This is a genomic window from Thermus sp. KWY1, assembly GCF_057547025.1.
Window position 1 is genome coordinate 1 of record NZ_BAAJPG010000002.1, and the last position, 53939, is coordinate 53939.

The 53939-nt window shown below is 66.0% G+C and carries 58 protein-coding genes and 1 rRNA gene (1 of these 59 running past the window's edge); 24 read left to right on the forward strand and 35 right to left on the reverse strand.

Annotated features, from left to right (window positions below; genetic code table 11):
- A 16S ribosomal RNA gene (locus tag AC27GT_RS00600) occupies positions 1-192 on the forward strand; the annotation flags it as partial.
- A gap of 136 nt (positions 193-328) precedes the next feature.
- On the opposite strand, the gene AC27GT_RS00605 is transcribed toward AC27GT_RS00600, so the two are convergent.
- Positions 329-1543: a S8 family peptidase gene (locus AC27GT_RS00605; protein WP_015716284.1), complete on the reverse strand. Its 1215-nt coding sequence runs from the start codon at positions 1541-1543 to the stop codon at positions 329-331.
- A 72-nt stretch (positions 1544-1615) separates the two neighbouring features.
- Between AC27GT_RS00605 and pyrF the strand changes: the two genes are divergently transcribed.
- From pyrF to AC27GT_RS00625, 4 genes are read left to right on the forward strand one after another with little or no spacing between them, the layout of a single operon-like run.
- The gene (gene pyrF, locus AC27GT_RS00610; protein WP_038032552.1) at positions 1616-2389 is read left to right on the forward strand and encodes an orotidine-5'-phosphate decarboxylase; all 774 of its coding nucleotides are present in this window, start codon (positions 1616-1618) and stop codon (positions 2387-2389) included.
- Positions 2390-2394: 5 nt separating this feature from the next.
- The gene (pyrE, locus tag AC27GT_RS00615; RefSeq protein WP_015716286.1) at positions 2395-2946 is read left to right on the forward strand and encodes an orotate phosphoribosyltransferase; all 552 of its coding nucleotides are present in this window, start codon (positions 2395-2397) and stop codon (positions 2944-2946) included.
- Positions 2947-2950: 4 nt separating this feature from the next.
- The gene (locus tag AC27GT_RS00620; protein ID WP_054392122.1) at positions 2951-3955 is read left to right on the forward strand and encodes a hypothetical protein; all 1005 of its coding nucleotides are present in this window, start codon (positions 2951-2953) and stop codon (positions 3953-3955) included.
- Complete coding sequence (locus tag AC27GT_RS00625) at positions 3952-4920, forward strand: NAD(P)H-dependent glycerol-3-phosphate dehydrogenase (protein ID WP_487223370.1); 969 nt, start codon at positions 3952-3954, stop codon at positions 4918-4920. Before AC27GT_RS00620 ends, AC27GT_RS00625 begins: the two co-directional genes overlap by 4 nt.
- A 46-nt stretch (positions 4921-4966) precedes the next feature.
- On the opposite strand, the gene AC27GT_RS00630 is transcribed toward AC27GT_RS00625, so the two are convergent.
- From AC27GT_RS00630 to AC27GT_RS00670, 9 genes are all read right to left on the reverse strand, one after another.
- The gene (locus AC27GT_RS00630) at positions 4967-5677 is read right to left on the reverse strand and encodes an alpha/beta fold hydrolase (RefSeq protein ID WP_015716290.1); all 711 of its coding nucleotides are present in this window, start codon (positions 5675-5677) and stop codon (positions 4967-4969) included.
- On the reverse strand, positions 5678-5881 hold the full coding sequence (locus tag AC27GT_RS00635) for a hypothetical protein (RefSeq protein WP_019551551.1): 204 nt from the start codon (positions 5879-5881) through the stop codon (positions 5678-5680).
- Complete coding sequence (gene sufU, locus AC27GT_RS00640) at positions 5878-6294, reverse strand: Fe-S cluster assembly sulfur transfer protein SufU (RefSeq protein WP_487223371.1); 417 nt, start codon at positions 6292-6294, stop codon at positions 5878-5880. The genes AC27GT_RS00635 and sufU overlap by 4 nt, the downstream gene beginning before the upstream one ends.
- 11 nt (positions 6295-6305) lie before the next feature.
- Positions 6306-7520 (reverse strand): cysteine desulfurase, encoded by a 1215-nt coding sequence (locus AC27GT_RS00645; protein ID WP_038071322.1) that lies wholly within the window; start codon positions 7518-7520, stop codon positions 6306-6308.
- A gap of 15 nt (positions 7521-7535) precedes the next feature.
- Entirely contained in the window at positions 7536-9557 is a 2022-nt protein-coding gene (locus tag AC27GT_RS00650; RefSeq protein WP_487223372.1) for a heavy metal translocating P-type ATPase, read from the reverse strand.
- Positions 9557-10963 carry a multicopper oxidase family protein gene (locus AC27GT_RS00655; protein ID WP_487223373.1) on the reverse strand — a complete coding sequence of 469 codons (1407 nt, stop codon included), beginning with the start codon at positions 10961-10963 and terminating at the stop codon, positions 9557-9559. Before AC27GT_RS00655 ends, AC27GT_RS00650 begins: the two co-directional genes overlap by 1 nt.
- Before the next feature lie 57 nt (positions 10964-11020).
- Positions 11021-11410, reverse strand: a complete 390-nt coding sequence (locus AC27GT_RS00660) for a DUF302 domain-containing protein (protein ID WP_054392110.1) — start codon at positions 11408-11410, stop codon at positions 11021-11023.
- A 140-nt stretch (positions 11411-11550) separates the two neighbouring features.
- Positions 11551-12204: a peptidase M4 gene (locus AC27GT_RS00665; RefSeq protein WP_487223374.1), complete on the reverse strand. Its 654-nt coding sequence runs from the start codon at positions 12202-12204 to the stop codon at positions 11551-11553.
- Entirely contained in the window at positions 12201-12437 is a 237-nt protein-coding gene (locus AC27GT_RS00670; RefSeq protein ID WP_126177736.1) for an SHOCT domain-containing protein, read from the reverse strand. Before AC27GT_RS00670 ends, AC27GT_RS00665 begins: the two co-directional genes overlap by 4 nt.
- 104 nt (positions 12438-12541) lie before the next feature.
- On the opposite strand from AC27GT_RS00670, the gene AC27GT_RS00675 reads away from it, so the two are divergent.
- Entirely contained in the window at positions 12542-13366 is an 825-nt protein-coding gene (locus AC27GT_RS00675) for an urease accessory protein UreH domain-containing protein (RefSeq protein WP_487223375.1), read from the forward strand.
- 16 nt (positions 13367-13382) lie between these two features.
- Positions 13383-13988, forward strand: a complete 606-nt coding sequence (locus tag AC27GT_RS00680; protein WP_436411068.1) for a class I SAM-dependent methyltransferase — start codon at positions 13383-13385, stop codon at positions 13986-13988.
- 38 nt (positions 13989-14026) lie between these two features.
- Here AC27GT_RS00680 and AC27GT_RS00685 read toward each other — a convergent pair whose 3' ends face one another.
- From AC27GT_RS00685 to AC27GT_RS00780, 20 genes are all read right to left on the reverse strand, one after another.
- Complete coding sequence (locus AC27GT_RS00685) at positions 14027-14785, reverse strand: WD40/YVTN/BNR-like repeat-containing protein (RefSeq protein WP_015716301.1); 759 nt, start codon at positions 14783-14785, stop codon at positions 14027-14029.
- A gap of 6 nt (positions 14786-14791) precedes the next feature.
- Positions 14792-15307, reverse strand: a complete 516-nt coding sequence (locus tag AC27GT_RS00690; protein ID WP_015716302.1) for a CueP family metal-binding protein — start codon at positions 15305-15307, stop codon at positions 14792-14794.
- 10 nt (positions 15308-15317) lie between these two features.
- Positions 15318-16439, reverse strand: a complete 1122-nt coding sequence (locus tag AC27GT_RS00695) for a sensor histidine kinase (protein WP_015716303.1) — start codon at positions 16437-16439, stop codon at positions 15318-15320.
- A complete protein-coding gene (locus tag AC27GT_RS00700) occupies positions 16423-17100 on the reverse strand; it encodes a response regulator transcription factor (RefSeq protein ID WP_015716304.1) in 678 nt (225 codons plus the stop codon). The genes AC27GT_RS00695 and AC27GT_RS00700 overlap by 17 nt, the downstream gene beginning before the upstream one ends.
- A complete protein-coding gene (locus tag AC27GT_RS00705) occupies positions 17097-17309 on the reverse strand; it encodes an SHOCT domain-containing protein (RefSeq protein WP_014510815.1) in 213 nt (70 codons plus the stop codon). The genes AC27GT_RS00700 and AC27GT_RS00705 overlap by 4 nt, the downstream gene beginning before the upstream one ends.
- A 36-nt stretch (positions 17310-17345) precedes the next feature.
- Positions 17346-19721 carry a heavy metal translocating P-type ATPase gene (locus tag AC27GT_RS00710; protein WP_487223376.1) on the reverse strand — a complete coding sequence of 792 codons (2376 nt, stop codon included), beginning with the start codon at positions 19719-19721 and terminating at the stop codon, positions 17346-17348.
- Positions 19722-19807: 86 nt separating this feature from the next.
- On the reverse strand, positions 19808-20092 hold the full coding sequence (locus tag AC27GT_RS00715) for a metal-sensitive transcriptional regulator (protein ID WP_015716307.1): 285 nt from the start codon (positions 20090-20092) through the stop codon (positions 19808-19810).
- A gap of 9 nt (positions 20093-20101) precedes the next feature.
- Entirely contained in the window at positions 20102-20302 is a 201-nt protein-coding gene (locus AC27GT_RS00720; protein WP_015716308.1) for a CopZ family metallochaperone, read from the reverse strand.
- 117 nt (positions 20303-20419) lie between these two features.
- Positions 20420-20722 (reverse strand): Rieske (2Fe-2S) protein, encoded by a 303-nt coding sequence (locus AC27GT_RS00725; RefSeq protein WP_015716309.1) that lies wholly within the window; start codon positions 20720-20722, stop codon positions 20420-20422.
- A 5-nt stretch (positions 20723-20727) separates the two neighbouring features.
- Entirely contained in the window at positions 20728-22020 is a 1293-nt protein-coding gene (gene sufD, locus AC27GT_RS00730) for a Fe-S cluster assembly protein SufD (RefSeq protein ID WP_015716310.1), read from the reverse strand.
- A 42-nt stretch (positions 22021-22062) separates the two neighbouring features.
- Complete coding sequence (sufB, locus tag AC27GT_RS00735; protein WP_015716311.1) at positions 22063-23469, reverse strand: Fe-S cluster assembly protein SufB; 1407 nt, start codon at positions 23467-23469, stop codon at positions 22063-22065.
- Positions 23466-24218, reverse strand: coding sequence for a Fe-S cluster assembly ATPase SufC (sufC, locus tag AC27GT_RS00740; protein WP_487223377.1), 753 nt, complete (start codon positions 24216-24218; stop codon positions 23466-23468). Before sufC ends, sufB begins: the two co-directional genes overlap by 4 nt.
- An 88-nt stretch (positions 24219-24306) precedes the next feature.
- Positions 24307-27069 (reverse strand): tetratricopeptide repeat protein, encoded by a 2763-nt coding sequence (locus AC27GT_RS00745; RefSeq protein ID WP_487223378.1) that lies wholly within the window; start codon positions 27067-27069, stop codon positions 24307-24309.
- A 103-nt stretch (positions 27070-27172) separates the two neighbouring features.
- A complete protein-coding gene (gene aceA / locus AC27GT_RS00750; RefSeq protein ID WP_038071360.1) occupies positions 27173-28489 on the reverse strand; it encodes an isocitrate lyase in 1317 nt (438 codons plus the stop codon).
- Between the two features lie 108 nt (positions 28490-28597).
- Positions 28598-29929: an FAD-dependent oxidoreductase gene (locus AC27GT_RS00755; RefSeq protein WP_487223379.1), complete on the reverse strand. Its 1332-nt coding sequence runs from the start codon at positions 29927-29929 to the stop codon at positions 28598-28600.
- Between the two features lie 60 nt (positions 29930-29989).
- The gene (locus AC27GT_RS00760) at positions 29990-30679 is read right to left on the reverse strand and encodes an ABC transporter ATP-binding protein (protein WP_487223380.1); all 690 of its coding nucleotides are present in this window, start codon (positions 30677-30679) and stop codon (positions 29990-29992) included.
- Positions 30680-30753: 74 nt separating this feature from the next.
- A complete protein-coding gene (locus AC27GT_RS00765) occupies positions 30754-31896 on the reverse strand; it encodes an ABC transporter permease (RefSeq protein ID WP_487223381.1) in 1143 nt (380 codons plus the stop codon).
- Between the two features lie 75 nt (positions 31897-31971).
- Positions 31972-32247, reverse strand: coding sequence for an NIPSNAP family protein (locus AC27GT_RS00770; RefSeq protein ID WP_015716318.1), 276 nt, complete (start codon positions 32245-32247; stop codon positions 31972-31974).
- A 15-nt stretch (positions 32248-32262) separates the two neighbouring features.
- A complete protein-coding gene (locus tag AC27GT_RS00775) occupies positions 32263-32685 on the reverse strand; it encodes a putative toxin-antitoxin system toxin component, PIN family (RefSeq protein ID WP_015716319.1) in 423 nt (140 codons plus the stop codon).
- Complete coding sequence (locus AC27GT_RS00780) at positions 32682-32903, reverse strand: hypothetical protein (RefSeq protein ID WP_015716320.1); 222 nt, start codon at positions 32901-32903, stop codon at positions 32682-32684. The genes AC27GT_RS00775 and AC27GT_RS00780 overlap by 4 nt, the downstream gene beginning before the upstream one ends.
- A gap of 76 nt (positions 32904-32979) precedes the next feature.
- Between AC27GT_RS00780 and alaS the strand changes: the two genes are divergently transcribed.
- The 4 genes from alaS (at position 32980) to mltG (ending at position 37766) form a co-directional block, all read left to right on the forward strand.
- A complete protein-coding gene (gene alaS, locus AC27GT_RS00785) occupies positions 32980-35628 on the forward strand; it encodes an alanine--tRNA ligase (RefSeq protein ID WP_015716321.1) in 2649 nt (882 codons plus the stop codon).
- Positions 35629-35697: 69 nt separating this feature from the next.
- On the forward strand, positions 35698-36381 hold the full coding sequence (locus AC27GT_RS00790) for a hypothetical protein (RefSeq protein WP_015716322.1): 684 nt from the start codon (positions 35698-35700) through the stop codon (positions 36379-36381).
- The gene (gene ruvX / locus AC27GT_RS00795; protein ID WP_038028783.1) at positions 36362-36769 is read left to right on the forward strand and encodes a Holliday junction resolvase RuvX; all 408 of its coding nucleotides are present in this window, start codon (positions 36362-36364) and stop codon (positions 36767-36769) included. Before AC27GT_RS00790 ends, ruvX begins: the two co-directional genes overlap by 20 nt.
- Complete coding sequence (gene mltG, locus AC27GT_RS00800) at positions 36753-37766, forward strand: endolytic transglycosylase MltG (protein WP_015716324.1); 1014 nt, start codon at positions 36753-36755, stop codon at positions 37764-37766. The genes ruvX and mltG overlap by 17 nt, the downstream gene beginning before the upstream one ends.
- Here the strand turns inward: mltG and AC27GT_RS00805 are convergent.
- The 3 genes from AC27GT_RS00805 to AC27GT_RS00815 form a co-directional block, all read right to left on the reverse strand.
- Positions 37751-38587 (reverse strand): carbohydrate ABC transporter permease, encoded by an 837-nt coding sequence (locus AC27GT_RS00805; RefSeq protein WP_015716325.1) that lies wholly within the window; start codon positions 38585-38587, stop codon positions 37751-37753. The genes mltG and AC27GT_RS00805 overlap by 16 nt on opposite strands.
- 3 nt (positions 38588-38590) lie before the next feature.
- Complete coding sequence (locus AC27GT_RS00810; RefSeq protein ID WP_015716326.1) at positions 38591-39082, reverse strand: hypothetical protein; 492 nt, start codon at positions 39080-39082, stop codon at positions 38591-38593.
- A 61-nt stretch (positions 39083-39143) separates the two neighbouring features.
- Positions 39144-39818, reverse strand: a complete 675-nt coding sequence (locus AC27GT_RS00815) for a hypothetical protein (protein ID WP_126178645.1) — start codon at positions 39816-39818, stop codon at positions 39144-39146.
- A 560-nt stretch (positions 39819-40378) separates the two neighbouring features.
- Between AC27GT_RS00815 and AC27GT_RS00820 the strand changes: the two genes are divergently transcribed.
- Entirely contained in the window at positions 40379-41104 is a 726-nt protein-coding gene (locus AC27GT_RS00820; RefSeq protein ID WP_015716328.1) for a DEAD/DEAH box helicase family protein, read from the forward strand.
- Positions 41105-41113: 9 nt separating this feature from the next.
- Entirely contained in the window at positions 41114-42193 is a 1080-nt protein-coding gene (locus AC27GT_RS00825; RefSeq protein WP_487223382.1) for an enolase C-terminal domain-like protein, read from the forward strand.
- Here AC27GT_RS00825 and AC27GT_RS00830 read toward each other — a convergent pair.
- Both AC27GT_RS00830 and AC27GT_RS00835 read right to left on the reverse strand, forming a co-directional pair.
- Positions 42185-42811 carry an HAD family hydrolase gene (locus tag AC27GT_RS00830; protein WP_487223383.1) on the reverse strand — a complete coding sequence of 209 codons (627 nt, stop codon included), beginning with the start codon at positions 42809-42811 and terminating at the stop codon, positions 42185-42187. The genes AC27GT_RS00825 and AC27GT_RS00830 overlap by 9 nt on opposite strands.
- Positions 42804-43853, reverse strand: a complete 1050-nt coding sequence (locus tag AC27GT_RS00835) for an MFS transporter (RefSeq protein WP_054391505.1) — start codon at positions 43851-43853, stop codon at positions 42804-42806. The genes AC27GT_RS00830 and AC27GT_RS00835 overlap by 8 nt, the downstream gene beginning before the upstream one ends.
- Before the next feature lie 38 nt (positions 43854-43891).
- Here AC27GT_RS00835 and AC27GT_RS00840 point away from each other — a divergent pair, with 38 nt between their 5' ends.
- From AC27GT_RS00840 to rpoB, 11 genes are all read left to right on the forward strand, one after another.
- The gene (locus AC27GT_RS00840; protein ID WP_487223384.1) at positions 43892-44671 is read left to right on the forward strand and encodes a YgfZ family protein; all 780 of its coding nucleotides are present in this window, start codon (positions 43892-43894) and stop codon (positions 44669-44671) included.
- The gene (locus AC27GT_RS00845) at positions 44644-45828 is read left to right on the forward strand and encodes a CinA family nicotinamide mononucleotide deamidase-related protein (RefSeq protein WP_015716333.1); all 1185 of its coding nucleotides are present in this window, start codon (positions 44644-44646) and stop codon (positions 45826-45828) included. The genes AC27GT_RS00840 and AC27GT_RS00845 overlap by 28 nt, the downstream gene beginning before the upstream one ends.
- Positions 45825-46418 (forward strand): RNA 2',3'-cyclic phosphodiesterase, encoded by a 594-nt coding sequence (gene thpR, locus AC27GT_RS00850; RefSeq protein ID WP_015716334.1) that lies wholly within the window; start codon positions 45825-45827, stop codon positions 46416-46418. Before AC27GT_RS00845 ends, thpR begins: the two co-directional genes overlap by 4 nt.
- Positions 46369-47391 (forward strand): recombinase RecA, encoded by a 1023-nt coding sequence (gene recA, locus AC27GT_RS00855; RefSeq protein ID WP_015716335.1) that lies wholly within the window; start codon positions 46369-46371, stop codon positions 47389-47391. The genes thpR and recA overlap by 50 nt, the downstream gene beginning before the upstream one ends.
- Before the next feature lie 6 nt (positions 47392-47397).
- Positions 47398-49122 carry a ribonuclease Y gene (gene rny, locus AC27GT_RS00860; RefSeq protein ID WP_041438850.1) on the forward strand — a complete coding sequence of 575 codons (1725 nt, stop codon included), beginning with the start codon at positions 47398-47400 and terminating at the stop codon, positions 49120-49122.
- Between the two features lies 1 nt (position 49123).
- Positions 49124-49342 (forward strand): DUF433 domain-containing protein, encoded by a 219-nt coding sequence (locus AC27GT_RS00865; RefSeq protein ID WP_015716337.1) that lies wholly within the window; start codon positions 49124-49126, stop codon positions 49340-49342.
- An 8-nt stretch (positions 49343-49350) separates the two neighbouring features.
- On the forward strand, positions 49351-49701 hold the full coding sequence (locus AC27GT_RS00870; RefSeq protein WP_256378163.1) for a DUF5615 family PIN-like protein: 351 nt from the start codon (positions 49351-49353) through the stop codon (positions 49699-49701).
- A gap of 12 nt (positions 49702-49713) precedes the next feature.
- On the forward strand, positions 49714-50745 hold the full coding sequence (mreB, locus tag AC27GT_RS00875) for a rod shape-determining protein (RefSeq protein ID WP_015716339.1): 1032 nt from the start codon (positions 49714-49716) through the stop codon (positions 50743-50745).
- Between the two features lie 3 nt (positions 50746-50748).
- Positions 50749-51180, forward strand: a complete 432-nt coding sequence (gene fabZ, locus AC27GT_RS00880) for a 3-hydroxyacyl-ACP dehydratase FabZ (RefSeq protein WP_015716340.1) — start codon at positions 50749-50751, stop codon at positions 51178-51180.
- 20 nt (positions 51181-51200) lie between these two features.
- Positions 51201-51839, forward strand: a complete 639-nt coding sequence (locus tag AC27GT_RS00885; protein WP_015716341.1) for an RNA-binding protein — start codon at positions 51201-51203, stop codon at positions 51837-51839.
- 185 nt (positions 51840-52024) lie between these two features.
- On the forward strand, positions 52025-53939 hold the 5' portion of the coding sequence (rpoB, locus tag AC27GT_RS00890; protein WP_015716343.1) for a DNA-directed RNA polymerase subunit beta. 1445 nt of this gene lie beyond the right edge of the window; only the first 1915 of its 3360 coding nucleotides appear in the window; its start codon is at positions 52025-52027; its stop codon lies off the right edge, out of view.

Below are 53939 nucleotides of genomic sequence, written 5' to 3' on the forward strand. Positions count from 1 at the left end.
GTAATCGCGGATCAGCCATGCCGCGGTGAATACGTTCCCGGGCCTTGTACACACCGCCCGTCACGCCATGGGAGCGGGTTCTACCCGAAGTCGCCGGGAGCCTTAGGGCAGGCGCCGAGGGTAGGGCTCGTGACTGGGGCGAAGTCGTAACAAGGTAGCTGTACCGGAAGGTGCGGCTGGATCACCTCCTTTCTAAGGAGCATGAAGCCCGTTCCTGCGCTTTCAAGACCCCGCGGTCCAAGCCGGTGCAACCCCCTATGGGGGGTTTTCTTTTTTCCCAGGAAAAACCAGCCCCCCGCCCTAGGGCGGGGGGTTTTTCGTGGAGAGGCTAGAATCCCCTCACGTTCAGGAAGGGCTCGGGGTGCGGATTCCCCGAGGTGTTTTGCCAGGTGGCGGTGCTTTCGGCGTTTTGCAGAAGGGCCTGCTTCACCTGGGCCGGGGTGTAGCTGGGGTAGCGGGAAAGCACCAAGGCGGCAGCCCCGGCCACATGGGGGCTGGCCATGGAGGTGCCGCTGATGGTGTTGTAGCTGGTGGTGGAGGAGTTCCAGGTGGAGAGGATGGAAACCCCGGGGGCGGCGAGGTCCACATCGGGGCCGTAGTTGGACCAGGAGGGCCAGTCGTCCTGGCTGTTGGTGGCGCTTACGGTGATGACCTCGTCGTAGGCGGCGGGGGTATGGTTGGCGGCGTTGTCGCCCTCGTTGCCGGCGGCCACCACCACGGTGATCCGGTAGTCGCACACCGCCTTCTGGATGACGTTGTGGAAGGCGTTGGTGGAGCGGGTGCTGGGGCAGTACTGGCCATCCTGGTCGTCGGTGCCGCTCCCCCCAAGGCTCATGTTGATCACCTTGGGCTTGCCCCCGTTGTTGTGACCGATCACCCAGTTGATGCCCTGGACGATACCGCTGGTGGAGCCGGAACCTGAGCCGGAGAGGACCTTCACCGCCCATAGCTCGGCGGCGGGGGCCACGCCCAAGACGCCCACGCTGTTGTTCACCGCGGCCACCGTGCCCGCCACATGGGTGCCGTGGCCGTTGTCGTCGTCGTAGGCCGTGCGGCACTTACCCCGACACTTCACCACCGCATACCCCCCCATCAGGTTGGTGAGGTCCTCATGCCCCACCTTGATGCCGGTGTCCACCACGTACACGGAGACGTTGGCGCCCTTGGCGGTGGTGGTGGGGGCGCCGATGCGGTCCACCCCCCAGGGGATGGTCTGGGCGTAGGCCTTCACCTCCTGGTCCGGGGTCAGGGCGTAGACCCTGGGGTCCTGGGCCAGGCGCTGGGCCTGGGTGGGGGTGAGGTTGCGGAGGATGACGGCCCCCAGGGCCTCGAGGCGGTCCTCTGCGGGGATGGAGAGGCCGTGGGCCCTTTCCAAAGCGGCAAGGCGTTCGGAGAAACGGGCGGGAAGCGTGGGCGAGGCTGTGGGCTCCAGGATGGCGATGTAGGTCTGGCCCGCTTCCCTAAGGGCCTGGGGTTGCACCGTGGCCTGCTGCTGGCAGGCGGCCAGGACCAGAAGGCTTAAAGCCAAGATGAGTTTCTTCATACTCCCCCCTTGCGGTACGCTGGCAACTCTATGCCCGGAGGCCTGGGGTTGTCAAGGCCTATAGTGGAAGGCATGGACTTTCTCCTGGCGCTTTCCCGCCCTCCTTTGGTCCTCGGGGTGGATCCCAGGCCCGAGCTTCACGGGCGTGAGCCCGTTGCCCACTTGAAGCGGTACACGGTGGAGCTTCTTGAGGCCTTGGCTCCCAGGCTGGCTGCGGTCAAGTTCCAGCTGGCCTTCTTTGAGGCCCTGGGCCCGGAGGGGCTCGGGCTTCTTTTTGAGCTGGCCAGCGCCGCACGGGTCATGGGCCTGCCCGTGATCTTTGACGGGAAGCGGGGGGATATCGGTTCCACCGCCGAGGCTTACGCCCGAGCCTACCTCCTGCGCTTTCCTGGAAGCGCCCTCACCGTGAACCCCTACCTGGGCCTGGATACCCTCACACCCTTCTTCCAGGCGGCCCGGGAAAGCCAGGGGGCGGTTTTCGTCCTGGTCAAGACCTCAAACCCAGGATCAGGGTTTTTGCAGGATCTTCTGGTGGAGGGAAGGCCCCTTTACCTCCACCTGGCGGAGGCCCTGGCCCGGGAGGGGGAGGGATACCGGGAAGGGGAGTGGAGCCGCGTGGGCATGGTGGTGGGGGCCACTTACCCGGAGGTGGTCTTGACGGTGCGGGAAAAGGCTCCCCGCGCTCCCTTCCTCCTCCCCGGCATAGGGGCCCAGGGGGGAAGGCCCTTGAAGGGCCCCGGCCTTTTGAACACCGCAAGCCGCGCCCTTTTCTATCCGGGGGGCAGGCCAGATCTGGAGGGAGCCTTACAGGCGGCGGAGGACTTCCATAGGGCTTTGGTAGAGTAGGGGGGATGGATGTCCTGGAGCTCTACCGCAGGACGGGAGCCCTTCTGGAAGGGCACTTTCTCCTGCGCTCGGGGTTGCACTCGCCCATCTTCCTGCAATCCGCTGCCCTCCTGCAGCATCCCCTCTATGCGGAGGCGGTGGGGGAGGCCTTAGGCAAGCTATTTGAAGACGAGAAGGTGGATTTCGTCATCGGCCCGGCCCTGGGGGGTGTGGTGCTCTCCTTCGTGGTGGCCAAGGCCCTGGGGGCCAGGGCCCTCTTCGCCGAGAAGGATGGCCAGGGAGGCATGACCCTGCGCAGGGGCCTCACCGTGAACCCAGGGGACCGTTTTTTGGCGGTGGAGGATGTGGTGACCACCGGGGAGAGCGTGCGCAAGGCCATTCGGGCGGCGGAGGCCAGGGGAGGGGTTTTGGTGGGCGTGGGGGCCATCGTGGACCGAAGCAGGGGGGAGGCGGACTTCGGTGTTCCCTTCCGGGCCCTCCTGAAGCTGGAGGTGCCCCAGTACCTTCCCGAAGCCTGCCCCCTGTGCCGGGATGGTGTGCCCTTGGAGGAGGTCTGAGGCCATGCGCCCTCTGGCCTTTCTTCTTGTTCTTTTTCCCTGGGCCATGGCCTCTTCTGCGGTGGAGTTGGCCCGCCAGGCGGCGGAGGCCTGGCTTGCGGGAAAGCTTTCGCCGAGCCTCGAGGAGGTCCTGAGGGCTTCCCCTGAGGAGGCCCCGAAGCTTTTGGAGCGCTACGCCCTTTTCCCACCGCCTCCCAGGGGCCTCTCCCTCAACCTGGATAGCCCCAGGGTGGAAGGAAACCGGGTCCTTTTCCCCGCGGCCGTGGGGGAGGAGGTGGGGGAGGTGGTGGTGGTCCTGGAGGGCGGCGAGGCCAAGCGGGTCTACTTCCGCCCCGAGGGGCTTGCCCTTCCCGGGTACCTCCTTAACCCGGCCTCGGGGTGGGGGTTTTTGCTCCTTTCCCTCTTCTTTGGCTTTCTCCTCTTCCAGCCCTCGCCCTTTCGCGCCTGGCTTTTGGAGGCCCTGGCCCTTCTTCGCGCCTATAGGGGGCTTTACCTTTTCACCAACCTCTTCCTCTATGGCCTCTTTGCCCTCGGGAGTTTGCTGGCCTACGGGATGCCGGAGATGGCCCGGGCGGTGCAGGCCCTTTTCGGCGGGGCCCTCGAGGCTATAGGCTTGGAGGAGGCCACGGGAAAGGGCATCCTGGTCTTGGCCGGGGTGATCTTCCACTGGAACTTCGGCCAGGGGCTTTTCCTCACCGGGCTTCTGCCCGCCTTGCTTTTGGGGGTTCCCGTCTTTCTTTTGAACGCCCTCCGCTATCTGGTCTTCGGCTTCGCCCTGTCCCCGGCGCTTCTGGGCGCCGCCTTCCTGGTTCACCTCCCCACCCTTCTCCTGGAGCTTCAGGCCTACATCCTGGTCACCTTCGGGGGACTTGTGCTCCTGGCCAAGACGGCGGGAGGGGAGGGGTATAGGAAGGGGCTTAGGGCCTTGCTCCTCACCTTCTACCTGGGGGCTCTTTTCCTGCTTTTGGCGGCCTGGTATGAGGCCTGGGAGGTGAGCGTGCTCCTATGAAGGTGGCCATCCTGGGGGCTGGGGCCTGGGGCACCGCCTTGGCGGTCCTTCTGGCCAGCAAGGGGATTCCCACGGCCCTCTGGGCCAGGAGGAAGGAGCAGGCGGAGGCCCTCAGGGCCAGCCGGGAGAACAAGGACTACCTGCCGGGGGTGGCCCTCCCCGCTTACCTTTACCCCACCGCCGACCCGGAGGAGGCCTTGGAGGGAGTGGAGCTGGCTGTGGTGGCCCTGCCCTCCAAGGCCCTGGAGGACACCTTAAGGGCTCTGCCCCGGGCCCCGTGGTACCTTTCCGCCACCAAGGGGCTTTTCTTCAAGGAGGGAAGGCTTCACACCCCCAGCGAGGTGGTGGAAGCCTTGACTGGCAGGTCCGTGGCCGCCCTTTCCGGTCCCAACCACGCGGAGGAGGTGGCCCGCTTTCTCCCCACGGCCAGCGTGGCGGCGGGTCCCTTGGAGCTGGCCAAAAGGGTACAGGAGCTTTTCTCCGGGCCCACCTTCCGGGTCTACACCAGCCAGGACCGGCGGGGGGTGGAGCTGGGCGGGGCCTTGAAGAACATCCTGGCCCTGGCGGCGGGGATGGTGGACGGGCTTCGCCTGGGGGATAACGCCAAGGCGGCCCTCCTCACCCGGGGCCTTAGGGAGATGGTGCGCTTCGGTACCGCCCAGGGGGGAGAGGAGGCCACCTTTTATGGGCTTTCCGGCCTGGGGGATCTCCTGGCCACCGCCTATAGCCTCCACTCCCGGAACCGGGGAGCGGGGGAGAGGCTGGTGCGGGGCGAGGCTTTGGAGCGCCTCGAGGACCGGGGGGTGGTGGAGGGTCTCTATGCGGTCAAGGCCCTCATGGCCTGGCGGGAGCGAACCGGGCTTGAGCTTCCCATCGCCGAGGCGGTGTACCAGGTGGTCTATGAGGGGCTGGATCCCTTGAAGGCCCTTTCTGCCCTCATGGCCCGCGAACCCAAGGGGGAGTAGCCCCTTAAGCCCCAGCAAACCCATACTATGAGGAAGTCTTCCGCCTTTAAAGCACCTCGGCCAGAAAGCCCAGAAGGGCCGTGCGGAAAGCCTTGGGGTTTTCCAGGTTGGCCAGGTGCCCGGCCTCGGGGAGGATGAGCAGGCGGGCGTCGGGCAGGGCCTTGGCCATCCGCTTGGCCTCCTCCGGGGGGGTTAGGGTGTCCTCCTCCCCCACCAGGACCAGGGCCGGGCGGCGCATCCCGGGAAGAAGGGGGGTGGAGTCGGGCCGTTCCGCCAGGGCCAGGAGGCTTCCTGCCACCGCCTCGGGGCTGGCCTCCAGAATGAGGGCTTTGGCCCTTGCCACCACCTCGGGCTTCTCCTCCTGCGTGGTCTTGCCCAGGTGGTTTGGGAGAAGGGCCTCGGGGAGGAAGCCCACCCCTTCCGCCAGAACCCTTTCCCTTAGGGCATAGCGGTTCTTCCTGCCCTCCTCGGTGTCGGCCCCCGCGCGGGTATCTGCCAGCACCAGGCCCAGGAAGCGCTCGGGGGCCCTGCGCCAAAGTTCGAAGATGAGGTAGCCCCCCATGGAAAGCCCCACGAAGACGGCCTCCTCGAGGCCCGCCTCATCCATCTCCCCCAGCACCCTATCCGCTGCCTGGGAAAGGGATAGCCCCAGGTAATGGGGGGCCAGGACGGGAAGCCGCCCCCGAAAGTAGCCCATCTCCTCTTCCCACATCCGGGGGTTGTAGGGGAAAGCGTGCAGAAACACCACGCCTCGCATCTAGGCCTCCTTCACGGATTCCCCCTCGAGGCCCAAGGCCTTGAGCCGGGCGATGAGGCTTGGGTCTTCCACCACCACATAGTTGCGCCCATCCTGGCTCTCCGCCCTAAGGAGCCCAGCCTTGGCGGCCTCCTTCCAGGCCTCCATGAGGTCGGGGTACTGGACCAGCAAGGGGGTCACCTTGTGGGCGGGGTAACGCCTCACCGCAAGGCCTCCTCGAGGGCGTGCCAGGCCAGGGTGGCGCACTTCACCCGGGCGGGGAGCTTGGCCACCCCCTGAAGGGCCAGGAGATCCCCAAGGGCCGGGTCGGGGGGGGCTCCTTCCACCACCATGGCCTGGAACTTCTTGGAAAGCTCCAGGGCCTCCGCCACCTTCTTCCCCTTCACCAGCTCGGTCATCATGGAGGCGCTTGCGGTGCTGATGGCGCACCCTTGACCCTGGAAGCGGATGTCGGCGATGGTATCCCCTTCCAGCCGCACCATCACCTCCACCTGGTCCCCACAGGAAGGGTTCATGCCCCCGGCGGTCTTGGTGGCCTGGGGCAGGACCCCGAAGTTTTTGGGGCTCTGGTAGTGCTTGAGGATGATCTCCCGGTAAAGCTCGTCAAGGACGCTCATGGATTCCCCCATTATAGCCAGGCCCGGTACCGGGTGTGGATGCGAAGGAGGGCTTCCACGAAGCGGTCCACCTCCTCGAAGGTGTTGTAGAGGTAGAAGCTCGCCCGGGCCGTGGCCGCAAGGCCCAGCTTCCGGTGCAGGGGTTGGGCGCAGTGGTGCCCTGCCCTTACCGCGATCCCCTCCTGGTCCAGGAAGGTGGCCAGGTCATGGGGGTGGAGGCGGCCTAAGGTGAAGGGGATCACCCCGCCCCGGTCCTCCCCCTTGGGGCCGTACACCTTGAGGTCCGGCACCTCGGCCAGGCGCTTTAGGGCGTATTCCAAAAGGGCCCGGTCATGGGCATAGACCCGTTCCATGCCGATCTCCATCAGGTAGCTGGCCGCTTCTCCCAAGGCGATGGCCTCGGCGATGGGGGGGGTGCCGGCCTCAAAGCGCTGGGGCGGGGGGGCGTAGGTGGAGCGGTCCACGTGGACCTCCCGGATCATCTCCCCTCCTCCCAGGAAGGGCATCATCCCCTCCAGGACCTCGTACCGTCCAAAGAGCACCCCGGCCCCTGTGGGCCCCAACATCTTGTGGCCGGAGAGGGCAAAGAAGTCGGCCCCCAGGGCCTTCACGTCCACGGACAGGTGGGGGGCGCTTTGCGCCCCGTCCACCACCACCAGGGCCCCCACCTCCTTGGCCCTCCTGGCGATCTCCGCCACGGGGTTGATGGTGCCCAGGACGTTGGACATGTGGACCACGGAAACCACCTTGACCCTTTCCGTGAGGAGGGTGTCCAGGGCGGAAAGGTCCAGCCGGCCCTCCTCGGTGAGGGGGATGGCCTTGATCCGGGCTCCCTTGAGCCCCGCCACCAGGTGCCAGGGCACAAGCCCTGCGTGGTGCTCCATTTCCGTGACCAGGATCTCGTCGCCCTCCTTAAGGTTCCTTAAGCCCCAAGCGTAGGCCACCAGGTTCAGGGCCTCGGTGGTGTTGCGCACGAAGATGATCTCCCTTTCCTCGGCGTTGAGGAAGCGGGCCATGCGGCGCCTTGCCTCCTCGTAGGCCTCGGTGGCCGCCACGGAGAGGCGGTAAGCCCCGCGGTGGACGTTGGCGTTGAGCTCCCGGTAGTAGCGGTCCAAAGCCTCCAGGACCCGCTTGGGCTTCTGGCTGGTGGCGGCGGAGTCCAGGTAGACCAGATCCGGCCGCCCCGCAATCAAGGGGAAGTCTTCCCTTAGGCTGGTGAAGTCCATGCCTCCAGTCTAGCCCTAGGCGTCCAGGTGCGCCCGCCTTAGGAGAAGGGCGTTGAAGGCCACCACCACGGTGGAGAGGCTCATGAAGAGGGCACCGAGGGCCGGAGGGAGGAGGAAGCCGAAAGGGTAGGCCGCGCCCGCGGCCAGGGGCAGGGCGATGGCGTTGTACCCCGTGGCCCAGAACAGGTTTTGGAGCATCTTCCTCCGGGTGGCCCGGGCCAGGTGGAGGAGGCGGACCACGTCCAGGGGATCGCTCTTGACCAGCACCACATCGGCGGATTCCATGGCCACATTGGTCCCCGCTCCGATGGCCACCCCAAGATCCGCCTCCAAGAGGGCAGGGGCGTCGTTGATCCCGTCCCCTACAAAGGCGGTGGGGCCTTGGGATTTTAGTTCCCGCACGATACGGGCCTTGTCCTGGGGTAGCACCCGGGCGTGGTAGCGCTCTATCCCCAGCTCCCGGGCCACGGTTCGGGCCACGGCCTCCGCGTCCCCGGTGAGCATCACCGGGGTGATCCCCATGCGCTTCAGGGCGTCTATCGCCTGCTTGGCCGTGGGGCGGAGGCGGTCGCGGAGGGCCAGGTAGGCGAGGACCCGACTTTCGTCCATCAGGGCCACCACGCTCTCCCCCCGGGCCTCGGCCTCCTCCAGGCCCTGCCGCAGGGAAGGGGGCACTTCCAGGCCCAGCTCCCCCGCCCACTCTGGGCGGCCCACCCGGTAGAGGCGGCGTTCCACCCGGCCCTCCACCCCTTTCCCGGGGATGGCCCGGAAGTCCTGGACCGAGGGGAGGGGAAGCCCCCGCTCCTTGGCGGCCTCCAGGATGGCCTGGGCCAGGGGGTGCTCGGAGAGGGCCTCGAGGGCCGCGGCCAAGGTTAGGGCCTCCTGCTCCCCAAGGCCATCCGCATACACCGCCCGCACCTCAAACTGCCCTTCGGTGAGGGTGCCGGTCTTGTCCAGGGCCACGTACCGGAGGCCCGTGGCCCGCTCAAAGGCCTCCCGGTTGCGAATAAGGATTCCCCTTTGGGCGGCCATGGCTGTGGCGTTGACCACCACCAAGGGTATGGCCAGGCCCAGAGCGTGGGGACAGGCGATAATCACCACGGTCACCGCCCGCTCCAGGGCGAAGGACAAGGATGCGTCGGCTAGAAGCCATAGGAGGAAGGTTGCGCTTCCACCCAGCACCGCCACGTAGAAAAGCCACCCCGCGACTCGTTCACCAAGGTCCTGAAACCGGCTCCGGGAAACCTGGGCTTCCTCCACCAGGCGCATGATCTGCCCCAGGGTGGTGGAGGTTCCGGTGCGGGTTACCCGGACTTGGATGGCTCCTTCCCCGTTCAGCGCCCCAGCCAGCACCTCGTCCCCCACCCCTTTGGCCACGGGCCGGGACTCCCCGGTGAGGAAGGCCTCGTTCATGCTGGTGGCTCCTTCCACCACCACGCCATCCGCAGGCACCTGCTCCCCCGGGCGGATGAGGATGAGGTCGCCTTCCTTTAGGGCCTCGGTGGGCACGTCCTCAATCCGGCCATCCCGGAGCCGGTGGGCCGTCTGGGGCATCAGCTTGGCCAAGGCCCTTAGGGCCTCCCCTGCCCCCAGGATGGCCTTCATTTCCAGAAAATGGCCCAGGAGCATCACGTCCACCAAGGTGGCCAGTTCCCACCAGAAGGGTTTCCCCTTTAGGCCCAGCTCCACGGCCAGGCTGTAGATATAGGCCACGGTGATCCCCAAGGCCACCAGGGTCATCATCCCCGGCCGCCTTCCCCTTAGCTCCCGGCTGGCACCCTGGAGAAATACGCCCCCGCCATAGAAGTAGATGAGGGTTCCGAGGAGGAGGGGGATCCAGGAGGCTCCCTCCCAGGGGGGAAGGCCGAGGAGGCCCCGCACCTCCTCGGAGACGTAAAGGATCGGCAGGGTGAGGAGAAGCGAGACCAGGAAGCGATTCCAGAACATCTCCGGGGTATGGCCGGCATGCCGGTCCAAAGCCTTAGTAGAGGCAGTGTGGGAAGGGTGGTGGTGGTGGTGATGGTGGTGGGGAGGCATTAGCTCACCTCCAGAATCCCCATCATGCCCCGGTCCTCGTGCTCCACGATGTGGCAGTGGAAGACGGTTTTCCCGGGCAGGTTCCTAAGGGGAACCAGAAGGCGCACCACCTCCTTAGCCTTTAGGTTCACCACGTCCTTGAGGGCGCGGTAAGGAAGGGGCTTGCCGTTCACCGAGAGAACCTGGAAGGGATGGGTGTGGAGGTGGAAGGGATGGTCCATGTCTCCTTGGTTTTCCAACTCCCAGACCTCGAGGTCCCCCGCCCGTCCCTGGAAGTCCACCCTGAGGTGATCAAAGGTTCGGCCGTTGATGAAGAACTTCCCGGCCATCATGTCCTCCGTGAAGGTGATGCGCCGGGTCACCCTGGCCTGGTTGGGGCTGAGGGCGGGCAGTTTGGCCAGGGCCTTGGGCAGGGGGAGGGGTTTGGGGCGGGGCGGGGCCACCAGGGTGAGGAGGGTTTGCGGGCCGCTGGGGGTTGTCCCCATGGACATTCCTCCGTGGCCCATGTGCTCCATCCCGCCCATCGTGTGGACCCCCCGGTCGTAGGGAAGGGCGAGGAGGCGGAAGGCCCCTTCCTTCTGGAAGCGCACCAGGACCTCTGCCCGTTCCCCGGGGGCCAGGAGGAGTTCGGGGACCTCATAGGGTTCCTCCAGGAAGCCCCCGTCGCTGGCGATGAGGTAAAGGGGATGCCCTTCCAACTGGAGCCGGTAGTAGCGGGCGTTGCTGGCGTTCAGGAGGCGGAGGCGCAAGGTGGCCTTGCTGGCCCGCAAGGTGGGGCGGGAAGCCCCGTTGACCAGAAGAAGGTTGCCCTCCTTGCCGTTGATCCAGTCCATGGGGGTGTGGGCGGCGGGACGGCCCGATGCGAGCTCCAGGTCCTTGAGGACCAAAAGGTGCTCCTCGGCTTCCCGGAGTTCGGGAATCCCGTCCACGGGGCTTTCCACCACAATGGCCCCCGCTAGTCCGGCGAAGAGCTGGGGAGCCACCCGTTCGTGCAGGTGGGGGTGGTACCAGAAGGTGCCCGCCAGGTCCTGGGGCACGGTGAACTCGTAGCGCCAGGTTTCCTTGGAGGGTATCTCCAGGAGGGCATCGTCCACCTTAGGAGGGATGGGAAGCCCGTGCCAGTGCAGGTTCGTGGACTCGGGAAGGAGGTTTTCCAGCTCGAGGCGCACGGTATCCCCAGGGCGTACCCTAAGGGTGGGCCCCGGAAAGCTACCCCCATAGGTCCAAAGCCGCGCCTCCCGCCCGGCTACGGTAACGGGGGTGGGGGCGGCCTTCAGCCGCACCTCCAGGAGCCCTTCCCGGCTTTTGAGAACCGGGGGCTCGGGAAAGGAGGCCTGGCCCCGGGCCAGGGGAGATAGAAGAAGGCCTGCCGTGAGCTTAAGAAGGGTTCGGCGGTCGGTATTCATACCCTTAGAGGATAGGGGGGGTTTGTAAAAGAAGTATAAAGGTCCCTCCAGAACCCCCTAGAGTTTGGCCAAGGCTTTCTCCAGCCGGTTTCTCGCCTCCTCGGCTACGGGTTTGAGCGCCTCCTGGGTTTCTGTAGGAAGGACCCGGAACATCTCCCTGGGATCCTGCAAGAGGACCTCCACGCCCTCTGGCCCCTCCTTGAGCACCGCATTGCAGGGGAGGAGGAGGCCGATATCGGGCTCGGCCTCGAGGGCCTTGGCCGCCAGGCTGGGGTTGCAGGCTCCCAGGATCAGGTAGGGGGGCCTTTCCAGGCCCAGGCGGGCCTTTAGGGTGGCGGCCACGTCGATCTCCGTGAGGATGCCGAAACCTTCTTCCCTTAGCGCGGTTTCCAACCGGGCCCGGGCCTCGGCCAGGCTGGTCTTCAGGGTTTTCCTTAAGTCCGTCATGGTACTCTCCCTACCTAAAGGGTAGCGGAACCTGAGAGAAAAGGCCTTTCGTGAAAGTTGTATTGAGGAGTTTTGGGGGGTATAGGAAAGGCCCTGGGCCCCGCCCGGGGCAGCTGCCCCGGGCAAGGGCCCTACCGGGGTCACTCTCCCAGGAAGAAGCCATGCCAGGTGTGGACCCAGACCTCCCCCGTGTAGGCATTCACGGAAAGCATGCCCTCCACCTCCTTGCGCCCGAAGTCAAAGGTGTAGTAGCCGGGGAAGGCCCCAGCCTCCAGGACCCGGGCCCCCGGGAGGTAGCCTTTTAGGAAGGTCTCGGCCAGCTTTTTGGCCTCCTCCAAGGGGAAGCGGACGGGAGCCTGTACCGGGCCTCCCATCATGCTGTAACGGGTGTTCCACATCATGTTGGGGCCGGGCTCCGGGGAGACCACCCCGGTGTAGCGGTCGGCGATGAGCTCAAAAAGCCCCTGCCCTTTCTCGTCCACCACCTGGGCGTAGTAGTTTTGGCTGAAGGCCATGAAGTCCTTAAGGCGTGCCCCCGGGTAGAGGCGCTTGGCGTAAGCCTCCATTCGCGCTTTGGCTTCTGCCTGGGGAATGGGGCGGGCTTCCGGGGGGTAAACCGCCATCATGCCCATCATCCCGTAACCGCCCATCATGCCGTAGCCCATCATCCCCGGGCCGTACTGCGGGCCGTAGCCCATCATCCCCGGACCAAAACCCCCCATCATGCCCTGGGTGAGGGCAAGGCCCAAGAGCAAAAGGCCCAGAACTCCTAAGACCATACCGTAGCGTTTCATGCTTCACCTCCCTTTTCCAGTTCCTTCCTAAGCCTTCTGTAGCTTTCCTCGTCCAGCTCGCCCCTGGCGTACCGGAGGCGCAGGGCCTCCAGGGCCTCATCCTTTTTGGGCCCGCCGCCTCCCCCCCAGGCCCGAAGCCCCAGGTAAAAGAGGCCAGCCAAGAGGGCCAGGATGAGGAGCATGTTGAGAAGCCCGAGGAACCACCCGAACCCCATGCTGCCGAAACCCATCATTCCCACGATCCACCTCCACCTATACCCTAGACCGGTACTGTTAAGCTGGCGTAAAGGAGCTGGCTTTACCTGGGCTTAACATTGGGCCCCTAGTCTTTACGTAGATGCCAAGAGGATACGTGAGGCTTGGTTTCGCTTTCCTGGTCCTGATTGGGTTGGCCTTGGGAAGTGGGTTACTGAAAGAGGTATCCTGGGAGCTTTACCGGGTAGCCAACTCCTTATACGCCCTCTTGGCCCCGTGGGTGGACGGGCTGAGGCGGGAGGTGGGGGTGCCATGGCTTTCCGCTTTTCTCCTGGGAGTCCTGGCGGCCTTCGCTCCCTGCCAGATCACCACGGGGGCCAGTGCCCTGGCCTACCTGGCTCCTTCCGCCCTCGAGGGGAGGGTCTGGCCCCGGTTTCTGGCCTTTCTCCTGGGGAAGGCCTTCACCTACCTGGCGCTGGCCGGGGTCGTTCTCTTTTTCCTGGGCGGGGTTTTGGACAACCCCGGGGCGGTCTTCCGCCCGGTGCGCTTGGCCCTTGGCCCCTTCATGGTCCTGGTGGGCTTGGGCCTTTTGGGGGTGGTGCGCTGGCCCCTGGCCTGGGGGGTGCCGGAGGGCGTGGGGGCCCGGGTGGGAACGTGGGGCGGGCTTCTTGGGCCCCTAGCCCTCGGGGGGGTTTACGGCCTGGCCTTCTGCCCCACCCTCTTCTGGCTTTTTTTCGGTCTTTTGCTTCCCCTGGCCCTGGCCTCGCCCCTGGGTTTCCTGCTCCCCGGTGTGTTTGCCCTGGGGACGGGCCTCCCCTTGGGTTTGCTGCTACTGCTCTTCGCCCGCCTGGGCCGGGGCCAAGCCCTTAAGGGGATGCGCCATCTGGGGAGCGCGCTTTTGAGGGGTGCAGGAGGGGTCTTCGTGGTGCTGGGGATTTTGGACACGGTGCTTTACTGGAACCTCTAGCATGGGAGGCAAGGGCATGAAGAGGGGTCTAAGGGCCCGGTTTTTCGCGGCGCTTCTTCCCGCTCTTTCCCAGGGGCACGCCAGGGTAAGCGAGCCCTGGCGGAGGAAACTCCTGGGAGGCCTGGCGGGCACGGTGCTGGAGATCGGCCCGGGAACAGGGATTAACCTGGCCTACCTGCCGGATGGGGTCTACTGGCTGGGCCTCGAGCCCAATCCCCACCTGCACCCCTGGTTGGAAACGGCCTTGCGGCAGAGGGGAGTCTTGGGCGAGGTGCTGCTGGGCCAGGCGGAGGAGATTCCCCTGCCGCAGGAAAGCGTGGATGCCGTGGTGGCCACCTTGGTCCTCTGCTCGGTGGAGGACCCCAGGCGGGCTTTGGCGGAGATCCTTAGGGTGCTGAGGCCCGGGGGGCGGTTCGTCTTTTTGGAACACGTGGCCGCCCCTCAAGGTACGCTTCGCGTGACCGGGGTTCCTGCCTTCGCCGGGCCCAGGATTTCCTCTGTTCCCCTTGGGCCCTTCTGGGGGATGGTTGCCATCCCAACCGGGAAACCCTGGCCCTTATTCGGGAGGCAGGGTTTGCCCGGGTGGAAGCGGAGGCCTTTACCTTGCCCCTTCCCCTGGTAGCCCCCCATGTGGCGGGAATAGCCTGGAAGGCGTGGCCCTTAGCGCCCTTGCCAGAGGGTGCCCCTTTCGTCCACCCAGGCCAGCCAACCCTCCTCCTGGGGATGGGCGGTGAGGGCCAACACCGCTCCCTGCCAGATCCTGCGCCACCCCGCTTCCGTCCGCCGCCAGAGGCCGAGCTTTCCTCCCAGGTACAGGGTGCCCGAAGGGGAGAGGGCCAGGGGTCCCGGGGCGGGGTCAGGGGAGGGAATGGGGCGGAAGCTTTCGCCTCCATCCTCGCTCAGGAAGAGCCCCCTTTCCATAAGGGAAGCCCAGAGGCGGCCCTTTTGGTCCACCAGGAAGAAGGCCATCCCCGCTTTGGGCAGGCCCCGGGCGGGAAGCTTTGCCCAGGTCTGCCCGCCGTCCTGGCTGCGGAAGTAGCCGTAGGTGGCCTCGAGGGTGTAGTGGACCTCAGGCTTCCTGGGATCGATGGCATAGGCGTGGAGGTCCAGGGCGGGAAGGCCCTTGGGCCTTAGGTCGCGGAAGCGCTTGAGATCCCGGCTTTCCGCAAGGATCCAGTGCCCGGCCGCGATCAGGCGTTCGCCTCCCCAGGCCAGGTTCATGGCGTCCCAGTCCCGCCGCCGCACCAGGTCCTGGGAGGTGCTGTTGCTCCAGGCAACGATGCCGTCGTGGTGGCCCAGGAGCAGGACTCCCGAGGGGTGCCACAAAAGGGCGTGAACATCCCGCGTGGGCACCGGACCCAGGGGAGTTTGGGCCAGGGCGAGGCCGAGGAAGAGGGTAAAAAAGGTGAAAGGGCGCATGGCGTTCTACCGTGAGGCGAGGCGGAAGCCGGTAAGGCAGGTGGGGCTTTGGCTGAAGGTGGTCACGGAGCTGGTGGCTGCCAGGTTCCCCCAGCGGATCTCCAGGGTGTAGCGGCGGTTGCGGGGCAACCAGAGCTCAAAGAACCCGTCCTTCCCCGATCTGACCTGGGTCTTGAGCACCTCCTTTTCCCCCTCCAGCACCCGAACCTCAAAGACCTCCTCCTGGAGTTCCCCCGTGCAGCTGGAGAAGTAGTGGACCTGGCAGGGATGGGTACGGCTCACGTAGGGGGCTATCGCCAGGAGGAAGCGGTCCTTGAGGGCCACCTGGGCCTTGCGGCCGTCCGGGAACTCGAAGAAGAAGGCCTCGGGGGTCACGTAGCTCACCACCCTTTGCCCTTCCTCCCGCCACCGCTTGGCCAGAGCCAGGGCCTCTTCGGGCTTCAGGCCTTTGAGGGCCTCGGGGGAGGGAGTCTGGGCCAGGCCTAAAGCCACGCCTAGGGCAAGCGCCAGAAGCTTCTTCATGGCTCTCACCCTAAGCCTTGCCCGTTAAGCCTGTGTAAAGGGGCAGGGTGAAGCGGAAAACGCTTCCCCGGCCCAGCTGGCTTTCCACCCAGATCCTTCCCCCCATGGCTTCTACCAGGCTCTTGGCGATGGTGAGGCCCACTCCGGTTCCCCCATCCTGACGGCTGCGGGAGGGGTCTATGCGGTAGAAGCGCTCAAAGATGCGGGGAAGGTGTTCCTCGGGGATGCCGGGCCCTGTGTCCTCCACGCTGAAGACCACCGCCTGGCCTGTCCTTTCCGCCCCAAGCCTCACCCTTCCTCCCTCCGGGGTATGGCGGAGGGCGTTGGAAAGCAGGTTGGCGAGCACCTGGAGGGTCCGTTCCGCATCGGCCCAGACCCGGGGAAGAAAGGAGGGGGCCGCCACCTCCAGGGCCACTCCCTTGGCCTGGAAGGCGGGGCGGAAGCGTTCCGCCGCCTGTTCCAGGAGTTCTTTGGGATCCAGGGGCCCGGGGTGAAGCTCCACGGCTCCCGACTCCACCTGGGAAACCAGGGAGAGATCCCGGACCAGCCGGCTCATGGCCCGCACTTCCTGCTGAATCCTTTCCGCTGCCTTTTCGGGCTCCATGACCCCGTCCGCCAGGGCCTCGGCGTAGGCTTGCAGGGCGGACAGGGGAGTCCTGAGCTCGTGGGCCACGGTGCCGATGAGCTCCACCCGGCTTTGTTCCACCCGTTCCAGGGCCTCGGCCAGGCGGTTGAAGTGAAGGGCCACCTCGCCGAACTCGTCCCGTTCCAGGGGGGGAAGGCGCACCCGGTACTCCCCCTGGGCCATACGGCGGCTTCCCTCGGCCAGAAGCCTGGCGGTGCGGGAGAAGCGCAGGCTGGCGAAGGAGGCGGAGAGGGCGGCCCCGGCCACGGAGAGGGGAAGGGCGGCGAGGAGGGCGGTGGTGAGGGTGGAGCGGAGGCCTTCCTCGAGGTCCCGCCTTAAGGCCTCGCCCATCATGAGCCCGCCCATCATGGATAGGGCGTGGTACATGCGCTCCACATGCCCCCGGTAGAAGGAGGGGGCCAGGGTCTCCGCCAGGAGGAAGAAGAGGAACAGGGCCAGGAGGGCCACCAGAAGGTGGCTGAGGAAGAGCTTAGCGAAGAGGCGCATCGCCTTCCCGGAAGCGGTACCCCACCCCCCGTACCGTTTCGATGAACCGGGGGTTTTCCGGATCGTCCATGAGCTTTTTTCTCAAAGCAGCGATGTGCACGTCCACCACCCGGTCTATGCCCGGGAAGTCCGGTCCCCACACCTTTTCCAAGAGCCTTTCCCGGGTGAAGACCATGCCCGGGTGCTGGGCCAGGGTGAGGAGGAGGTCAAACTCCAGCTGGGAAAGGGGAAGGGGCTTGCCCTCCAGGTAGGCCTGCCGCTCCTTCGGAAGAAGGCGCAAGGGGCCGTAGCAGAGCTCCTCCTTGAGGCCGGCTCGCCTTAGGAGGGCCTTGACCCGGGCCACCACCTCCTTGGGGCTGAAGGGCTTGACCACGTAGTCGTCGGCCCCTAGCTCCAGCCCCTTAACCCTTTCCTCCTCCTCCCCCCTGGCGGTCAGCATGAGGATGGGAAGCTCGGGCCTTTCCCGGCGCACCTCCTCCAGGACCTTGAAGCCGTCCAGCTTGGGCAGCATGAGGTCCAGGATGATGAGGTCGGCCCGGGGAAAAAGCTCCAGGGCCTTTTCCCCATCCTTTGCCTCCAGCACCTCAAACCCAGCCCCCCTCAGGTAGGCCCCCAGGACCTCGAGGAGGGCTGGGTCGTCGTCCACCAGGAGAACCCTCATGCGAGCTCGCGCTTCATGCGCTCAAAGGTTTCCTTGTCGATCTCCCCCCGGGCGTACCGCTCCTTGAGGATCTCCAGGGCCCGGTCCCGGCGTTCCGGCACCAGGCTCCGGACCAGCCAGTAGACGAAGAGGCCCAGGAGGACGAACCAGAGAAGCCCGAAAAGGGGCCCCCACCAACCCATGTACCCCCAGTTGCCGCACCACCACATACCCATCACCTCCGGTTTCACCTTAGCCGGAGCCGGTTAAGCTCCGGTTAAGCTCTTCGGTTGGAATCCCCTCAGCCTCAAGGAGTTGGTGAGCACGAAGAGGCTGGAGAGGCTCATGGCCCCGGCCGCCAGCATGGGGTTCAGAAGAAGCCCGGTGAAGGGGTAAAGAGCCCCGGCTGCCACCGGAATGAGGAGGATGTTGTAGGCATAAGCCCAGAAGAAGTTGAGGTAAATGGTCCTTAGGGTGCGCCGGGATAGGAGGATGGCGTGCACCAATCCTTCCAGGCTCGGCGAAAGCAGGATCACATCCCCGGCTTCCACCGCGATGTCCGTGCCCGTGGCCAGGGCGATGCCCGCATCGGCCTGGGCCAAGGCGGCGGCGTCGTTGATGCCGTCCCCCACGAAGATCACCTTCCGCCCCTGGGCCTGGAGGTGCCGTATGGCCTCCACCTTACCCTCAGGGCGCACCCCGGCCAGCACCTCCTCTATGCCCAAGGCCTCGGCCACCCGCCTGGCCGGGATGGGATGGTCCCCGGTGAGGAGGACGGGTTTGAGGCCCAGGGCCTTTAAAGCGGCCACCACCCTTCGTGCCTCGGGCTTGGGGGGGTCAAAGACCCCGAAGGCGGCCAAAAGCCTCTCCCCATCCGCCAGGTAAAGGGGAGTGTAGCCCTTCTGGGAAAGCTCCTGGGCCTCCTGGGGAAGGGCCACCTTGAGCCGCTCCATGAGGGCTGGACCCCCCAGGTAAAGCCTTCTCCCCTCCACCACTCCCTCGATGCCCTCCCCGGGCAGGGCCCGCACCCCTTCGGCCTCGGGCAGGCTGAGATCCTTGGCTGCCTCCAGAACCGCCTTGGCGATGGGGTGTTCGCTTCCCCGCTCCAAGGCGGCGGCGAGGCACAAGGCTTCCTCAGGGCTTAGGGCAAACCCCAGGCGTTCCGTGAGGGTGGGCTTCCCTTGGGTCAGGGTCCCGGTTTTGTCCAGGACCACGGTATCCGCCCGGGCGAGGCCTTCGATGGCCTGGCCCTTGCGGAAAAGGAGGCCCATTCCCGCCGCCCTGCCCGTGGCCACGGCGATGGCCGCCGGGGTGGCGAGGCCCATGGCGCAGGGGCAGGCGATAAGGAGTACGGAAAGAAGGGCCACGAAGGCGTAGGAGAGGCCGGGCCCCAGAAGGAGCCAGAGGGCGAAGGTGATAAGGCCGATGAGGAGCACGATGGGCACGAAGACGCTGGCGATGCGGTCCGCCACCTCCTGCACCCGGGGCTTGTAGGCCTGGGCTTCCTCCACCAGGCGGGCCATCTGGGCCAGGACCGTGGCCTCCCCCACCCGGCTTACCCGGATGAGGAGGGGACCTTCCCCGTTCACCGTTCCCCCCACCACCTCATCCCCGGGCTTCTTGGCCTTGGGGATGGGCTCCCCGGTGAGCATGGCCTCGTCCACATGGCTGAAGCCCTCCACCACCACCCCATCTGCAGGGATGCGCTCCCCGGGAAGCACCCGCACCAGGTCCCCGGGGATGAGGGCCTCGGCGGGGATTTCCCTTTCCTCCCCTTCCTGAACCACCCGGGCGGTCTTGGGCCTCAAGGCCAGGAGCTTGCGGATGGCCTCCGAGGCCTTCCCCTTGGCCTTTTCCTCCAGGTGCTTGCCCAAAAGGATCAGGGCCAGGATCACCGCCCCCGCCTCGAGGTAGAGATGGCGGGCCTCCTCCGGGAAAAGGGTGGGAAAGAGCAGAACTAGAAAGGAGTAGAGGTAGGCGCTTCCTGCCCCCAGGGCCACCAGGGTGCTCATGCCCAGGGAACGGTGCCGGATCTCCGCCAGGGCCTGGCGGAAGAAGCGGCGGCCGGCGTAGAGGACGGGGAGGGCGGTGAGGGCCTGCAAAAGCGGAGGGAAGTGGGGAAGGGGAAGAAGCAGGGGCCCCATGGCTAGGAGAAGGGTGAGGAAGGCAAAGGGCAGGGCGATGAGGAGATCCAAGGGGTAAGCGGGGGCCCGTTTTTCCTCCTGGGCCACCTCCAGGGGCTCGTACCCTGCATCCCGGATGGCCTGGCGCAGGCGGGGGAGGGTCACGGTGTCCGGGAGGTACTCCACGAAGGCCTTCTCCGTGGCCAGGTTCACGTGGGCGGAAAGCACCCCGGGTAGCTTCTTCAAGGCCCTTTCCACCTGGGCCACGCAGGCGGCGCAGGTCATGCCCCGGATGGGGATCTCCACCCGGGCCACCACGGGCTCGTAGCCGGCTTCCTCCACCTGCTTCAGGACCTCCTTGAGGTCTATGCCTTCCTGAAGGCGCAAAAAGGCTTCCTCGGTGGTGAGGTTGACCCGGGCTTCCTCCACGCCCGGGGCCCTTTTCAAGGCCCTTTCCACCCGCACCACGCACGAGGCGCAGGTCATGCCCTTTACCCCTACCTTCACTTCCAATGCCATGGCTTCGTACCCCCTAGCGGAAACCCCTTTGCTTTCCCCGGGCTGGTGTGCCCTTGGGCCTCTACCCCGCCCTGGACCGGGTGGGATCAACGGTACTTGAGGGCCTCCATCAGCTCCTCCACGATTTCCTCCACGTCCCCCCGCTCGTGGGCGGTGGCCACGTGGTCCCGGAGGTGGGCCCTTAGGACCATCTCCCCCACCCGGTCCAGGGCACCCTCCACCGCCTTCAGTTGCTTCAGCACGTCCACGCAGTAGACGTGGGGATCCTCCAGCATGCGCAGGATGCCCTCGAGGTGGCCCTTGGCGGAGAGGAGGCGCCTTTTGGCCTCTTCCCGCACCTTGGGGTCCAGGTGGAGGGGGTGGCGGGGCACAGGGCCTCCTTAGCCCGCCAGGGCGGCCCGGTAGCCTTCCTCTTCCACGGCCCGGATCAAGGCCTCGGGGTCCGCCTTGCCCTCCACCAGGGCCTCGGCCCGTTCCAGGCTCACCTCGGCCTTCTCCACCCCGGGCACCTTCATGAGGGCCTTCTTGACCGCCATCACGCAGTGGTTGCAGGTCATGCCTTCTACCTTGAGTTTCAGCATCCCTTACCTCCCCCCACCCCAGGTGGGGTGGGTACTCCCACCCTAGCGCTTCTTCCGCCTGCCGTCAAGGACAAAGGCCCCAAGTCCTCCTTGGGGCCTTGCGAACGGGATGGGCGTCTATAGGTCCAGAAGGATGGTATCCCCCTCCAGCTTGGCGGGGAAGACCTTGACGGGCCTGGGGGCGGGAAGGGTCTGCCGGCCTGTTTTCAGGTCGAAGCGGGCTCCGTGCCGGGGGCAGACGATCTGGCCGTCTTCCACATCCCCCTCGTGGAGGGGGCCGTCGTCGTGGGTGCAGATGTCCTCCAGGGCGAAAACCTCCTCCCCGGTGTAGAGGAGGAGGATGGGCTTCCGGTGCTCGGGCCTTTTGACCACCAGCCTGCCGTTTTCCAGCTCGCTCAGCTTGGCCACCGGGGTCCACATGGCCTTCAGATTCTAACCTTTTCCTCGATCACCGCCTCGAGGTGGGCCCTTAGGGCCTTTAGAGGAATGCGGTTAAGGACGTCCGCCAGGTGGGCCTTGACCAAAAGCTCCTGGGCGAGGCTACGGGACAGGCCCCGGGACTGCAGGTAGAAGAGTTGCATCTCGTCCACGGGGGCGGTGGTGCTGCCGTGGGTGCAACGCACGTCGTTGGCCCCGATCTCCAGCTGGGGGATGGAGTCCACCCGGGCGGTGGGGGAGAGGATGAGGTTGCGGTTGGCCTGGTAGGCGTCGGTCTTCTGGGCTCCCCGCTCCAGCTTGATGAGGCCGGAAAAGACCGCCCGGGCCTCGTCCTTCACCGCTCCCTTGTAGAGGAGGTCGCTTCGGGTATGGTGCTCCACGTGGTGCTGCAGGGTGTAGTGGTCGAAGTGCTGGAGGCCGTGGCCGAAGTAAAGCCCCAGCATCTCGCTTTCCGCTCCCGGGCCCAACAGCTCCGAGGCCACCTCGCTCCGGGCGTAGCGCCCGCCCAGGTTCACCACCAGGTCGTTTAGGGCAGCATCCCGCTCCAGCAGGGCCCTTTGCCGGTGGAAGTGCCAGACCCCGTCGCCCAGGGTTTGCACGTGGGCGTGGCGCAGCCGGGCTCCAGGCCTCAAGACCATCTCCGTGGCGGAGAGGTGCAGGGTGGGGGGGAGGTCCAAGGAGAGGTACTCCTCGATGTAGGCGGCCTTGGCGTTGTCCTCCAGGAAGATGAGGCTCCGGCCCGCCGAGGCCTTGCCCCCTTCCAGCACCTTGAAGACCCCGAGGGGCTTTTCCACCTCGAGCCCCGCGGGTACGTAGAGGAAGGCCCCGTGGGTGAAGAAGGCGGAGTTTTCCGCGGCGAACTTGTCCTCCACGTAGACCCCCCGGAAGAGGGTGGCCTCCACCTTACCGGGGTGGGTCTTCAAGGCCTCGGCGAGGCTGGTGAAGACCAGGCCCTTGGCGGAAAGCTCCTCCGGCACCTCGGCGTAAACCAAATCCGGGCCCACGAAGACCAGAAAGCCCGAAACATCGGTCTTCTCCAGGCGGCGCTTCACCAGCTCGGGAAGTTCATCCCGGGAGAGGCTAAGCCCCTTGGGGGTTTCCACCTCCTGCTCCAGGGGGGCTTCAGAGAGATCCGTGTAGCGCCAGGCCTCGTCCTTCTTGCTGGGATAGGGGAGGCGGGCGAAGGCCTCGAGGGCTTTTAGCCTTTTCTCCAGCACCCAGCCCGGCTCCTTTAGGGCCCGGGAGATGGCTTCCACCTGCGTTTTGTCCAGTACCTGCATGAATCCTCCTAGCGCAAAGGTTAAGACCCTTGACGGAAGCCCTTAGCCTACGGAGCCCTCCATCTCCAGCTCGATGAGCCGGTTCAGCTCCACCGCATACTCCAGGGGCAGCTCCTTGGCGATGGGCTCGATGAAGCCCCGCACGATGAGGGCTGCGGCCTCGTCCTCCTTGAGGCCCCGGCTTTGCAGGTAGAAGATCTGCTCGTCGTTGATCTTGGACACCGTGGCCTCGTGGCCCACGTGGGCGGTGTCCTCCTCGATCTCGATGTAGGGGTAGGTGTCGGTGCGGCTCTCCGGGTCGATGAGAAGGGCGTCGCACTCCACATTGGCCTTGGCGCCCCTGGCTCCCTCCAGCACCTTCACCAGGCCCCGGTAGCTGGCCCGGCCCTCCCCCTTGGAGATGCTCTTGGAAACGATGGTGCCCGAGGTGTGGGGGGCTCCCAGGATGATCTTGGCCCCGGTGTCCTGGTGCTGGCCGGTCTTGGCAAAGGCGATGGAGAGGATTTCCGTGCGGGCCCCGGGTTCCAGGAGGTAGCTGGAAGGGTACTTCATGGTGACCTTGGAGCCCAGGTTGCCGTCCAGCCACTCATGGAAGGCATCCCCATAGACCAGGGCCCGTTGGGTCACCAGGTTGTACATGTTGGTGGACCAGTTCTGGATGGTGGTGTAGCGGCTCCGGGCCCCCCGCTTCACCACGATCTCGATGACCCCGGTGTGGAGGCTTTCCGTGGAGTACATGGGGGCGGTGCAGCCCTCGATGTAATGCACCTCGGCCCCCTCGTCCACGATGATCAGGGTGCGCTCAAACTGGCCGAACTCGGGGGTGTTGACCCGGAAGTAGGCCTGCAGGGGAAGCTCCACCTTTACCCCGGGGGGGATGTAGACGAAGGAGCCTCCGGACCAGGCGGCGGAGTTCAGGGCGGCGAACTTGTTGTCCTCCGGGGGGACCACCTTGGCGAAGTACTCCTTGAAGAGGTCCTCGTACTTCTTCATCCCCTCCTCGATGGCCACGAAGATGACCCCCTGCCGCTCCAGCTCCTCCCTGACCCGGTGGTAGACCATCTCCGAGTCGTACTGGGCCCCCACTCCGGCGAGCACCTTGCGCTCGGCCTCGGGGATGCCCAGGCGCTCGTAGGTCCGGCGGATCTCCTCCGGGATCTGCTCCCAGCTCTTGGCGTCCCTCACCTCTGCGGGCTTCACGTAGTAGACCAGGTTGTCCAGGTCCAGGCCCGAGAGGTCCGGGCCCCAGGTGGGCATGGGCTTCTTCTGGAAGATCTCCAAAGCCCGCAGGCGGAACTTCAGCATCCACTCGGGCTCCCCCTTGTGGTAGCTGATGGCCTCGATCACCCTCCGGGTGAGGCCCCGCTCGGCCACGAAGACCGGCTTGACCTCGTCCACGAAGTGGTACTTGTACTCTTCGCCCAGTGCCCTCAGATCGGCCTCGCTCATGCTTCCTCCTTCACCCTTTCCCGGAGCCACTCGTAACCCTTGGCCTCCAGCTCCAGGGCCAGCTCGGGGCCGCCCTCCGCCACGATGCGCCCGTCCATCATCACGTGCACCCGGTCGGGGACGATGTAGTTGAGAAGGCGCTGGTAGTGGGTGATGACCAGGGCGCCGAAGTTGGGCCCCCGCATGGCGTTCACCCCCCGGGCCACCACCTTTAGGGCGTCGATGTCCAGCCCGGAGTCGGTCTCGTCCAAGACGGCGTAGGTGGGTTCCAGGACCAGAAGCTGGAGGATTTCGTTCCGCTTCTTCTCCCCGCCGGAAAAGCCCTCGTTGAGGTAGCGGGAGAGGTAGCCCTCGTCCCAGTCCAGAAGCTCCAGGGCCCGCTTCACTTTGGCCCAGAACTCCGCCACCCCCACCTCCCGGCCCAGCTTGGCCTGCAGGGCCAGGCGCAGGAAGTTGGCGATGGTGACCCCCGGCACCTCCACGGGGTACTGGAAGGCCAGGAAGAGGCCCTTCCTCGCCCGCTCGTCCGGGGAGAGATCCAGGATGCTTTCCCCGTCCAGGAGGATATCCCCCCGTTCCACCGTGTACTCGGGGTCCCCGGCCAGGATCTTGCCCAGGGTGCTCTTCCCGGCCCCGTTGGGGCCCATGAGGGCGTGTACCTGGCCCTTGGGGACCACCAGGTTCACGCCCTTTAGGATGGTCTCGCCGTCAATGGAAGCCCAGAGGTCGCGGATTTCCAGCTGGTTCATCGTTCTGCCTCCTGATGCCGGGTCGGGTTCTTACTGCGACCCATTCGCAGTAAGAGTATAACCCCTCCACCCCCTAAAGTATAGTGATTTAGTCGGGATTTGCCAGGTGGAAGCCCAGGGCCTCGGGGAGGGCCAGGGGGGTGGGAGGAAGGCGCCTTTGAAGCTCGGGGCAGAAGCGGCCCAAAGCCCGGCCCAGCTGGAAGCGGAAGGGCTCGGGGAGAGGGCTTTTCCTCACCTCGGAAAGCTTTTGCCAGGCGGCCTCCTTCTCCCCCAGGCCCAGCAGGGCCAGCACCTCCACCGCCCGGGCCTGGGCTACAAGGCCAGGGTCCTCCAGGGGAGGGAGGGCCACCACCTGGGCCAGGGCCTCCCCCAGGTTGCCCTCGCGGACCAGGGTTTCGGCGTAGCTCAGGCGGGCCTGGGCCCTGAGGTAGGGGTTTTCCACATCCAAAAGGGGCTTCAGGAGGGCCTTTCCCTCGGCGGGGGGAAGGAGGAGGGCCAGGAGGCTTGCGGTGTCCAGCCGCAAGGCGGTGTAGCGATCCGTGGCTTCCCAGGGGATTTGCTCCAGGAGGTCCTCGAGGAGGCGCTGGGCCGTGGGGGCGTGAAGCCCTCCCAGGAAGGGGGCCCGGTAGGGCTGCCCCGCCTCCAAAAGGAGGTAGGTGGCCCCCAGGCGGAAGAGGGTGCGCAGATGGCGGTAGCGGGCTTCCTTGGGCCTCTCCTCCGTGGTGCGGAAGTAGGCCTCGGCGGGGACCAAAAGGTTTAGGGCGGCAAAGGGGCGGCCGCGGGCCGCCTCGAGGATCCCGGCCTCGCTTTCCACCCGGGCCCGGGTAAAGGGGTCCTCCGCTTCGGCCAGGGCCTTCTCAATGGCCCTTCCTGCCTCCTCGTACAGGCCCAGGCGCCGGAGGAGGGTGGCGTAGCGGGCCCGCACCCGGGCCACCTCGTCCTTGGGGGCACCCCCCTCCTCCAGGGCCTTCAGGCCCTCCTCCATGCGGGGCTTGGCCTCCAGGCTTCCTAAGCGCATGAGGAGGTCCCCCATCTGGTAGCGGGCCCTCCCCAGGAGGAGGGGGTCATGGCCCACCCGGGAGAGGGCCTCCAGGGCCTCCGGGTAGCGGCCCAGGTCCTTGGCCACCAGGCCCCGCCACAGGTACACCCGGTCCTGCAGGAAGGGGGCCACGGGAAGGCCCTGCGCCTCCTCCACAAAGCGGGCTGCCTTCTCGTAATCCCCCTTCCAGCGTTCCACCGCCGCCATGACCAAAAGCCCCTCCGCCTGGGCAGTGTCGTCCAGGAGTTTGAGGTCCTCCTTGGGGGGCAGAAGCTCCTCCGCTTCCTTGTAAAGGGCGGCATCCGCCTTGGCCTCGGCCGCCTTGATGCGGGCCCAGGTGCGCAAGGAGGGGTTTTGGGCCTCCGAGAGGACCCTGAGGGCTTCCTCCGCCTCGGGGTGGGCGTACTGGCCTAAGACGGCCCGGTAGCGCACCACCACCGCGGCCAGGGCCTCGAGGTCCTCCCGGGGCCAGGCCTGGGCTTCCTGCCAAAGCCCGGGAAGGAGGGCCAGCCGGGCGGGATCCTCCTGGAGAAGGTCCAGCAGTATCCGGGTTTCCCCCGCCTTGTAGGCGTGATGGAGCTTGCGGAAGAGGTTTTCCTTGGGGAAGTAGGCGAGGGCCAGGCGGTGGAGTTCCCTGGGGGCTTCCTGGGGAAGGAGGCTTCTTAGGGCGGGGCGCACCAAGCCTTCCCCCACCCAGTCCAAAAGGGCCCTTTCCGCCTGGGAAAGGCGTTCCAGAGGCTTACCCAGAGCTTTCTCTAAAAGCTCTGCGGGAAACGCGGGATCGGCCTCGGGGCTGAAGGCGGAGAGGGCCAGGAGCAGGGGCTTCAGGGCCGGGTCGTCCTGAAGGGGGGTCCTGGGGTCGTGCTTGGCGGCCTCCAGGAGGACCAGGCGGGAAAGCTCCCCGAAGTTGCGCCCCGCTTGGTTCACCAGGGCCTCCAGCCTTTCCGGGGGCAGATGGGGAAGCCGTTCCCGCACGAAGCGCCTGGCCTCCTCCCGGCTCGGGGGGGAAAGGGGCTGGTGGGGCAGGGTGGGGGGTGGCTCGCTTAAGGCCGCCACGTAGGGGATGGTCAGGGCCTTCAGGAAAGGTTCCAGCCAGGCGGCAAGCCCCCGTTGGGTGCCGTCTGGACCCCGCAGGGGAAGGCCTTCCAGGGTTCCCTCCGCCTCGGCCCGAAGCAGGAGGGGGCGGCCTTCCCGGTTCAGGCCCCGGGCCAAAAGGGCCAGCACCTCGTGTTCCAAGGCTCCCTGCAGGATGTAGGGCTGGGTGGGGGAGAGCTGGGCCAGAAGGGCCCGCACCTCCTCCCCTATTCCCAGGCCCTCGGCCAGGGGGACCAAGGCCTGGGCCAGTTCCCCTCCCAGGTTGAGGAGGAAGGGTTCCTTGCCTGGCAAAGCGGATAGGGCACGGCTCAAGGCCGCCAGGAGGACCCCCTTGCCCGTGGCCGGCCCCCCCACCACCACCATCTGGGGCCTCCCCCCGGCTTCCAGCTCCTTCAGAAAGCGGCGAAAGATGCGGCGCTTGTCCCGGCCCAGGGTCTTGCGGGCGCTTTCCAGGAAAAGCTCCGCCGGGGGAGGAGGGGGTGGGAGGCCTGCCTCCTGGTACAGGTCGGCGATGACCCCGTAAAGCCTCTCCTTCTCCTCGGGGCTCCCCAGGTCCTTGTAGAGGATGTTGCGCACGGTCCCCGCCTTCCCGCCCCGCTCGGCCATGAGGGCCTCGAGCCACCTTAGGGAGCCCCGCTTGCCCCGATGGTCCCGGCCCTTAAGGTGGGGACGGAGGTCTTCCAGGTAGCGTAGCCAGGGTGTATTGGCCTCTGGCATGGTGATTACACTATATCAGCTTTGGTGTGCCTTCGACCTACCACGGAAAAGGAACCTGCCGCCCCCCGAACCTGGAGGGCGGCAGAGCAGGCGTCCCCTAAACCTAGTGCACGGGTTCGTTGAACTGGGCCTCCTCGGTGGAGCCCTTGAGGGCCAGGGTGGAGGCCTCCCCCTGGGTGAGGGCCAGGACCACCTCGTCGAAGTAGCCCGCCCCCACCTCCCGCTGGTGCTTCACGGCGGTGAAGCCCTGGGCCTGGGCCAGGAACTCCTTCTGCTGGAGCTCCACGAAGGCAGGCATGCCCCGGGCCTTGTAGCCCTTGGCCAGCTCCCAGGTGTAGTAGTTCACGGTGTGCCAGCCCGCCAGGGTGATGAACTGGAACTTGTACCCCATCTCCCCCAGCTCCCGGTTGAACTTGGCGATGGTTTCGTCGTCCAGGAACTTCTTCCAGTTGAAGGAGGGGGAGAGGTTGTAGGCGAGGAGCTTATCCGGGAACTCCTTCTTCACCGCCTCGGCGAACTTGCGGGCCTCCTCCAGGTCGGGCTTGGAGGTTTCCATCCAGATGACATCGGCGTAGGGGGCGTAGGCCAGGGCCCGGGCGATTCCCGCCTCGAGGCCGTTTTTCACCCGGTAGAAGCCCTCGGGGGTGCGTTCCCCGGGCAGGATAAAGGGCCGATCCCGCTCGTCGATGTCGCTGGTGATGAGGGTGGCGGCCTCGGCGTCCGTGCGGGCGATGATCACCGTGGGCACCCCCATGATGTCCGCTGCCAGGCGGGCGGCCTGCAGGGTGCGGATGTGCTGGGAGGTGGGCACCAGGACCTTGCCCCCCAGGTGGCCGCACTTCTTCTCGGAGGCCAGCTGGTCCTCGTAGTGGATGCCGGCAGCCCCCGCCTCGATCATGGCCTTGGTGAGCTCAAAGACGTTCAAAGCCCCGCCGAAGCCCGCCTCGGCATCGGCCACGATGGGCACGTACCAGTCCCGGGTCACCTTGCCCTCGGAGCGCTCAATCATATCCGCTCGCATCAGGGCGTTGTTGATGCGCTTCACGATCTGGGGCACGGAGTTATAGGGGTAGAGGGACTGGTCGGGGTAGGTCTGCCAGGCCAGGTTGGCGTCGGCGGCCACCTGCCAGCCGGAGAGGTAGATGGCCTCCAAGCCGGCCCGCACCATCTCCACCGCCATGGCCCCGGTGTAGGCCCCGAAGGTGTGCACGTAGGGTCGCTCGTGCAGCAGCTGCCAGAGCTTCTCCGCTCCTCGCTTGGCCAGGGTGTACTCCACCTTCACGCTGGGGCGAAGCCGGACCACGTCCTCGGGCCGGTAGTCCCGCTTCACTCCCTTCCACCGGGGGTTGGTCGCCCAATCCCGCCGAAGCTCCTCCGCCTCCTGCCGCATCTCTGGGGTCAGCACGCTTAAGGGATCCATCCCTCACCTCCCAAGCCCAGTTTGGAGCCAGGAGGGATTACAGTGTAGGGTGTAAGGCAAGGGGCTTAACACCCCTTGCCGGTGTGTTCCTCCCTTAACTACACTGCTTCACTTCACCTGCTGGGCGGCGATGAGGAGGGGGTCCCAGACGGGGCTGTAGGGTGGGGCGTAGGCCAGGTCCAGGCTCAGGAGGTCCTCCACCGTGCCCCCCTGGTGCAGGAGGACGGCCAGGGCGTCGATGCGCAAGGCCCCGTGCCCATGGGCCACCACCGCCCCGCCCAGGAGTTTTCCCGTGCCCTCCTCGTAGATGAGTTCCACCCAAAGGGGCTGGCTTCCCGGGTAGTAGTGGGCTCCGTCCCGGCTTTGGATGAAGACCTTCCTGGCCTGGAAGCCCTCCCTTAAGGCCGCTTCCTGGGAAAGCCCGGTGGTGGCCACCGCCAGGCCGAAGGCCTTGAAGATGGCGGTGCCCACCACCCCGGCGAAGCGGGCCTCCTTGCCGGCGATCACCGCCCCGGCGGTGCGGCCGTGCTTGTTGGCCACATCCCCCAGGGGAAGCCAGTAGGGGCGCTTCAGCACCTGGTGGAAACTTTCCGCCACATCCCCGGCGGCATACACTCCCTCCAGGTTGGTATGCATCCTCTCGTCGGTGGCGATGGCCCCTGTGGGGCCTAAGGCTACCCCCATGGCTTGGGCCAAAAGGGTGTTGGGCTTGATCCCCGTGGCCACCAGCACCAGGTCGGCGGGCACCACGCCTTCCGAGGTCTCCACCGCCTCCACCCGGCCCTGGCCCCTTAGGGCCTTCACCTCCACCCCGGTCCAGACCTCCACCCCGTGCCGCTCCAGCTCCTCCTTAAGGAGGTTCCCCACCTCCTGGTCCCAGTGGGGTAGGGGACGGTCCTTGAGTTCCAGGAGGGTCACCTCGAGGCCCCGTTTGCGGAAGGCCTCGGCCACCTCGAGGCCAATGTACCCGGCCCCCAGGATGGCAGCCCTTTGGGCTCCCTCCAGGGCCTTGAGGAGGCTTTCCCCATCCTCCATGCTCCTTAAGGTGTAGACCCCTTCCTGCTCCGTGCCCGGGATGGGGGGAAGGCTCGGCCTGGCCCCGGTGGCCAGGACCAGGTAGTCGTACCGGTCCTGGAAAGTGCGTCGCTCCTGGTGGTCAAAGACGGTGAGGGTCTTAAGCTCCGGGTCCACGTCCACCACCTCGTGATGGACGTGGATGTGGATCCCCTGCTTCCGGAACTCCTCCGGGGTCCTGGCCACCAGCTTTTCCAGACGGGGGATCTCCCCGGAAAGCACGTAAGGCAGGCCGCAGGCCCCGTAGGAAACCCACCCTGATTTCTCGTAGACCACCACCTCCAGGTCCGGGTTCTCCCGCTTGGCCTTGGCGGCGGCGGAGGCCCCGCCCGCCACCCCCCCGATCACCACCAGCCGCTTGCCCATAGGGGGTATTGTGCCACAGGCGGGGTGGGCGGGATGTCCCGGGGAAAGGGCAGGGGGTGGCTACCGCGGGGGCCCAGGCACCTCCTGCCGCACCAGCCGCCCTCCCTTGAGGTAGAGGATCCGTTCCGCCTGGGCGGCCAGCTCCAGGTCGTGGGTGACCAGGATCAGGGTGCGCTTTTTCCCGGCTTCAAAGAGTAAGGATGCCACCTGCTCCCGGGAGGTGGCGTCCAGGTTGCCGGTGGGCTCGTCGGCGAAGAGGATGGGGGGGTCCAGGGCCAGGGCCCGGGCCAAGGCCACCCGTTGCTGTTCCCCGCCGGAAAGGCGGCTTGGCAGGTGGTGGGCCCTTTCCAGAAGCCCCACCCTTTCCAGTAGCTCCAAGGCCCTTTCCTTGCGGGCTTTAGGGGGAAGGCCCGCAAGGAGGAGGGGAAAGGCCACGTTTTCCCAGGCGGTGAGGGTAGGGATGAGGTTCCACTGCTGGAAGACAAAGCCCATGTGCTGAAGGCGCACCTCGGCCCTTTGGTCCTCGGAAAGCCGGTGCAGGGCCAGCTCCCCCAGGTACACCCCTCCTTCCGTGGGCAGGTCAAAGCCCGCAAGGAGGTTTAGCAGGGTGGTTTTGCCGCTACCCGAGGGTCCCACCACCGCGGTGCTTCCTTGGGGGAAGGCGAAGGTAAACCCTTCCAGGGCCACCACTTCCTTCTCCCCTTGCCGGTAGCGCTTGCCGAGGTTTTCCGCCCGAAGGACGCTCGTCATATCCTTTCCTATCTCCTGGCTTCTCCGGAAGGGCCTAGGGAAGAGGGTTTACTCCCGGGGAAGCCAAGGTGGTCTCAAACCCTCCCCAAAGCCTCCACCACGGGAATCCGGCTGGCGTGGTAGGCGGGAAGGATTCCCGCGGAAAGCCCAAGCCCCAGGGCCACCAGAAGGGCGAAAAGGGAAAGCCTGGGGGTGACGGCGGAAAGGGCTAAGCCCACCTGCTCCAGGGTGTAGAGGTTGATGGCCTGGGAAACCGCGCTTCCCAGGAGGAGGCCCAGTAGCCCCCCCAAGGAGGAGAGGAGGAGGGCCTCCAGCACCACCAGCCGGAAGATGAAGCCCCGCTTGGCCCCGAAGGCGCGCATGACCCCGAACTCCCGGGTGCGCTCGTACACGGACATCATCACCGTGTTGGCCACCAGAAGCCCCCCCACCACCAGGGCCACCAGGCTGATGCCGAAGCGCACCAGGTCGCTGATGCGCAAGGCCCTTTCCGCAAAGCGCATCACGTCCCCCGTGGTCTGGGCCTTGAGGCCGGGGAGGCTGGCCTCGAGGGCCCGGGCCACCTCCTCCGCCTTCTGCCCGGGGTTCAGGGCCACGAGAAGCGCGGTGTAGTTTTGCGTGCCCAAGACCTCCTGCAAGGGCTTTAGCGGCACGAAGATGAGGTTGTCGGCAAGCCCCCCGCTTTCCTCCAGGATGCCCTCCACCCGTAGCTCTACCCGGGGGGAAAGCCTGAGGGGGCTTCCTAAGGAAAGCTGGCTCCGCTTGGCCACCTTGGCCCCCACGATGGCTCCCTTGGCCGAGGGAAGAAGCCGGCCTTCCCGGACCTTCACCCCGGGGTAGAGGAGGTCGGGGGCCACGCCTTGCGGGAGGCCCTGGAAAAAGAAGCTCGTTTGGGGGTCAAACCCTCCCCGGGCCAGGAAGAGGGTGGGGATGATGCTCCTCACCCCCAGCTCCTTCCCCGCTGCCACCGCCCGCCGGTACTCCTCGGGGGTGATCTCGGGGTAGCCGGAAAACCCCAGGCCCTCCATGCCCTCGGGGACCAGCTGGATGGCGGGGCCCACCCGGGCGAGCTCCTGGGCCAGGGAGCGCCTTAAGCCTTCCCCGAAGGAGAGGAAGAGGACCATGCTGGTGGTGGCGATGAGCACCCCCAGGAGGGTGAGGAGGCTGCGCACGGGGCGGGCCAGGAGGTTACGGAGGACCATGGAAAGGATTTCCATCTTCTCAAGCTTATTCCTGGTGCGGAAAGCGGACGTGCCGGGGCCCACAGAGGGCCAAACACCGGGGATGGCCTTCTAGATGAGTCTTTCCACGAAGCGGGTTTCTATTTCCTCCAGGAACTGGCTGGGGTCCACCTTCTTGCGCTCGGGGTGCTGGTAGTAGGCCTTTTCCGCCTCCTGAAAGTTCTCGTGGCCCACGAACCACAAAAACTCCCGCTCCCCGATCCAGTAGGCCCCCAGGACCTGGAAACCCGTGGCCTGGCGCAAGGGAACGATGACCTCCAGGAACACCTTCTGAAAAGCCTCCCTGGTGCCTTCCTTAAGCCGGTAGCGGCGCATCTGGACCGTCATGGTCCAAGCTTACCCTTAAGGATCCAAGGATTCCAGCAGCTCCAAGAAGGCCCTAGGGGACAGCACCGGGGGTTCCGGGTGGGCAAGCCCGAGCAGGTGTCGGTCCCCCGATACCAAGACCCTGGCCCTCGAGGCCCGGGCCAAGGCCACCAGGTAATCGTCCCCGGGATCCGGCGAGAGGCCGGGGGTTTCCGGGGGGTCGGGGACCACCTCCCCCCAGCGGACCAGGAAGGCCAGGTAGTCCTGGACCTCCTCGAGGCTCACGTAGTCCCGGAACTTGGGTCTTTTTAGGACCCGTTCGGCTTCCTCAAGAAGCTTGGGGGAGAGGACGAGCTGGAAGCGCCCTTTCACCAAGAGGCGCAAAAGTTGCGCCGGGGCTCCCTGGGAGGAAAGGAGAGCCGCCACCAGCACCCCTGGGTCAAGGACCGCGCGGATCATCCCCGGGAGGCGTGGAGCTCCTGGTAGGCCAGCCTCAGGGCCTCTTCCTCGGAGAGGGGGCCTTTAGCCAGAAGGGCCTCGAGGCGTTCCAGGCCCAGGTAGTGGCGCAAGGCCCGCTCCACCAGCTCCGACTCCCTTAGACCCAGGCTTGCCGCCCGCACCTTGGCGGCCCGGAGCACCTCTTCCTCCAGGTACAGGGTGGTTTTGCGCCTGGCCATGTCACCATTTTGACGGCATGAGGGTTTGACGTCAAAGGGGTGAAGGCCAGCGCGTTGAGCCCCTATAATCAAAGGCATGCGCACGGCGGAGATCCGGGAGAAGTACCTGTCTTTTTTTGAGGGCAAAGGGCACCTGCGCCTTCCCTCCTTTAGCCTCATCCCCGAGAACGACCCCTCCCTCCTCTTCACCTCGGCGGGCATGGCTCCCCTAAAGCCCTACTTCCTGGGGGCCAAGCCCATCTTCGGGGGCAAGGAGTGGCGAAGGATCACCACCTGCCAGAAGTGCCTCAGGGTGGGGGACATAGAAAACGTGGGGAGAACCGCCCGGCACAACACCTTCTTCGAGATGCTGGGCAACTTCTCCTTTGGGGACTACTTCAAGAAGGAGGCCATCCTCTGGGCCTGGGAGTTCCTCACCGACCCCAAGTGGCTGGGCCTGGACCCGGATCGGCTCTGGGTCACGGTCTACGAGGACGACGACGAGGCCTACGCCATCTGGCGGGACCTGGTGGGGGTGCCCGAGGAAAAGATCGGCCGCTTCGGGGAGGACGAGAACTACTGGCCGGGAGGGGCCATCACCCACGGGCCCAACGGGCCCTCGGGCCCTTGCTCGGAGATCTTCTACGACCGGGGCCCGGCCTTCGGCACCCCGGACGAAACCGGTCCCAACACGGGAAGCGGGGACCGGTTCGTGGAGATCTGGAACCTGGTCTTCACCCAGTACGACCGCCAAGGCCCCATCCCCGGCCCCGGGATCCTCAAGCCCCTGCCCCAGAAGAACATCGACACCGGCATGGGCCTGTACCGGGTGGCGGCCATCCTGCAGGACGTGGAGGACTTCTACCGCACGGACACCTTCTACCCCATCATCGAAAGGGTGGCCCTCTTTAGCGGTAAGCCCTACGAGGGGACGGCCTCGGTGAGCCACCGGGTCATCGCCGACCACATCCGGGCGGTGGTGGCGGCCTTGGCCGATGGGGTGACCTTCTCCAACACCGGCCGGGGCTACGTGATCCGCAGGTTGCTTCGCCGGGCCCTCCGCCACGGTTACCTTTTGGGCCTGCAGGAACCCTTCCTCCACCGCCTGGCCCCGGTGGTGGCGGAGCTTCTTGGGGACTTCTACCCGGAGATGCGGGAGAACCTTCCCGCGGTGGAGAAGCAGATCCGCCTCGAGGAGGAGCGCTTCCTGGAAACCCTGGAGGGGGGCTTGAAGCGGCTGGACACCCTGCTTTCGGGCCTTAGGCCCGGGGAGGTGCTTCCGGGGGCGGAGGCCTTCCGCCTCTACGACACCTACGGTTTCCCCCTGGACCTCACGGTGGAGATCGCCGCGGAAAGGGGCTTCGGGGTGGACACCGAGGGTTTCAAACGGGCCATGGAGGAGCAGCAGGAGCGTTCCCGGGCGGCCATGGCCTTTGAGCGGGAGATCTTCAAGAAGAGCGCCCAGGTGCTGGAGGAGCTCTACGCGGAACGGGGGGCCACGGAGTTCTTGGGCTACGGGACCCTGGAGGCGGAGGGCACGGTCTTGGCCCTTCTGGCGGGGGACCAAAGCCTGGAGGAGGCGGGCCCCGGGACCGAGGTCCAGGTGGTCTTGGACCGGACTCCCTTCTACGCGGAAGGGGGGGGACAGATTGGGGACTTCGGCCACCTGGAGTGGCCCTCGGGCCGGGCCAGGGTGGAGACCACCCTCAAGACGGAAAGGGGGATCTTCCTGCACCGGGCCAAGGTGGAGGAGGGCACCCTCCGGGTGGGGGAAAGGGTGCGGGCGGTGGTGGACCCTGCCCGCCGGGACACGGAGCGCCACCACACCGCCACCCACCTCCTCCACGCCGCTTTGAGGGCGGTCCTGGGCCCCCATGTGCGCCAGGCGGGGAGCCTGGTGGCCCCGGACCGCCTGCGCTTTGACTTCACCCACCCCGAGCCCCTGACCCAGGAGGAGCTGGAGCGGATTGAGCTTTTGGTGAACCGCTGGATCCTGGCGGATTTCCCCGTCACCTGGCGCTACCTGCCCCTGGAGGAGGCCAAGCGGGAAGGGGCCATGGCCCTTTTCGGGGAGAAGTACGGGGAGGTGGTGCGGGTGGTGCGGGTGGAGGGAAGCCCCCTGCCTGGGGTGGAGTCCAAGGAGCTTTGCGGGGGCACCCACGTGCGGCGCACGGGGGAGATCGGGGCTTTCCTCATCCAGAAGGAGGAGGCGGTTTCCGCCGGGGTGAGGCGCCTCGAGGCGGTGGCCGGGGAATGGGCGGTGCGCTTCGCCCGCGGGGCCTTGAACCGCATGAGGGCTTTGGCCGAGAGGCTTTCCGTGGGGGAGGCCAACCTGGAGGAGCGGCTGGAGAGGCTCTTGCAGGAGCTCAAGGCCAAGGAAAAGGAGGTGGAAAGCCTTAAGGCGCGCCTGGTGCAGGCGGAGCTTAAGAAGGAGGTCGCCCTTTCGGAGAAGGGAGGCTTGCGCTACGGGGTGCTGGAGCTTTCCGGGGTGGATATGGCCGCCTTGCGCCAGGCGGCGGACGATCTGGTGGCCAAGGGGGCGGATGTGGCCCTGGTCCTGAGCGGGGGGCAGGCGGTGCTGAAGCTTTCCCCAAAGGCCCAGGAAAGGGGCCTCGAGGCGGGGGCCCTCTTCCGAGCCCTCGCGGAGCGGGCGGGAGGCCGGGGGGGTGGAAAGGGAGCCCTGGCCCAGGGGGCAGGGCTTTCCCCGGAAAAGGCCCGGGCGGCTCTTCCCGACCTCCTTCCTTGAGGGAGGCCCCTGGCCTTGCCGGGGTGCCTGGCAGGGGACACCCTCCCCCGGTAAAATGAGCCCATGGCCATGTTCCTGAGCCTGGTGGCGGTGGCCCTTTCCTGGGCCCTTTTCGGCCTCACCTTTGGGCGGTACCGGGGGCGTCCCTCCCTTCACAACGCCCTCTACTCCCTAGGCCTTCTTCTCTTCGCCCTGGCGGTTTCCGCCGAGTTTCTGTCCAAGCTCCTGGGTGCCTGGAACCCCATCCTCTATCGGCTTTGGTACCTCGCCGGGGCCATGCACGGGGTCACCTTTTTGGGCCTGGGAAGCCTGGCCCTTTTGAACCCCAAGGTGGCCCGGGGGCTTCTTTGGGTGCTCCTGCCCTTTATCCTCTATGGGTTTTATCTGGTGGTCTCGGCGCCTCTGGACTTTTCCCAGCTCCCTGCGCCTTATGCCCCCTCGGGCAAAGCCTTTCCCGAGCCGAGCCTCACCTCGCCCAGGCTTTGGACCATTCCCTTTAACCTCCTGGGCACGGTGCTGCTGGCCGGGGTGGCCCTTTACACCACCCTCCTCTTCTGGAGAAAGAACCCCCTTAGGGCCCGGGGCACGGCCCTCATCTTCCTGGCGGCTTTGGTGTTGGCCTCCACCAGCACCTTAAACCGCTTTGGGGTGGTGGGCCTCGAGGAGGCGGGAAGGGCCATGGGGGTTGCCCTGCTCTACCTGGGGGTGGTCTTGGCGGATCGCAGCGTGCAGTATGCGTCTGGGCGCGCTTGACGTGGGAGAGGCAAGGATCGGCCTGGCGGTGGGGGAGGAAGGAAGCCCCTTCGCCTTCGGCCGGGGTTACCTGGTGCGGAGGAGCCTGGAAGAGGACGTGGCCGCCCTCCTGGACTTCGTGCGCCGGGAGGGGTTGGGAAAGCTTCTGGTGGGCCTTCCCTTGCGCACCGACCTCAAGGAAAGCGCCCAGGCCCAGAGGGTCCTTCCCCTGGTGGAGGCGCTTAGGGCCAAGGGGGTGGAGGTGGAGCTTGTGGACGAGCGCTACACCACCCAGGCGGCAGCCCGGCGCCTGAAACACGCCCCCAAACGGATCCGCCGGGAGAAGGGCCGGTTGGACGAGATGAGCGCGGTGATCCTCTTGGAGGGCTATCTTGCGGGAAGGCTCTAGGCGCTGGCTGTGGCGGGGGGTGGTGGCCCTTTTCGTCACCTTCGCCCTTCTCCTCTTCTACGCCCTCTGGCTTTTGGGCCCCACGGGAAAAGAGGCCACGGTGCGCATTCCCCGGGGGGCCACGGGGCAGGAGGTGGCCAGGATCCTGGAGGAGGCCGGGCTTTTGCGCTCCGGGTACCTCTTTTCCGCCTACCTGCGCTTCTCCGGCCGGGCCAGGAAGCTGGTCCCTGGGGTCTACCGCCTAAAGGGGGATGGGGCCTTCCGCCTGGCCAGGGCCCTCACGGGAGGAGAGAAGCCCCTCACGGTCACCCTCACCTTCCTCGAGGGGGAAAGGGCGGTGGACTACGCCAAAAGGCTTTCCCAGGCGGGCCTGGATGGGGATGGTTTTTTAAGGATTGTCCAGGAGCCCGGTGCCCTGCGTCCCCCGTACGTGGAAGGCAGGTCCCTGGAGGGCTACCTCTTCCCCGCCACCTACACCTTTGACCTCCTGGTTACCCCCGAGGAGGTGGTGCGGGCCCTCCTGCGCCGCTTCGAGGCCGAGCTCACGCCCCCGGTGAGGCGCCTTTTGGAGGAGCGGGGGCTTTCCGTCCACGCCTGGGTGACCCTGGCCTCCATCGTCCAGGCGGAGGCGGGGAGCCAGAAGGAGATGCCCTACATCGCCGGGGTTTTCCTGAACCGGCTGGAAAGGGGCATGCCCCTCCAGGCGGATCCCACCGTGGCCTACGCCCTGGGCAAGAGGCTTCCCGAGCTTTCCCGGAAGGCGGGGGACTTCGCCCATGATTCCCCCTACAACACCTACCGCTACGCCGGGCTTCCCCCAGGGCCCATCGGCAACCCGGGGCGGGAGGCCCTCCTTGCAGTGCTCAATCCCGTGCGCACCGACCCCAAGGGGCGCCCTTACCTCTACTTCTTCCACGCCAAGGGGGAGCTTTTCCTCAACACCAGCTTCGAGGCCCACCTCGAGGACCTCCGCCTGCACCGCTATTCCTCCCCGTGACGCAGAAGCCTTAGCTGGGCGTAGGCGAAGAGGAGGGTGAGGAGGAGGATGACCACGGTGACCGCGGCGGCGTAGCCCAGCCGGAAGTTCTCAAACCCCGACTCATAGAGGTAGTAGCCCAGGACCCGGGTGGCCCCGTAGGGCCCGCCCCGGGTGAGGAGGAAGACCGCCGAGTAGGACTGTAAGGAGAGGATGGTGCCCACCACCACCAAAAAGGCCACCGCCGGGCGCATGAGGGGAAGAACTATGTAGCGGAGGGCTTCCAAGGGCCCTGCCCCGTCCACATAGGCGGCTTCCAGAAGGGATTTGGGGATGGCCTTAAGCCGGGCCGAGGCCACCAGAACTCCATACCCCAGGTGCCGCCACAGGGTGAAGAGGACCACCATGACCAAGGCCCAAAACCCCTCCCGGTCCCAGGGGGGGATGGGCAGAAACTGGGCCAAGGCCCCGTACTCGGGGGTGAAGAGGGTGTACCAGCTCAGGGTGGCCCCACCCAGGGTGACGAGCCCGGGCAGGAAGAGAAGGCTTTTGGCAAACCGCTCATAGGGTGTCCCTTCCAAAGCCACCGCCAGGGCGATGGAAAGCCCCACGAAAAGGGGCAGGGCCAGGAGCATGAACTTCAGGGTCACCCAGAGGCTTCCCCAGAAGGCGGGGTCTTGGAAAAGATCCCGGTAGTTTTTGAGCCCCACCGGCTTGGGTTCGGAGAGCCCCGACCAGTCCCAGGTGGAAAAGCGAATCACATCCAAAAAGGGGTAGAGGATGAACACCCCCAGGGTGAGGAGGGCGGGAAGGGAGAAGAGGAAAAGGGGAAGGCGCCGCACGGGTTACCAGAGGTAAAGAAAGCTCAGCAGGAAAGGATACCGGTCGGAGGCGGAAACCTCCAGGGCCAGGGGTTCCAGGTAGAGCCTGAACCCGGCTCCCCAGGCCAGGTGGAACCCGCTTTGGTAGCCGAGTCCCCCGTAGGCGGAAAGGGCTCCTCCCGGCACCTCGAGGCTCACCACGGGTCCCAGGTGCACCCCAAAGGGATACCGCAGGTCCAGGCCCAGGCCCACCGAGGTGTAGAGGTCCGCCAGGACCAGGCCCGGGAAGAGGTTGGCCTTGAAGAGGGCAAAGACCTCCGGGTTTTGCGAAAGGAGGGCCTGCAGGTCCAGCCCCGTGTCGATCCCCAAGGGGCTAAAGGGCAGGAGGGTGCTTCCCTGTAGGTAGACGCCCTTATCGGGGGCGTACCCGATCCCCAGGGTGTTCTCCGGATAAGCGGGCATCTGGGCCAGGGCCAGGCTGAGGGCCAGGAGGAAAGGGGCGACTAGACGCTTCATATCCCCCCTATCCTAGCAAAAGCCCCCGGCTTCAAGCCGAGGGCATCGGGGCAGTAAAGGCTTATGGCTGATTGCAGGGCTGGGCACCCATGTACTGGGTCAGGAAGTCTTCCAGGCTCATGGCTTGACCGCCAGCAAAGTGCAAGGTTAGATTTTCCCCGGGGACGCAGTTGTTGTTTTGGTCGTCCAGGATGCCCTCAAAGGTGACCACCTTGCTGTCTACCCGCAGGAGCCCGTTTTGGATGTGGATGCGCATGGGGTTTTCCTCCACCTGCGTGACCCGGAATTCAAGGTGGAGGGATTTGGTGGGGGTGCTGAGGTCTAGGGAAACTTCCCCGGAGGAGGGGTTGAAGTTTTCCAGCAGACTACCGCAGATACCCGGCGTGGTGGAGCCGTTCACCACCACCTGGCCCTGGGTGTGGAGGGCACTGTCATTTCCTTGGACCAGGAGGCTGAGGTTCCACTCCAGCCCCAAACGGGTGGAGCTGGTGGTGAGACTAAGAGTAGCCAAGTCCACCAGGCGCTGGCTGCTGGTGGGGTGGTTCAGAAAGCCCTGGAGGCTAAGGCTTACCGGTTCTAGGAGGTACTTTCCATTAAGGCAGGTGCTAGGTCGCCAGCTGGCGGTGAAAGTGGCTTCTCCTTCGTTGGATCCATTCTCGCCAAAATCCACGGCAAAGAAGGCCTTGGTAGGGGCTTCCAGAATGTTCTGCGTATCGTGGGGCTGATGGGTTTCCACGGTGGGAGAAGGCGTTCCCCCGTTGAGTGCATCCCAGTCCGCTAAAGCCTTGTTCCAGGGGTCGGTGGTTTGTTGCTTGAAGCGAATTTCAAGGTCGTCAGAGAGGCCTACCTGATTGCAGTCTCCACCTATGCACTCAATCTTTCCCCGAGGCAAGAACTGGGTGGCCAGGGGCACAACATCTTGAGGCCGTATAGAAAAAAGGCTTTCCAGGCGTAGGTCTGGGAGGGCTTGTAGGGTGTTAAGGTTCAGATTCTGGATGGAAAGCTGCTGGGGACGGAGCCCTTGCAGGGCGTCTTCAAGCTCTTGGATCACTTGTTGTATTTCGGTACTTAAGGCTTGGAGGTTTTGGCTTGTTTCCTGGGGGGTGGCATTGGCTTGCGGGGCTGGTTGTTGCGGGCACGCCACCAGCACTAGGCCGAGAATTCCCAAGCCTACAAGGCCGAGGAGTTTCCTCATAACCTCACCTCCTTCGTTGAGGCTCGGCGTTAACTCGGTGTACGCGAGGGAGCTCTGCGCTTAGATTGTACAGCAAACCTGGCTTAGCTTACAATTCCCCCATGGCCTTTACCTTCCCTGCAACCTTCTCCCTCGAGCCCCGTTCCAACTTAGTTTCCGTAAAGGACCACCCCCTCCTCATCCTGGTGGGCCTCACCGGGGTGGGGAAGAGCACCTTGGTGGAGGCCTTGGGCTTTCCCCGGCTTCCGGACCGCAGGGAGCTGGTGGACCTCTATGTCCTTCCCCGCTACGGGGTCAACCCCCCCATTCCCCGGGAGGAGCGCTTTCGCCTGACCCGGCGCTTCCGGGAGGAGTTCCCGGGAGGGGTGGCGGAGGTCCTGGCCCGGGGGTTTGTGGAGCCCCGCTTCCCCCTTCTCTTCGACGGGCTTAGGGGGGAGGCGGAGGTGGCCTATGCGTTGGAGCATCTGCCCAAGGCGCTTTTCGTGGTCCTTCACGCCCGGGAAGCCACGCGGCTCAAAAGGCTACTTTCCCGCCAGGATGCCTTTGACCGGGTGGAGCTTCGCCCGGAGGAGAAGGCGGAGCTAAGGGCGTTGGCGGAAGGGGTTTTGTCCCCAGAGGAGCTGGAGGAGACCCTGGCCCTGGCTCCCTGGGAAGAGGTCTTGGCCAAGCTCAAAATCGTGGCCGAGGAGAAGAGAAACTACGATCCCTTGGGCCCCTTGCGCCTCCTTGAGGACCACCCCCGGGCCCTCATCCTGGACACGGAGAGGCTTTCCCTCGAGGAGGAGGTGGAGGCGGTTAGGGGCTTCCTCAGGCGGCTTGGCCTCTAAAATGGCCTTATGGCGACCATCCGCGACCTCAGGCTGGTTCCTTTCCGCATCCCCTTAAGGGCTCCTTTGCGCTGGGGTAAGGCCTCGGAGATGGCGGCCCTGGAGCATGCCCTTTTGCAGGTGGAGCTCAGCGATGGCTCCCTGGGCCAGGCGGAGGTGGCCATCCGCCCCACCATCTACGGGGAAACCCTGGGAAGCGTGCGGGCGGGGCTGGAGTATCTGAAGCCCCGGCTTTTGGGCCTCGAGGCGGACGACCAGGAGGCTATCCGGGCTGTCCTGGAGTCTTTTCCCTGCAACCTGGGCCTTAAAGGGGCCCTGGACCTCGCCCTTTGGGAGGCTTGGGCGAGAAGCGAGGGGGAGGAGCTTTACCAGGTATTGAAGCCCGCCAAGCACCGCGTGCGGGTTTCCTACATTCTGGGCATGGCCTCGGAGGAGGAGATGCTTTTAGATGCCCGCATGGCCTACGAGGCGGGGGTGCGGGTCTTCAAGGTGAAGGTGGGCCGGGACCTGGAGGAGGATGGCCGGAAGATCGGCCGCCTTAAGGAAGCCTTCCCCGACGCCGAGCTTTACGCCGACGCCAACGAAACCCTTTCCCCCAAGGAGGCCGAGCGCTACCTCCTTGCCTGGAAGGAAATGGGCCTCCTCTACGTGGAGGAGCCCCTGCCCATTGAAGAGGTGGAGGCCAGGAGGAAGCTAAGGGAGAAGAAAATCCTCCCCCTCATCGCCGACGACTCGGCCATGACCCGCAAGGACCTCCGCCGGGAGCTTCTTCTGGACACCTTTGACATCCTGAACCTGAAGCCCGCCCGCACCGGGGTGACCTGGACCCTGGAGATGCTGGCCTTAGCCCGGGAAAAGGGCAAAAGGGCCATGGTGGGAAGCCAGGCGCAAAGTTCCTTTGGCGCCTACCAGTCGGCGCTTCTGGCCTTCCAACAGGGGGTAACCGAACCCAACGAGCTGGCCTTCCACCTCAAGGCGGAAGGGGGGTTCCTGGACTTCCCCACCTTCCGCCAGGGGTGGCTTTACTGGGAGGACCTAGTGAAGGCGCGGTTTGACGAGGGGGCCTTTCGGCGGTATGCCCTAGAGTAGCTCCATGGCCTTCCTGAAGTCCTGGAGGACCCCCCAGGCTCCCGCCTCGAGGAGGGCTTCCTCCTTGTGCCCCGTGAGCAGGGCGAGGGTGGGTATCCCCGCCCCCACGGCGCTCTTCACCCCGGAGGGCGAGTCCTCAAAGGCCAGGGCCTCCCGGGGGGTGAGGCCCAGGTGCCTTAGGGCCACCCGGTAGGGCAAGGGGTCGGGCTTGCCCCGGCCCACCTCCTCCGCCAGGACCAGAAGGGGCGGGTTCAAACCCAGGGCCTTCAACACATGGCGGGCGTTCTCCCGGGGAGCGTTGGTCACCACCCCCCAGGTGAGGCCCCTGGCCCGGGCCTTTTCCAGAAGCTCCTTCAGGCCGGGCATGGGCTTGAGGTTCAGGGCCAGTTCTCGGAAGCGGGCTTCCTTGGCCTCGATGAGCCTTCGGGCTTCCTCTCCCTCCAGCCCCAAAAGGTCCTTGACGATCTCGGGGTTAAGGCGGCCGGAGATGCGCTTTCGGTAGAAGTCCTCGTTCACCTCGAGGCCATAGGGCGCCAAGACCTCCCGCCAGGCCAGAAGGTGCAGGGGGTCGGTGTCGGCCAAGGTGCCGTCCAGGTCGAAGAGAAGGGCCTTAAGCATGGACGGCCCTCCGTTCCAAGCTGGAAACCATCAGGAAAAGGCCCAGGGCCAGGCCGAGAAGCCCATAGGGGATGCCAGGTGTGGGCAAAAGGGCAAAGAGGGCCGGGATCAAGGTGCTCCCCGTGGCGCCCGCATAAAGCAAACCCCCCAGGGCCCGGTGGCCGAAGCGGGCCTGCACCAGGGCAAAAAGGGTGGAAAAGAGGGGACCCAGGAGAAAGCCAGCCAAAGGGAAGAGGAGGGCGGTGGGGGGCAGGAGGTTGAGAAAAAGGAGGGCGAGGACTCCGAGGAGGAGACCCCTCAGGGCAGCCAGGGGCTTTTGAGCCACCGGTTTGGCCAGGAAAAGGCGGCCCAGGGCCAGAAAGAGCCAGTACAGGGAGAGAAGCACCCCTCCCATAGGGGTGGGGTTGCCAAGGTGTTCCAGCCAGACCCGGTTCCAGGTGGCCAGGGCTCCCTCCAGACCGGTGTAGATGGCCACGGCCAGGAGGAAGGGCCAAAGCCCCCGCCCTTGCTCCTTGGGCACCTGGGTTACCTGAGGGGCCCCCCAGAGGAGAAGGGCCCCTATCCAGGCCAGGAGGCCCGCCAGAAACAACACGGCGCCGTAGGGCAAAAGAGTAAGGGCGAAGGGGGTGAAGACCGCCCCCAGGCCGAAGGCCACGTTCACCCGGTTCAGGAGTTCCACCCGTTTCCTGGGGTAAAGTTCCCCCACCAGGCTGTTGCCGTGCACGTTCATCAACCCTTCCCCGAGCCCGAGGAGGAAGGCCAGGGCCACCACCAAGGGAAAGGAAGGGGCCAGGGCCACCCCCCATAGGGCCAGGCCCGCAAGCCCCATGGCGGCGGGAAAAAGGGGGTGGCGCCTCTCCCCCTGGGCCAGGCGCACCCCCAGGAGGAGGCCCAGGAGAAGGGCGGTGAAGAACCAGGAAACCTCCTCTCCCACCCCATAGCGCCCCCGCCAAACGGGCAGGGCCGCCCCGGGCAGGGCCACGATCACCCCCACGAGGAAAAGCGCCAGGAAGGAGCCCCAGAAAAAGCGCACGTCCGTTATTCTTCCCCTAACTGACCCTTTGGTCAATAATGGAGGGGATGGAGGAGGCCCTGGAAAAGGCTTTGGCGGGCGAGGGGTACTTTGCCTTTCCTGGCCTTTTGCTGGTGCGGGGGCCCGACGCCCTTTCCTTCCTTCAAGGCCAGGCTACCCGGGACCTCAGAAGGCTTTCCGGGCCCGTGGGGGCCCTGTTCCTCAACCACCGGGGGCAGATAGAGGAGGCGGCCACGGTGTTCGTGCACGAGGAAGGCTTTCTTCTGGCTTCCTGGGGCACCTTGGAGGGCTTAAGGGCCCGGCTGAAGCGCTACATCGTCTTTGACCAGGTGGAGCTTCTGGAACTTCCCCTTTACCGGCGCCTCCATGCCGATGGGCGGGAGGAAGTGGCGGAAAGCGGGGAGGGGGCCCATCCCGCTGGGGTTTATCCCCTTTACACCCTGCTTAAGGGCCTCCCGCTCCTTTCCGATATGCGTGGGGAGCTTCCCCAGAGCGTGGGGCTTCTCCACCTGGTGGACTACGGCAAGGGGTGTTATGTGGGCCAGGAGATCATGGCCCGCCTCGAGGGGAAGGAGGTGCACCATCACCTGGTGGGCCTAAGGGGGCTTTCCCCTGCCCAGGAAGCCCCCTTTGACCTCCTGCTGGAGGGGCGCAAGGTAGGGGAGGCCAAGCGGGTGATGGAAACGCCCTTCGGGGTTTTGGGCCTTGCCGTGATGCGCAAGGAGGTTCCCCTAGGGGCGGTGGTGGAGGGGGGTGGGGGGCGCTTTCGGGTGGAGCCCCTGCCCTTTGAGGAGGCGGCATGGAGCGGGCGGAGATCATCGGGGTAGGCACGGAGCTCATCTACGGGGAGACCCTGGACACCAACACGGCGGAGATCGCCAGGAGCCTCGAGGCCTACGCCCTCAAGGTGGAAAGGACCCTCAGGGTGGTGGACGAGCCCCTCCCCTTGGCCCGGGAGGTGGGCCAGGCCTGGGAGCGGGCGAGGCTTTTGGTGCTTTCCGGGGGCCTGGGCCCCACCCCCGACGACGTGACCCGGGAGGCGGTGGCCGAGGCCTTGGGGGAGCCCTTGGTGTTGGACGAGGAGATGCTTTCGGAGATTGAGGCCATCTTCCGGGCCCGGGGGCGGAGCATGCCCGAGGCCAACCGCAAGCAGGCCTTGAGGATCCCTTCGGCCACCTGGCTTAAAAACCCCAGGGGCACCGCTCCCGGCTGGTGGGTGCGGAAGGAGGGGAAAGACCTGATCCTCCTGCCCGGGCCTCCCCCTGAGTGGCGGCCCATGTGGGAGGAGGTGTTGCCCAAGCTGAACCTCCCCCGCCGCCCCTACGCCAAGCGGGTGCTGAAGACCTGGGGCATCGGGGAGTCGGAGATCGTGGAAAGGCTCGGGGAGCTCTTCCAGCGGGAGGCGGAGGTGGAGGTGGGCACCTACCCCAAGCTCCAGGGGGTGGAGGTGGTGATCCGGGGCCGGGAGGATCGGGTGGCCGACCTTACGGAAAGGATCAGGAAGCGGCTTTTTAAGGAGATCTGGGGCGAGGGGGACCTCACCCTGGCCGAGGCGGTGAAGCGCCGCCTGGAGCTGGAAGGGGCCACCCTTGCCACCATGGAAAGCCTCACCGGGGGGCTTCTCGGGGCGGAGATCACCCGGGTGCCGGGGGCGAGCCGCTTCTATTTGGGGGGCGTGGTATCCTATTCCGTAGGGGCCAAGGCCCGCTTCGGTGTGCCGGAGGAACTCCTCGCCAAGACGGTCTCCGCCGAAACGGCCAAGGCCATGGCGGAGGCCGCCCGGGTGCTTTTCGGTTCCACCTACGCCCTTTCCACCACGGGGGTGGCGGGACCGGACCCCTTGGAGGGCGAGCCCGTGGGCACGGTCTTCGTGGCCCTGGCGGGGCCTAAGGGGACGGAGGTGCGCCGCTACCGCTTCCCCGGGGACCGAGAGGTGGTGCGGCTCCGAAGCGTTTATGCCGCCTTGGCCTTGCTCCTAACATGAGGCTCTTCTACGCGATCTTCCTTCCTGAAGAGGTGAAGCGGGCCTTGGTGGAGGCTCAGGAGCGGGTGGCCCGCTACAAGGGGTGGAAGGAGGTGGTTCCCCACCAGCTCCACCTTACCCTTCTCTTCCTGGGGGAAAGGCCGGAGGAGGACCTGGAGGACCTTTTGGCCCTGGGCCACCGGCTGGGCCGGCTCCATCCTCCCTTCACCGCCCGCATCCGGGGCACGGGTTACTTCCCCAACGAGGGCACCCCCAGGGTCTGGTTCGCCAAGGCGGAAGGGGAGGGGTTTGCCCCTTTGGCGGAAGGGCTTCGGGAAGGGGTGCGGGAACTCCTGGGGGAGGAGGCGCTTCTGGCAGGCGGGGATAAGCCCTTCAAGCCCCACATCACCCTGGCCCGGCGCAAGGCTCCTGCCCCCCGGGTGCCCCCGGTGGTCTTCGGCGTGGAGTGGCCGGTGACGGAGTTCGCCCTGGTGCGCTCGGAGCTTAAGCCCAAGGGGCCCGTCTATACCATTTTGGAAAAGTTCCCTTTGCGAGGTGACCATGGACGAGAACAAGAGGAAAGCGCTGGAAAACGCTCTCAAGACCATTGAGAAGGAGTTCGGCAAGGGTGCGGTCATGCGCCTGGGGGAGATGCCCAAGCTCCAGGTGGATGTGATCCCCACGGGTTCCTTGGGCCTGGACCTGGCCTTGGGGATCGGGGGCATTCCCCGGGGAAGGGTGATCGAGATCTACGGCCCCGAGTCCGGGGGGAAGACCACCTTGGCCCTCACCATCATCGCCCAGGCCCAGAAGCAGGGGGGTGTGGCGGCCTTCGTGGATGCGGAGCACGCCCTGGACCCCCTCTACGCCCAGAAGCTGGGGGTCAAGGTGGAGGACCTCCTGGTTTCCCAGCCCGACACCGGGGAGCAGGCCCTGGAGATCGTGGAGCTTCTCGCCCGCTCGGGGGCGGTGGATGTCATCGTGGTGGACTCGGTGGCCGCTTTGGTGCCCAAGGCGGAGATCGAGGGGGAGATGGGGGACCAGCACGTGGGCTTGCAGGCCAGGCTCATGAGCCAGGCCCTGCGCAAGCTCACCGCGGTCCTTTCCAAGAGCAACACCGCCGCCATCTTCATCAACCAGGTGCGGGAGAAGGTGGGGGTGATGTACGGCAACCCCGAGACCACCCCCGGCGGCCGGGCCCTTAAGTTCTACTCCAGCGTGCGCCTGGATGTGCGCAAAAGCGGCCAGCCCATCAAGGTGGGGAACGAGGCGGTGGGGATCAAGGTCAAGGTGAAGGTGGTGAAGAACAAGCTGGCCCCACCCTTCCGCGAGGCGGAGCTGGAGATCTACTTCGGCAGGGGCCTTGACCCGGTCATGGACCTGGTGAACGTGGCCGTGGCGGCCAACGTGATCGAGAAGGCGGGAAGCTGGTTCTCCTACGGGGAGATCCGCCTGGGCCAGGGGAAGGAGAAGGCGGCGGACTACCTGCGGGAGCGGCCCGAGCTTCTGGAGGAGATCCGGGCTAAGGTGCTGGAGAGGGCCCACGAAGTGGTGCTCGCGGGAAGCGAGGAAGGGGAGGAGTAGATGACCCTGACCCTTTTGGACCTGGGGCTTCTCCTCCTGGTCTTGGTCCTCTTGGGGGCCCTGTTCCTTCGGCGCAAGGGGGAGGACCGCACGGGGGAGGAGGCCAAAAGGCTCCTCGAGGCCGCCAGGGGGGAGGCCAGGGAGGCCCTCGAGGCGGCCCGCAAGGAAGCCAGGGAGATCCTGGAGGCGGCCCGGGCCGAGGCCAGGACCCTGCGCCAGGAGGCCGAGGAGCGGGCCAAAGTCTTGCGCCAGGAGCTGGAGGCGGAGCTTAAGCGCCGCTCGGAGGCCTTGGAGGCCGAGGCCAAAAAGCGCTTGCAAGAGGCGGAAGAGCGCCTGAGGAGCGAGCGGGAGGAGCTTAAGGCCGAACGGGAGAGGCTTAGGGCCTTGCAGGAGGAGCTTAAGGCGGAGAGGGAGCGCCTTAAGGGGGAGCGGGAGGAGCTCCGGCGGGAGGCCGAAAGGCTATCCAAGAGGGGCGAGGCCTTGGACGCCCGGGCCCTCAAGCTGGACGCCCTGGAGGAGGCCCTTTCCAAGCGGGAGGAGGCCCTTAAAGCCCAGGAGGCCCTTCTGCAGGAGAAGGAACGGGAGGTGGAGCGGAGGCTTCACGAGGTGGCAGGCCTCTCCCCGGAGGAAGCCCGGCGCCTCATCCTGGAGAGGCTGGACCGGGAGCTGGAGGAGGAGAAGGCCCAGAGGGTGCGGGCAGCCTTGGAAAGAGCGCGCCTCGAGGCCCGCAAGGAAGCCCAGAAGATCCTGGCCCAGGCCATGCAGCGCCAGGCCTCGGAAACCGCCGCTCAGCTGGCGGTTTCCGTGGTGCCCATCCCCTCCGATGCCATGAAGGGCAGGATCATCGGACGGGAGGGGCGGAATATCCGCACCTTTGAGGCCTTGACGGGGGTGGACCTCATCATCGACGACACTCCGGAGGCAGTGCTCCTTTCCTCCTTCAACCCCATCCGCCGGGAGATCGCCCGCATGGCCCTGGAGGAACTCCTCAAGGATGGGCGTATCCATCCAAGCCGGATCGAGGAGGTGGTGGAGAAGGCCAAGCAGGAGATGAAAACCTTCATCTACGAGCGGGGCGAGGAAGCTGCCCTCGAGGCTGGGGTGGTGGGGCTAAAGCCTGGCCTGATCCAGCTTCTCGGCCGGCTCCACTTCCGCTCCAGCTACGGCCAGAACGTCCTCAAGCACTCGGTGCAGGTGGCCCACCTCTCTGGGATCATGGCGGCGGAGCTGGGCCTGGATGCCGCCTTGGCCCGGCGGGCGGGGCTCCTTCACGACATTGGCAAAAGTGTGGACCGGGAGGTGGAGGGAAGCCACGTGGAGATCGGCATCGCCCTGGCCCGCCGCTTCGGGGAACCCGCGGAGGTCATAGACGGCATCGCCCACCACCATGACCCGGAGAACGCCGAGACCGTGTATGCGGTTTTGGTGGCGGCCGCCGATGCCCTTTCCGCCGCCCGGCCCGGGGCCAGGCGGGAGAGCCTGGAGGAGTATTTGCAGCGCCTCGAGGCCCTGGAACGCATCGCCCTTTCCTTCCCCGGGGTGGAAACCGCCTTTGCCGTGCAGGCGGGGAGGGAGGTGAGGGTCATCGTCAAGCCCGACAAGATCACGGACGCCAGGGCTACCCTTCTGGCCCGGGAAATCGCTAACCGCATCGAGCGGGAGATGAACTATCCGGGCCAGGTGCAGGTGACCGTGGTGCGGGAGACCCGGGCGGTGGAGTACGCTAAGTGACATGGACTGGCGTGAGCGCATCACCGTGGACCCGGAGGTCATGGGGGGGCGGCCCTGCATCCGGGGTATGCGCTTTCCTGTGGCCACGCTCCTGCAACTCCTCAAGCACCAGACGCCCGAGGAAATACTTCAGGAGTTTCCTTACCTGGAACGGGAGGACCTGGAAGCCGCTTTGGATTTCGCCGCTTATCTCGCTGAGGGGCGAGAGATGGTCCTTTGAAAGTGGTGGTGGATGTGTGCTTGAGCCCTAAGTGGGTTCCTTACCTAAGGAAGAAGGGTCTGGAGGCCTTTCACTGGAGTGAGCTGGGTGATTTACGAGCAAAGGATCAGGAGATCCTTGCCTACTGCAAAAGGAACGGGTATGTCCTCCTCACCCAGGACCTGGATTTTGCCGCCTTGCTTTTTTCGGGTGGCGAGGTTCCGGCAAGGGTGGTGCTCCTCCGGGTTTCGGACCTGCGGGTAGAGGTAGCCGGGCCCAGGGTTGCCGCGGTGCTGGCGGGTGTGGAGGAGTACTTGAAGGAGGGGGGAGTGGCGGTGGTAGAGGACCACAGGGTCCGCTACCGGGTTCTTCCTGAGTAGAATGGGGCGATTATGCTGAGGGGCGAGGACATCGGGATTGACCTGGGGACGGCGAGCGTTCTCATTTACGTGCGGGGGAAGGGAATCGTCTTGCGCGAACCCTCCGTGATCGCAGTGGTGCAGGGGAAGCGGGAAGTGAAGGCGGTGGGGGCCGAGGCCTACCGCATGCTGGGGCGCACCCCGGGGAACATCGTGGCGGTACGGCCCCTTAAGGATGGGGTTATCGCCGACTATGCCTTAACGGAGCGCATGCTCCTCCTCTTTCTGCAAAAGGTGCTCTCCCCCATGAGCCGCTTCTTCCGGCCGCGGGTCATGGTGGGGGTGCCCTCCGGGGTCACGGACGTGGAGCGGCGGGCGGTGGTGCAGGCGGTGTCCGCCATGGCCCACAAGGTCTACCTCATCGAGGAACCCCTGGCGGCGGCCATCGGGGCGGGGATCAACGTGGCCGAGCCCACGGGTAGCATGGTGGTGGACATCGGGGGAGGCTCCACGGACATCGCCGTCATCTCCCTAGGGGGTATCGTGCGCTCCGAGAGCCTTAGGATCGCTGGCAACGAGATGGATCAGGCCATCATCCGCTACGTGCGGCAAAAGTACAACCTCCTCATCGGGGAGCGCACCGCCGAGGAGCTCAAGATCCAGCTGGGGCGGGCCAAGGTCCTTCCCGGGGAGGAGAAGGAGGTGGCCGAGGTGCGGGGCCGGGACCTCATCACCGGCCTTCCCCGCACGGCGGAGATCCCCGCCGAGGACGTGGCCGAGGCCTTGAAGGAGCCGTTGGACAAGATCTTCCAGGGGGTGAAGGCGGTTTTGGAAACCACGCCCCCCGAGCTGGCCTCGGATATTTACGAGAGGGGCATTCTTCTAACGGGCGGCGGGGCCCTTCTAAAGAACCTGGATGTGGCCCTGCAGGAGGCCACGGGGGTGCCCGTGGTGGTGGCGGAAAACCCCATTGAGGCGGTGGCCTTGGGCACGGGTAAGGCCTTGGAGATGCTCCACGTGCTGGAGGACACCATCCTGTCTTCGGACGATGTCCTGAAGAGGTGAGCCGTGGAGATCGGGGAGATCCTGGCCCTCCTGCCCCATCGCTATCCCTTTTTGCTCATCGACCGGGTCCTTCACGCCGACGAGAAAACCTTCCGGGCCCTGAAGAACGTTACCTTTAACGAACCCCACTTCCAGGGGCATTTCCCCGGTTACCCCATCATGCCGGGGGTGCTGATCATCGAGGCCATGGCCCAGGCGGCGGTGGGCAGCATCGCCAAACAGCCGGGTTTCAAGCCCGGGGGCCTGGTCTTTTTGGTGGGGGTGGAGGAGGCCCGCTTCAAAAAGCCCGTGGTGCCGGGGGATACCCTGATCCTGGAGGGGGAGCTCCTCCTCTTCCGCCGGGGCCTGGGCAAGGTGGAGGTCAGGGCCTTGGTGGAGGGGGAGGAGAGGGCCAGCGCCCGTTTAAGCTTCGTGGTCCGGGAGGGTGCGGAGTAGTTAGGGTATCATCTTTCCTTATGGCGGACCTCATGGCCTACCTGAAGCGGGCCCGGGGGGGACGGGTGGTGGAAACGGGCTTCCTGGACCCGGAGGAGCAGGCCCTTCTGGAGGAAAAGGCCCGGGGGGAGGGGCTTAAGGTGGCCTTTTTCGGGGGGTTCCCCCTGGCAGAGAGGAGGCTTGCGGTGCTGTATCCCCCGGAGGTCCCCTCCGTCCACGACCCGGTGGAGGTGGTCTTCCTGGAGAAGGAGCCCCCGGATCTGGGGGAGGCCATGGGGGATTTGGAGGCCTTTGGCGAGGGTTACCTGGTGGCGGTGTCCGCGAAGGGAAGGAGGGCCTTGGAGGAGGCGGGCTACACCCTTTTCCCACCCCCGGAGGGGGCCTTAAGGGCCACCAGCGAACGGGTGCGGACCCTGGTGGTGCCCTCCTTGCGGGTGGATACCGTGGGGGCTAAAGGCTTCGGGGTTTCCCGCAGCTACTTCGTCCAGGGGGTGAGGGCGGGGAAGGTGCGGCTAAGGGGCAAGGTGGCCTCCCCCAAGGAGGAGATGGCTCCGGGGGACACCCTTTTGGCGGAGGGCTTGGGAAGCCTGAGGCTCCTGGAGGTACTTGGCGAAACCAGGCGGGGAAACTATAAAATCAAGGTGGAGGTGGAACGGTAGCGGCAAGAAGAGAAGGGTCGGGTAGGCTTGACGGCTTAAGGGATTGCCCTATAAGCTAAGGTTTGTGCTCTTTGGTCGGGCCAAGGGAGCACGGTAAGAGCCAGCCGCCGCGGGGCGCGAGGTCCCGCGGAAGAACCCTGTTAGCTTACCTCGGGCGGCCCGCTTTCCCATCCTTGAGGTGACGCATGGAGATTAAGCGGTTCGGTCGCATCCGAGAGGTTATACCCCTTCCCCCTTTGACGGAAATCCAGGTGGACTCCTACAAGAGGGCCCTTCAGGCCGATGTTCCCCCGGATAAGCGGGAGGACGTGGGCATCCAGGCGGCCTTCAAGGAGACCTTCCCCGTGGAGGAGGGGGACAAGGGCAAGGGCGGTATGGTCCTGGACTTCCTGGAGTACCGCATCGGGGAGCCCCCCTTTTCCCAGGACGAGTGCCGGGAGAAGGACCTAACCTACCAGGCTCCCCTCTATGCCCGCCTCCAGCTCATCCACAAGGACACGGGCCTCATCAAGGAGGACGAGGTCTTCCTGGGCCACATCCCCCTCATGACCGAGGACGGCTCCTTCATCATCAACGGGGCCGACCGGGTGATCGTTTCCCAGATCCACCGCTCCCCGGGGGTCTACTTCACCCCGGACCCCGCCCGCCCCGGGCGGTTTGTGGCCAGCATCATCCCCTTGCCCAAGCGGGGACCCTGGATTGACCTGGAGGTGGAGCAAAACGGCACCGTCTCCATGAAGGTCAACAAGCGCAAGTTCCCCCTCATCCTCCTCCTCAGGGTCCTGGGCTACGACGCCGAAACCCTGAACCGGGAGCTTGGGGCCTACGGGGAGCTTTTGGGGGGCCTTCTGGACGAGGCGGTGCTTGTCATGCGCCCGGAGGAGGCCCTGGTTCGCCTCTTCACCCTGCTCCGCCCCGGCGATCCCCCCAAGAAGGACAAGGCCTTGGCCTACCTCTTTGGCCTTTTGGCCGACCCAAGGCGGTACGACCTGGGGGAGGCGGGGCGGTACAAGGCGGAGGAGAAACTGGGCGTGCGTCTTTCCGGGCGCACCCTGGCGCGCTTTGAGGACGGGGAGTTTAAGGACGAGATCTTCCTGCCCACCCTGCGCTACCTCTTCGCCCTCATGGCCGGGGTTCCTGGGCACGAGGTGGACGACATCGATCACCTGGGCAACCGCCGCATCCGTACCGTGGGGGAGCTCATGGCCGACCAGTTCCGGGTGGGCCTGAGCCGCCTGGCCCGGGGGGTGCGGGAGAGGATGGTGATGGGCTCCGCCGATACCCTGACCCCGGCCAAGCTGGTGAACAACCGGCCCCTCGAGGCGGCCATCCGGGAGTTCTTCAGCCGTAGCCAGCTTTCCCAGTTCAAGGACGAGACCAACCCCCTTTCCTCCTTGCGCCACAAGCGGCGCATCTCCGCTTTGGGTCCTGGGGGCCTCACCCGGGAGCGGGCGGGGTTTGACGTGCGGGACGTGCACCGCACCCACTATGGCCGCATCTGCCCGGTGGAAACCCCGGAAGGCGCCAACATCGGCCTCATCACCTCCCTGGCCGCCTACGCTCGGGTGGACGGGCTGGGCTTCATCCGCACCCCCTACCGCCGGGTGAGGAACGGGGTGGTCACCGACGAGGTGGTCTACATGACCGCTACCGAGGAGGACCGGTACACCATCGCCCAGGCCAACACTCCCCTCGAGGGGAACCGCATCGCCACCGACCGGGTGGTGGCCCGGCGCCGGGGTGAGCCGGTGATCGTGGGCCCGGAGGAGGTGGAGTTCATGGACGTGAGCCCCAAGCAGGTCTTCTCCGTGAACACCAACCTCATCCCCTTCCTGGAGCACGACGACGCCAACCGGGCCCTCATGGGTTCCAACATGCAGACCCAGGCGGTGCCCCTTATCCGGGCCCAGGCCCCGGTGGTGATGACGGGCCTCGAGGAGCGGGTGGTGCGGGACTCCCTGGCCGCGGTCTACGCCGAGGAGGACGGGGAGGTGGTGGCGGTGGATGGCCGCCGCATCGCCGTGCGCTATGAGGATGGCCGCTTGGTGGAGTACACCCTGCGCCGCTTCGTGCGCTCCAACCAGGGTACCGCCCTGGACC

Excerpts from the sequence above, each read along its gene's own strand:
- AC27GT_RS00605 (WP_015716284.1), bottom strand. The coding sequence starts at position 1,543 with ATGAAGAAACTCATCTTGGCTTTAAGCCTTCTGGTCCTGGCCGCCTGC.
- pyrF (WP_038032552.1), top strand. The coding sequence starts at position 1,616 with ATGGACTTTCTCCTGGCGCTTTCCCGCCCTCCTTTGGTCCTCGGGGTG.
- pyrE (WP_015716286.1), top strand. The coding sequence starts at position 2,395 with ATGGATGTCCTGGAGCTCTACCGCAGGACGGGAGCCCTTCTGGAAGGG.
- AC27GT_RS00620 (WP_054392122.1), top strand. The coding sequence starts at position 2,951 with ATGCGCCCTCTGGCCTTTCTTCTTGTTCTTTTTCCCTGGGCCATGGCC.
- AC27GT_RS00625 (WP_487223370.1), top strand. The coding sequence starts at position 3,952 with ATGAAGGTGGCCATCCTGGGGGCTGGGGCCTGGGGCACCGCCTTGGCG.
- AC27GT_RS00630 (WP_015716290.1), bottom strand. The coding sequence starts at position 5,677 with ATGCGAGGCGTGGTGTTTCTGCACGCTTTCCCCTACAACCCCCGGATG.
- sufU (WP_487223371.1), bottom strand. The coding sequence starts at position 6,294 with ATGAGCGTCCTTGACGAGCTTTACCGGGAGATCATCCTCAAGCACTAC.
- AC27GT_RS00645 (WP_038071322.1), bottom strand. The coding sequence starts at position 7,520 with ATGGACTTCACCAGCCTAAGGGAAGACTTCCCCTTGATTGCGGGGCGG.
- AC27GT_RS00650 (WP_487223372.1), bottom strand. The coding sequence starts at position 9,557 with ATGCCTCCCCACCACCATCACCACCACCACCACCCTTCCCACACTGCC.
- AC27GT_RS00655 (WP_487223373.1), bottom strand. The coding sequence starts at position 10,963 with ATGAATACCGACCGCCGAACCCTTCTTAAGCTCACGGCAGGCCTTCTT.
- AC27GT_RS00660 (WP_054392110.1), bottom strand. The coding sequence starts at position 11,410 with ATGACGGACTTAAGGAAAACCCTGAAGACCAGCCTGGCCGAGGCCCGG.
- AC27GT_RS00665 (WP_487223374.1), bottom strand. The coding sequence starts at position 12,204 with ATGAAACGCTACGGTATGGTCTTAGGAGTTCTGGGCCTTTTGCTCTTG.
- AC27GT_RS00670 (WP_126177736.1), bottom strand. The coding sequence starts at position 12,437 with ATGATGGGTTTCGGCAGCATGGGGTTCGGGTGGTTCCTCGGGCTTCTC.
- AC27GT_RS00675 (WP_487223375.1), top strand. The coding sequence starts at position 12,542 with ATGCCAAGAGGATACGTGAGGCTTGGTTTCGCTTTCCTGGTCCTGATT.
- AC27GT_RS00680 (WP_436411068.1), top strand. The coding sequence starts at position 13,383 with ATGAAGAGGGGTCTAAGGGCCCGGTTTTTCGCGGCGCTTCTTCCCGCT.
- AC27GT_RS00685 (WP_015716301.1), bottom strand. The coding sequence starts at position 14,785 with ATGCGCCCTTTCACCTTTTTTACCCTCTTCCTCGGCCTCGCCCTGGCC.
- AC27GT_RS00690 (WP_015716302.1), bottom strand. The coding sequence starts at position 15,307 with ATGAAGAAGCTTCTGGCGCTTGCCCTAGGCGTGGCTTTAGGCCTGGCC.
- AC27GT_RS00695 (WP_015716303.1), bottom strand. The coding sequence starts at position 16,439 with ATGCGCCTCTTCGCTAAGCTCTTCCTCAGCCACCTTCTGGTGGCCCTC.
- AC27GT_RS00700 (WP_015716304.1), bottom strand. The coding sequence starts at position 17,100 with ATGAGGGTTCTCCTGGTGGACGACGACCCAGCCCTCCTCGAGGTCCTG.
- AC27GT_RS00705 (WP_014510815.1), bottom strand. The coding sequence starts at position 17,309 with ATGTGGTGGTGCGGCAACTGGGGGTACATGGGTTGGTGGGGGCCCCTT.
- AC27GT_RS00710 (WP_487223376.1), bottom strand. The coding sequence starts at position 19,721 with ATGGCATTGGAAGTGAAGGTAGGGGTAAAGGGCATGACCTGCGCCTCG.
- AC27GT_RS00720 (WP_015716308.1), bottom strand. The coding sequence starts at position 20,302 with ATGCTGAAACTCAAGGTAGAAGGCATGACCTGCAACCACTGCGTGATG.
- AC27GT_RS00725 (WP_015716309.1), bottom strand. The coding sequence starts at position 20,722 with ATGTGGACCCCGGTGGCCAAGCTGAGCGAGCTGGAAAACGGCAGGCTG.
- sufD (WP_015716310.1), bottom strand. The coding sequence starts at position 22,020 with ATGCAGGTACTGGACAAAACGCAGGTGGAAGCCATCTCCCGGGCCCTA.
- sufB (WP_015716311.1), bottom strand. The coding sequence starts at position 23,469 with ATGAGCGAGGCCGATCTGAGGGCACTGGGCGAAGAGTACAAGTACCAC.
- sufC (WP_487223377.1), bottom strand. The coding sequence starts at position 24,218 with ATGAACCAGCTGGAAATCCGCGACCTCTGGGCTTCCATTGACGGCGAG.
- AC27GT_RS00745 (WP_487223378.1), bottom strand. The coding sequence starts at position 27,069 with ATGCCAGAGGCCAATACACCCTGGCTACGCTACCTGGAAGACCTCCGT.
- aceA (WP_038071360.1), bottom strand. The coding sequence starts at position 28,489 with ATGGATCCCTTAAGCGTGCTGACCCCAGAGATGCGGCAGGAGGCGGAG.
- AC27GT_RS00755 (WP_487223379.1), bottom strand. The coding sequence starts at position 29,929 with ATGGGCAAGCGGCTGGTGGTGATCGGGGGGGTGGCGGGCGGGGCCTCC.
- AC27GT_RS00760 (WP_487223380.1), bottom strand. The coding sequence starts at position 30,679 with ATGACGAGCGTCCTTCGGGCGGAAAACCTCGGCAAGCGCTACCGGCAA.
- AC27GT_RS00765 (WP_487223381.1), bottom strand. The coding sequence starts at position 31,896 with ATGGAAATCCTTTCCATGGTCCTCCGTAACCTCCTGGCCCGCCCCGTG.
- AC27GT_RS00770 (WP_015716318.1), bottom strand. The coding sequence starts at position 32,247 with ATGACGGTCCAGATGCGCCGCTACCGGCTTAAGGAAGGCACCAGGGAG.
- AC27GT_RS00775 (WP_015716319.1), bottom strand. The coding sequence starts at position 32,685 with ATGATCCGCGCGGTCCTTGACCCAGGGGTGCTGGTGGCGGCTCTCCTT.
- AC27GT_RS00780 (WP_015716320.1), bottom strand. The coding sequence starts at position 32,903 with ATGGCCAGGCGCAAAACCACCCTGTACCTGGAGGAAGAGGTGCTCCGG.
- alaS (WP_015716321.1), top strand. The coding sequence starts at position 32,980 with ATGCGCACGGCGGAGATCCGGGAGAAGTACCTGTCTTTTTTTGAGGGC.
- AC27GT_RS00790 (WP_015716322.1), top strand. The coding sequence starts at position 35,698 with ATGTTCCTGAGCCTGGTGGCGGTGGCCCTTTCCTGGGCCCTTTTCGGC.
- ruvX (WP_038028783.1), top strand. The coding sequence starts at position 36,362 with ATGCGTCTGGGCGCGCTTGACGTGGGAGAGGCAAGGATCGGCCTGGCG.
- AC27GT_RS00810 (WP_015716326.1), bottom strand. The coding sequence starts at position 39,082 with ATGAAGCGTCTAGTCGCCCCTTTCCTCCTGGCCCTCAGCCTGGCCCTG.
- AC27GT_RS00820 (WP_015716328.1), top strand. The coding sequence starts at position 40,379 with ATGGCCTTTACCTTCCCTGCAACCTTCTCCCTCGAGCCCCGTTCCAAC.
- AC27GT_RS00825 (WP_487223382.1), top strand. The coding sequence starts at position 41,114 with ATGGCGACCATCCGCGACCTCAGGCTGGTTCCTTTCCGCATCCCCTTA.
- AC27GT_RS00830 (WP_487223383.1), bottom strand. The coding sequence starts at position 42,811 with ATGCTTAAGGCCCTTCTCTTCGACCTGGACGGCACCTTGGCCGACACC.
- AC27GT_RS00840 (WP_487223384.1), top strand. The coding sequence starts at position 43,892 with ATGGAGGAGGCCCTGGAAAAGGCTTTGGCGGGCGAGGGGTACTTTGCC.
- AC27GT_RS00845 (WP_015716333.1), top strand. The coding sequence starts at position 44,644 with ATGGAGCGGGCGGAGATCATCGGGGTAGGCACGGAGCTCATCTACGGG.
- thpR (WP_015716334.1), top strand. The coding sequence starts at position 45,825 with ATGAGGCTCTTCTACGCGATCTTCCTTCCTGAAGAGGTGAAGCGGGCC.
- recA (WP_015716335.1), top strand. The coding sequence starts at position 46,369 with ATGGACGAGAACAAGAGGAAAGCGCTGGAAAACGCTCTCAAGACCATT.
- AC27GT_RS00865 (WP_015716337.1), top strand. The coding sequence starts at position 49,124 with ATGGACTGGCGTGAGCGCATCACCGTGGACCCGGAGGTCATGGGGGGG.
- mreB (WP_015716339.1), top strand. The coding sequence starts at position 49,714 with ATGCTGAGGGGCGAGGACATCGGGATTGACCTGGGGACGGCGAGCGTT.
- AC27GT_RS00885 (WP_015716341.1), top strand. The coding sequence starts at position 51,201 with ATGGCGGACCTCATGGCCTACCTGAAGCGGGCCCGGGGGGGACGGGTG.